Source organism: Acidobacterium sp. S8 (assembly GCF_009765985.1).
In the GTDB taxonomy this organism is placed as follows: domain Bacteria; phylum Acidobacteriota; class Terriglobia; order Terriglobales; family Acidobacteriaceae; genus Alloacidobacterium.
On the sequence record NZ_LMUM01000024.1, the window covers coordinates 1 to 57,671 of the forward strand.

The following is a 57,671-nucleotide window of genomic DNA, read 5'->3' on the forward strand; positions in this document are numbered from 1 at the left end:
AAAGAAGCTCAAGCTGGCCGGTGTGACCGGCACGAATGGCAAGACGACGACTGTGTTCTTGCTCGATGCGATGCTCAACAGTGTCCGACACAAGACAGTTCTAGTAGGAACGATCGAATACCATATCGCCGGCGAGGTCGTAGAGTCTCCGCACACAACTCCTGAGTCTCGCGATCTGCTTGAATTGTTTGCTCGCGGCGTCGATGCAGGCGCTACCGAAGCAGTGATGGAAGTTTCTTCACATGCGCTGGAACAGGGCCGCGTGTGGTCGCTGCCATTCGATGTGGCAATCTTTACGAACCTCACGCGCGATCATCTCGATTACCACAAAACCATGGAAGCGTATTTTGCTGCTAAGTGCATGCTTTTTGATGGCGCAAATGGCGCGGTACCGCGTGTTTCAGTCGTCAACGTTGAGGATTCTTATGGCGCGGAACTGGCGATCAAAGCGGGCCAGGCAGGCTCAGAGATCTTTTCTTATGGATTGAACGCGGGAGATTTTCGCGCTGAAAATGTGAAGATGTCTGCTGCAGGAATGCAGTTTACGCTCGCCGCCCCTTTCGGCAAGGTAGGAATTCGAACACGGCTGACGGGCAAAGTGAATATCTACAATCTTCTGGCTGCCTCGGCTGCTGCGTTTGCACGCGGGCTGACTCTCGATGAGATCGCAGCTGGCGCTGAGTCGCTGGCGTGCGTTCCGGGCCGCTTCCAGACTGTGGATGCGGGACAACCCTTCACTGTAGTAGTGGATTATGCGCATACCGATGATGCCCTGCGTAATTTAATTGCGCTGGGGCGCGCATTCGTGAAGCCGTTGAATGGCCGCGTGATTACGCTCTTTGGCTGTGGAGGCGATCGCGATCGCACGAAGCGTCCTCTGATGGGCCGCGCGGCCGGTGAAGGGAGTGACTTTGTGGTGCTTACCTCCGATAATCCACGCAGCGAGGATCCGGAGGCGATTCTGCAGGATGCGCTGCCGGGCCTTAAGGCGACTGGCGTCGCCTTCATGAAGGAAGCGGACCGCGCAAGAGCCATTGCGATGGCGATCGAACATGCAACGCCCGGAGATATTGTTCTGCTTGCGGGTAAAGGCCATGAGAAAACACAGACACTGCGTGATGGGGTAATTCCGTTTGACGATGTTGCCATGGCGGAGAAAGCGATTCAGGCTGTGACGCGGGCCGGAGCGAATCGATGAAGCTGGCTCTCGATCAGATTGCTCACTGGGTAAGCGGAACGCTGCACGTATCTCGTCAGGATCGGCATCCGGAAGCCGCGACTGGATACTCCATCGATTCACGCACCCTGAAGCCCGGAGACTTGTTTTTCGCAGTTCGCGGAGACCGTTTCGATGGGCATAATTTTGTTGCGGCTGCCTTGGATCGGGGAGCAAGTGCGGCGGTCGTGTCGAAGAGCAAGGTTCTTGATTTGCCGGAGACGACGCGGCAGCATCCGCTGCTCGTTGTAGATGAGCCGCTGACTGCCCTCCAAACACTGGCTGCAGCTGTGCGACGGCACTGGGGAAAGCGCGTGGTTGGTGTGACCGGCAGTGCGGGCAAGACGACGACAAAAGAGGCGATTGCATCCGTGCTCGCGGCAAAATTCCGCGTCTTGAAATCTCAGGGCAATCTCAATAACGGATTCGGTCTGCCCCTTCAGCTGCTTCGTCTTGAACCCGAGCATGAAATAGCGGTGATTGAAATGGGCATGTCGAATGCAGGCGAGATTGCGACACTCGCGCGCATTGCGGCGCCCGACTGGGGTGTTGTGACGAATGTGGGCAATGCGCATGCCGAGAACTTCCACGATGGCATTGCCGGCGTTGCTCGCGCGAAATATGAGCTGGTGGAAAGCCTTCCCGGAGACGGCGTGGCCTTCTTGAACTGCGACGATCCTTATGTCTCGCAGTTTGGCAGAGATTTTCATGGGAAGAGCGTTTACTTCGGCAAAGGCCCCTGCGCCGATCCACGGGGCGAAAGCGTAGACGAGTTAGGCGCGGAGGGAGTTCGCATTCAGGTTCGCGCCGGAGTGCGGGAGGCGCAACTCTATCTGCGGTTGCTGGGGCAGCATAATGTAGCGAATGCTCTTGCTGCCACAGCGGTAGGTTTGGAAGCCGGTATTCCGCTGGAAGAGTGCGCGGCGGCGCTGGCGAAGCTTGAGCCTGGAGACAAGCGCGGGCAAACGCTGACCTTACATGGCGCGACGATCATCAACGATTGTTACAACTCAAATCCTGAAGCACTCAAAGCGATGATTCACACGCTGATGTCGATGCCAGGGCAGCGGCATATTCTGGTTGCCGGGGAAATGCTGGAGTTGGGACGAGAATCTGACGTGCTGCATTCGGATTGTGGGCAGGCAGCAGCAGAAGCGGGTGTCGATATTGTGCTGGGGGTTCGCGGCAGTGCGGAACATATCGTCGAAGCGGCAAAGCAGGGCGGCGCTGAGGGCATCTTTGTGGAGAGCCCGGAACAGGCTGGCGCGTGGCTGAAGCGGAATCTGCGGGAGAAGGATGTCGTATTGCTGAAGGCATCGCGCGGCGTTCGACTGGAGCATGCACTGGATGCCCTGGAGAAATAGTCAGTCTATTGGCGCAGTGAAGAGCGCCGGGCTTGAAAAGTCAGTCTTCGCGTTGTAACGAAAGAATCGCGAATTTCCAGAAAAGACGAAATTAATTGCGGCGCTCCCAACCTGTAAGATGAACGAGAGACCCCGCAATTTTGCCGGAGGAAGTATTTGCTCTACTGGCTCCTGTATCAGAAGCTTTTTCCTTACTTCAGACCATTCCGCATCTTCCGGTATCTGACGTTTCGCACCGCCTTTGCTTCGCTCACGGCACTGCTGATAGCGCTCATCATCGGGCCCTATGTGATCGAGAAGCTGCGCGAGTTTCAGATCAGCCAGTATATCCGCGAGGAAGGGCCAAAGGATCATCAGAAGAAGGCAGGAACGCCGACGATGGGCGGGGTGCTCATCTGCATTGCTATCCTGCTGCCAACGCTCTTATGGGCAGATCTCTCGAATCCGTTTGTGTGGCTGATCATGGGATCGACGGTGGCCTTCGGTGCCATTGGTTTCGCCGACGACTACATCAAGGTCGTAAAGCGCCGCAACCTGGGGCTGACGGCGCGCGCCAAGCTGGGCTATCAGATTCTGGCGAGTCTTGCGATCTCCATTGCGTTAGTCGCCATGCAGACCCAGGGGATCTATTCGACGAAGCTGAGTGTACCTTTCGTCAAGCGCCTACAGCCTGATTTTGCCATTCATGCGCTGCGGCATATTCCACACCTCGGATTGCTGGCATTCCTGCCCTTTGTCATCTTCACGGTGCTGGTGATCGTTTTTTCGAGCAACGCTGTAAATCTCACGGATGGCCTCGACGGTCTTGCTATCGGTTGCACCATCATTGCGGCAGGCGCGCTGACGGTTCTGACCTACGTGAGTGGTCACGTTGTCTTCGCCGACTATCTGGAACTGCCGCGTATGCCGCTGGTGGGCGAATTGTCGATCTTCTGCGGATCGATGGTCGGCGCCAGCATTGGATTCCTCTGGTACAACGCGCACCCTGCCGAAGTTTTTATGGGCGATGTGGGATCGCTGGCATTGGGCGGCGCGATTGGAACCGTCGCGGTTGCGATCAAGCAGGAGCTTCTGTTGCCCTTCATCGGCGGCATTTTTGTGATCGAAGCAATCTCGGTCATCCTGCAGGTGGGTAGCTACAAATTGCGTAAGAAGCGCATTTTCAAGATGGCGCCATTACACCACCATTTCGAATTGCTGGGATGGTCGGAATCGAAGGTGATCACGCGGTTCTGGATTGGTGCGCTGGTGTTTGCACTCTTAGCACTCACCACGCTGAAGCTTCGTTAAATTTTGTTGCAGGCGTGACAGAATAGCCTGTCGGGCCGGAAAATCGAAAGCATGGAATTCAAAGGCAAAAAAGTTTTGGTGGTGGGCCTGGGCAAGTCCGGCCTGGCAGCAGCGCTCTTTCTGCGCCGCAGAGGCGCGCAGGTTACGGTGTCGGACATTCGCAGCGCCGATCAGCTCGGCAAGGATATTCCTGCGCTGCTGGAAGAAGGAATTGCCGTCGAGGCTGGCGGTCACGGCCTGCTGACCTTTCGCCGTCAAGATCTGATTGTTGTGAGCCCTGGTGTGCCGCTGAATACCCCGGAGCTGGTGCAGGTGAAGAATTTTGGCCTGCCCATAGTGGGAGAGCTTGAGCTGGCGTCTGAATACCTGAAGGGCAAAACACTCGCCATCACCGGCTCGAATGGGAAGACGACGACTACCGCACTTTGCGGAGCCATTCTCAAAGCCGGCAATCTGCCGGTGCAGGTGGGCGGCAACATTGGCGTGCCTGTGATTGCGCTGGTCGATCAAAGTCGCGATGAAGGCTGGTCTGTGCTCGAGCTTTCGAGCTTCCAGCTGGAGACAACAGAGAGTTACCGCCCTGAGATTGCCGTGGTCCTCAATGTGACGCCTGACCATCTCGATCGGCATGGAACTTTTGAGAATTATGCAGCAGCAAAGGAGCGCATCTTCACCAACCAGACCGCCGAAGACGCGGTGGTACTGAATGCCGACGACGATGTGACCTCGCGTATGGCTGCTCGGGCAAAGTCACGCATCTTCTGGTTCAGTGCGAAGCGGATTGTGCGCCAGGGTGCGTTCGTGCATGAAGGTGCGATTGTTTTCCGCGCGTCCGAGCAAGCGACGCCCGAGTTCATCCTGAAGACCGCCGATATTCCGCTGAAGGGCGCGCACAATATTGAAAATGTGCTGGCTGCCGTCTGCGCCGCGCGAATTGCAGGCGTCGAGCCCGAGGCAATTCGCACGGCAGTTGAATCCTTCAAGCCAGTGGAGCACCGGCTGGAGTTTGTTGCGGAGATCAGCGGCGTCGACTATTACAACGACTCCAAAGCTACGAATGTGGATGCGGCATCAAAGGCAATCGCAGCTTTTCCGGGCGGCATTCACCTCATTCTTGGGGGTAAGGATAAAAACTCCGATTACCGCCAGCTGCGCCCCTTACTGGAAGAGCGAGTGAAGGCGGTGTACACCATCGGCGCGGCGGCGGAGAAGATAGAAACGCACATCGATGGCTCAGTGCCTGTTGTGAGTGCAGGAACGCTCGAGCAGGCAGTCGCCAAAGCATCGGAAGCTGCACAATCGGGCGAGGTTGTTCTGCTGGCTCCTGCGTGTTCGAGCTTTGATCAGTTTGAAAATTATGAGCACCGCGGGCAGGTCTTCAAAGACCTGGTGTACGCGAGACAGGGTGTATGGCAAAACGTGTAGGCGTCGACAAATTGCTGTTCTGTGTGACGTTGATTCTTGTCGTCATCGGCCTGGCTATGGTCTTCAGCGCCTCGGCTGTTATGGCAAAGGAGCGCTTCGGCTCGCCCTATAATTTTGTCGTTCGTCAGGCCATCTGGGCAGCAGTTGGACTTGCTGTCATGACGCTGCTCATGCAGGTGGATTACCGCAAGTACAATCGGCCTAACGTCGTTTTTCCTGCTGTTGCCATCACGGTTCTTTGTTTGCTGGCTGCATTCCTGATGCGCGACTCGCATAACACCCACCGCTGGATTCGTTTCGGCATTCTCTCCTTTCAGCCATCGGAATTGGCTAAACCTGCGTTGGTGCTTTTTCTTGCGTGGTTCCTGCAGAGTCGTATGCAGACGATTGACGACTGGCGGGGCACGATACTTCCGGCCGCGTTGCCGAGTCTTGTATTCATCGTCCTTATTCTGAAAGAGCCAGATCTCGGTACGGCTCTCGTATGCGCGGGTGTGACTGCGCTTATGCTCTACCTTGCCGGAATGGAGATGAAATATCTCGGCTATGCGGCGCTGGCTTCGGTCCCGGTACTTTACCTGATGCTTTTCCGCGTGAAGTGGCGCCGTGATCGTTTGCTGGCATTCGTCAATCCTGAGTCGGACCCACTGGGTAAAGGCTTCCATATCATTCAATCGCTGATCGCCGTGGGAACGGGCGGTTTGCATGGGCTTGGCTATATGGAAGGGCGGCAGAAGCTTTTCTATCTGCCAGAGCCTCACACTGACTACATTTTTGCGAACATCTCGGAAGAGCTGGGACTGCTGGGTGCTCTGATTGTCGTCGGACTCTTTATCGTGCTGGGGTATCGCGGCATGCGCACCGCTGTTCTTTGTAAAGATCCATTTGCGCGCTTTCTCGCTTTTGGCATTACTGCGACGATTCTTATCCAGGCATTTTTCAATATCAGCGTTGTGCTGGCACTGGTGCCTACCAAGGGCATTACACTGCCATTCATCTCGTATGGCGGAACCTCACTTTTCATCATGCTGGCGCTGATCGGCGTGCTGCTGAACATTACGCGGGAGATCGAATAATCTGTGCGCGTATTGATTGCGGGTGGCGGCACGGGCGGCCACATTATGCCGGCATTGTCCATTGCTGCGGCGCTGCAGAAGCAATATCAGGCTGAGCTTTTATTTGTAGGCACGGCGCGTGGGCTGGAATCGCGTCTCGTGCCCCAGGCGGGGCATCGGCTGGAGTTGATCAACGTTGGCCAGCTTAAGAATGTCAGCATGGCTACCCGCTTGCGCACGATGCTCGATCTGCCTTTGAGCGTGGTGCATTGCAGCGCGCTGTTGAAGCGTTTTCGTCCCGATGTTGTGATCGGGGTAGGCGGCTATGCTTCCGGGCCAGCGATGATAGCCGCAATTCTTGGCCATATTCCCACGCTCGCCGTTGAGCCGAATGCTTTTCCCGGGCTGGCGAATCGCCTGGTCGGCAAGTATGTGTGGGCTGCTGCCGTCAACTTTGAGCCAGCATTGAAGTATTTTCGCAACGCGCAGGTGACGGGAATCCCAGTACGTGCGGAGTTTTTTCAACTGCAGCCTCGGCCGGCCGATGCTCCTTTGAGCCTGCTGATCTTTGGGGGTAGCCAGGGTGCTCGCGTACTGAATCTATCGATGCCGCAAATTGCAGCCAAGCTGCTGGACGCAGTTCCGGGCCTTACGATTCTGCATCAGGCGGGAGCGCGGCACGCCGAGGAGACGCAAGCCGCTTACGCTGCAAGCGGAGCGGACACTGCGCGCTGGCAGGTTCATGCTTTTCTTGACGATATGGCACGGCGCTTCGAAGCCGCAGATCTGGTCTTGTCGCGTAGCGGAGCCAGCACCGTTGCCGAAGAGATGGCCGCTGGTAAACCAGCGCTTCTGGTTCCATTTCCCGGAGCTGCCGACGATCACCAGCGCAAAAATGCGGAAGTGATGGTCGCCGCCGGGGCCGCTCGCATGCTTATCGAGTCCGAGATGACGCCGGAACTATTGCTGACCACTCTTCTCGCCATGTTGAACGATATCGCGGAGCTGCGCGCCATGGGTGAGCGTTCGCGGAAGCTGGCCCATCCCGATGCGGCTACTCAGATCGCAAATATCGCGTCCAGTCTGATCCGGGCTTAGAGGTACTTTATTTCGCGTCGTTGCGTTCGCGCCACTGCTGATCGGCGAGAACGACCGAGGTTTCAATCTGGCGTTCGGGCACAGTCCAGTATTTTTTGAGCAGCCGATTTTTCTCTTCCGTGCCGACTAACTGGAAGCCGTGACGCTCATAAAAGCGAATCGCCCAGATGGCATCTGCCCACGTGCCGATCAATACCGGAGTGTCTGTCAGCCCGCGAAGATGGGATAAGAGGCGCGCTCCGATACCCTTCTTCTGACTTTCGCTGCGAACATATGCATGCCGAATCAGGATGACGTCCTGCACTGGTTGTATGCCCATGATTCCGATGAGAGCTCCGTCGTCTTCCAGTCCCCAGAAGACGACACCTTCCCGTATCTCATGCTCTAAGATTTCTCTGGACATATAAGGTTCTGTCCAGCGATCAGCGGGAATGATTCCTCGATAAGCCTGCGCGCCATCGTTGATGATGGTCCAGATCTGATCAAAATCATTTTGATTGCAGCGGCGGATTGGCAAGGTTGAGGTGTCCTTAAGTGGCATGTTTAATTTGGTTGGGATTCTTCGCTCAGACTGACGGTTCCGAAGGTATTTGGGCTCAGAATACTTAAAAATGACGTCTATACCTCGCTGATTAGCCAAAATGCGCCATTTTAGAGCCTAATCTCCACTTTTTGAAGATCGTCTTCGACCCCTTGACATCCGACAAGAAGAAAGACTATTTGTCGAATGTCGAGAGGAACGAATGGCTTCGTCTACTGAATTACTGCAAGGCACACTCGATCTCCTGATTTTGCGAACGATCGCGATCGAAGCGATGCATGGGTGGGGGATTGCCCAGCGCATCCAGCAGGTTTCACGGGAGATGTTGCAGGTTGGGCAGGGGTCGCTATATCCGGCTTTGCACCGGCTTGAATACAAAGGCTGGATCAAAGCGGAGTGGGGGCCGTCGGAAAACAACCGGCGAGCTAAGTTTTATTCTCTGACGCCGCTGGGCCAGAAGCAGCTCGAGGCCGAAAGGGATCAGTGGGAGCGTTTGACGGAGGCGATTGCCCTGGTGCTCAACCAGGCCGGAGGTGAGGCTTGATGACGGCTGATAAGTTTCAGGAGTGGTGGATCCGGTTGCGGTTCCTGCTTCGAGGGAGAGGCAGAGATGAGGCCGATGAAGAATTGGGCCTTCACATCGAGCAGCAGACAGAAGCGAATATCGCGTTGGGAATGGCGCCCGAAGAAGCGCGTAGGCAGGCGCTGATTGCGTTTGGCGGTGTTGAATATGCACGCGAGGCGTGCAGCGAGGTTCGGCCTGGATGGTTTCTGGATACGCTGCGGCAAGATGTGCGTTATGCACTGCGCGGGTTCCGCCGGAATCCAATTTTCACCATCACTGCGCTGGCAACGTTGATGCTGGGCATCGGCGCGACCACGGCGGTCTTCAGCGTTGTGGACCGTATCCTCTTCCGCAGCCTGCCATATGCGCATGGTGACAGGCTGGTATCTGTGGGCCTAGTGCAGCCTTTGGAGAAGCAGGAGTTTACGCTTGGCGGATTTTACTTTGATTGGCGCGATAACCAGAAGCCGTTCGGGCAAATGACATTTGAGCGGGGAGCGAGCGAATGCAACCTGACAGCACAGAATCCCGTACGCCTGCATTGCGCCGACGTAGCTGCGAACTTTCTGTCGACGCTGGGAGTGGCTCCCGTGCTTGGGCGGAATTTTCTTCCCGAGGAGGATGTACCGAACGCCCCGAAAACAGCTCTTATTTCCGATGCTCTCTGGCTGGCTCGCTACAACCGTTCGCGGGATGTTCTGAATAAGGAGATAGATATTGACGGCAAGCCGGTGCGCATTATTGGCGTGCTTCCGGCAGATTTCGAAATGCCGAGACTGCAGGCGGTCGATATTCTTCTGTCGGCGCAGATGGATATAGGGGCACAGCATACGCTCAATTCAGGCATTGGACTGCCGATGTGGGCGTTTGCGCGGCTAAAGCCGGGCGTGAGCGTTGCGAAGGCGAGAGCGGAGATGGGCCCGGTCTTTCGCCACACGCAGCAGTGGATTCCGGCGCAGTTCCGGCAGGAGTTCCAATTGCAGATTCGTTCCATTCGCGACCGCCAGATGCAGGAGGCATATCGGGCCGCATGGGTGCTGCTGGGCGCTGCGCTGGCTGTCATGCTGATTGCGTGCGCGAATGTGGCCAGCCTCTTTTCAGCACGCGGCGCGGCGAGGGAGCGCGAGCTTGCGGTACGCTCGGCGCTGGGAGCTTCGCGGTTTCGGATTATTCGGCAAACGCTCACGGAAGCGCTGCTGCTTGCGATTGCGGGCGCAGGAGCAGGGTGTGTGCTGGCTGAGATTTTATTGCGAGTTTTTATCTCCATCGCGCCGTCCGGTGTTCCGTTTCTTGCGAACGCACGACTCGATCTGCGGATCATCGGCTTCGCTGTTCTTTTGGCGCTGGTCTGCGCAGCGGTATGCGGTATGGCGCCCGTTCTCGAAAGACCTGGTTCTATAGCATTCACCGCGCGAACCACGAATTCGGGCGCCCATACCCGGCTGCGGGGATTTCTTGTGGCTGCGCAAATCGCCGTGAGCGTGGTTCTGCTTTCTGGTGCGAGTCTCTTCGTCAGAAGCTTCCAGAATCTGCAGCATGAAGACCTTGGAATGCAGACGAAGAATGTGCTGACGGTGCGTATTCCACTGGTAGATTCGCGCTACCAGGGAAGCCATGCATATATGGATTTCTATCTGCGCGCCGAGGCGGCTATGCGTCAACTGCCCGGAGTGCAGGCGGTAAGCATCAGTGACTCACTGCCCCCAGATGCGAATAGTTGGCATGGCGGCTCCCGCTACGCGGATTTCTTTGTGGAAGGAAGGCCGCCGATTCCGCCGGAAGCCGGCGGAGCGCTGGTCAGGCGACTGGTGACGCCTGACTATTTCCGCGTGCTGAACATTCCTATTCTGGAAGGGCAGGGATTCACCGAAGCACAGCGCAGTGCAAACGGCGATTTCATGATTCTGAGCAGGCAGCTTGCCGCGCGGCTGTTCCCCCGGGGCGATGCGATTGGGCAGCATATCCGCTTCGCCAACTACCGCCCATACTTTGTGGTGGATGGCCCCGTGTTTACGGTTGCGGGTGTAGCCGGAGACGTGAAGAATGCCGGACTGACAGGGCAGGATGAGCCCGAATACTACGAACTGTGGAGCAACCATCATCCCGAAAGCTGGAGCCGGCATTGCGTGTTTCTGGTAGAGACGAGTTTGCCGCCTGCGGTGGTGGTGCCGTGGCTGCGCACACAGATTTCGAAGCTCGATCCGACTGCCCCTGTAGAGGTTGAGCCTTTAGCTCAAACGGTTGCAAAACTGGCTGACCGTCCGCGTTTTGAGACGGCGCTGCTTACTTTCTTTGCCTTTACCGGCTTGACGATGGCCGTGGTTGGACTCTATGGAGTGATTGCGTTTCTGGTGGCGCAGCGGACACGGGAGATCGGCGTCCGCATGGCGATGGGGGCGACGCGAACAAATATTTTGCAGCTGGTTGTTGCTAAGGGAATGGGACTTGTTCTGGTGGGAGGCATAGCCGGTTTAGCAGTGGCACTCTCCGTTTCGCATCTACTCAGGAGTCTGCTATTCCAGGTGAGCGCGTATGACCCTGCTTCATTCCTCATCGTGGCGCTGGTGTTGGGCGTTGTTGCGTTAATGGCAACGCTCATTCCTGCATTGACTGCGACCAAGGTCGATCCGAACGTTGCGTTGCGGAACGAATAGAAACCGGTAGATTCCGTGTCTAAAATCAAGGCATATTTGAAGGGGCCGTTGTTTTGTGGCATAAAAGAAGGCCCGCCGAAACGGGCCTTCTGTCTTTGCGATTCAATTACCGGTGTCCACCACCACCGCCATGACCGCCTCCACCGCCGTGGAAGCCGCCGCCACCACCGCCACCGTGGAAGCCTCCACCACTGAATCCACCGCCGTGGGAACCGCCGCTGAATCCACCGCCATGGAAGCCGCTGCTGCCACCGCTATATCCGTGGAAGCCAGAACTGCCGCTGTAGCCATGGAATCCGGTTGAGCCGCCGCTGTAACCATGGAATCCGCTGGTAGCGCTATAGCCGCCGCTGCGGAAGCCGTTATAGGTTCCAGTAGTTCCGCGATAGCCATTCGTGCTTATGCTGCGATTTCCGTATCCGTTATAGCCGGACCGACCGTAGGCGCCACCTGAGCGGTACCCACTGCTGAGGCCGTGGTTATAGCCATTCGCGTAGCCGCTATGATATCCATAACCGCCGTGATATCCATATCCACCGTAGTAGGGGTGCGGTCCCCATCCCCAGCCACCCCACGGATGACCCCATCCCCAGCCCCATGGATGGCCATACCAGCCGGTATACCAGGGGCCCGCGCCGATAAAGACGCCGCCGAAGAACCAGTCGGCTCCGTAATAGCCATAAGGAGCGCAGGAATAAGGATAGTAAGAGTAGTAGCCCCAGGAACAGACCGGCGGTCCCGATACATACACAGGCGCGGGGTAACTGACGACCGGCCCAATCCCGATGCCTACAGAAATCTGGCCATGGGCGAATGCAGCAGGAATGGCGAGAACCATAAGCAACGCAATCGAACGCAGAATACGCAAGACAAACCTCCTGCCAGCACTGCCGCCTATCATAGCGGGTACGCTGGATCCGGTGCCGGCAATCGTAAAGTGGATCACGGCACCTGTCTATTTGAAACACAATTTGGAAGAAAAGTTGCGAGTGATTGAGGCCTATCGGAAGTGCTAAATCAGTAAAAACTTAGCTATGGCATGACGGATGCCCGTTTCCCCAGAATGCTGTCGCGCCTGGCAGACGCCGCCTCGGTATCCGAGAGCGTTGCCGGGGCGAGGTCGGGGCCTTCGAAACGCTTATACGCGGATTTTGAGCTGTCTTTTCCAACAGTTACGAACTCCACCGATTTCACTTTGCCGGGGATCCGGGCTCCGAACCAATGAGGGTCTTCGCGCTGCGTCCAGGTGACCAGCGACAGGACGGAGCCGTCGGGGTAGACGTCATGGCCAGCGCGGGCGCTTTGAACGGCGAGGTCATTTCCGTAGAGCGTAGACATGGTCTGGCGCTGCGGATCGATACCGGAGATGATGACCTTCCAATGCAGAGGATTAAACGGGAGCTTGCTGGCTTCGATTTCCGCTGATGTGTTGAAAAGGTCAGACTCAGCCGGGGTGCGGTGGGAGCATCCGGAGAAGAGCGCCAGTAGGGAGAGAGCTGCGACGTAGATGGGCTTTTTCATCGCTTACCTCTGGCCGGTGACCGGAATGGTGTAGACGTAGTCGTTGTCACGGACGGGCAAATGGCAGCTGACGCATTCGCCGGTGAAGTCGGCGGTTTTGCCGTAAGGCTTAAGGTCTGTGCCTCGCCAGCGCGCCCATCCCCAACCGGCGGTGGAGGCGTATTTAGTTTTGTCCTTGATCATGAATTCGACCTGAATGAAACGGCCGGGATGCACGGCACCTTTGTCGTCGGAGAGTCTTTCCCATGCAATTTTGGCGAAGGCGGCTCCATCGGGCCATGGCTGCACCTGCTTAGTTTCGATGGCGTGAATAGCGATATCGTTTCCGAGAATCGCGCGCATGGTGTGGTTGTCGCCGCGGTCGGTGGTGCTGACGGTTCTCCAGTTTTTATAGTCGGGAAGGAACTGGATTCCATTGAGCGCTGGCTGAACGGTTGGCGCGGGTGTGGCGGAGGTTGTCCAGTTGTGAAATTGGGTGTCGACGGCAGCAGTCTGATCTGCATCGGCTGGTGGTGACGGGCGGAAGGGATCGAGATAGTTTTTGAGCACGGCGAGCTGCTCGGGGGTGACGGTCGAGTCAGGATGCACATGCCGGTAGCTGGGCAGCGGCATGTCTCCGAGTTGAATCTGATTCACGGCTTCGAATAAGGCTCCGCGCTGGGCAGCGGGCGGGAGCTTTCCGATCTCAGAGAAATTAAGATGAGCGCGGGCAGTTTTCACGTCGTGGACGACGAGCCAGTACGAGGGAGCGATGCGGTCGAACCAAGGCAGGGAGGTTTCGTTCGAGTGACAGTTGTAACACGAGTTTCGTAAGATCTGACGCACCTCGGGCGGCGCCTGAATCTCAGCTGTGACGGGAGGATTATCCAACGCGGGGCGGATACATTGGATGCCGAGAAAAGCGACGCCAGCGACGATGGTAAGCTTGCCGAGAAAGTTCATGTGTACCTATAGATCGAAGCTGATTGGAAGAAGTTTCTGAAGAGGTAATCGTGTTTTCTTATGGCTCGAAAGATTTGCGAATCTGTAGCCGCTTCTAATACGGGTAGCAGCTGCGGCGAACCGGCTGGGCTGCTGAATCCAATTCTAAAAGCGAACATCTGCTGTTGGACGGAGGAAACACATGCCCGATTCGATTCCTGGAATTCACCATATCACCGCCATTGCCACCGACGCCCAACAAAACGTGGACTTCTACGCTGGGGTACTGGGCCTGCGGCTGGTGAAGCGGACAGTGAACTTTGACGACCCCGGCACTTATCATCTTTACTTCGGCGACGGCAAAGGCGATCCGGGGACCATTCTGACCTTCTTTCCGTGGAGCCATGTGCAGCACGGAAGGCGCGGTACAGGACAGGCTACGGCCATCTCATTTGCTGTGCCGTTGGAGTCATTCGGCTTTTGGATCGAGAGGCTCACGCGCCACAGTGTGGAATACGACAAGCCGCAGCGGCGCTTCGATGAGCCTGTGCTTGCCTTTCGCGACTGGGATGGGCTGGCGCTGGAACTGGTCGGAGTGCCGAACGCCGAGAGCAGGCCTGCGTGGGAGACACAAGGCATTAGCGGGAAAGAAGCGATTCGAGGATTTCACTCCGTAACGCTGTGCGAAGACGGGATGGAGAGCACGGCGGCTCTGTTGACGGATACGATGGGCGCTACGAAGGTTGCGGAAGACGGATCGTATTTTCGTTTCAGCTTTGGGGAAGGTAACAACGCTTCAAATGTTGACCTGCATTGCACGCCGGAGTTTCTGTCAGGCGTAGTTGCTGGCGGCAGCGTGCATCATGTGGCGTGGCGCGTGCCTAACGATGCTGCGCAGGTAGAGTGGCAGACCAAAGTGCGCGAAGCTGGGCTGAACGTAACGCCGGTGCTCGATCGCCAGTATTTCAAGTCGATCTACTTTCGCGAGCCTGGCGGAGTGCTCTTTGAGATTGCGACCGATCCGCCAGGATTTGCGCGCGATGAAGCGGAGAATGCTCTGGGCCAGCCCTTGAAGCTGCCCCCGTGGCTGGAGAAATATCGTACGGAGATTGAAGGCGAACTGCCGAAGCTGCATCAGCCGAACTTTACGGCGGAGCGGCAGTCATGACCGATGCTGAGACGTTTATCCATCGCTTTGTTCCTGGCAAGAGCAAGCGCACGCTGCTGATTCTGCATGGCACAGGAGGCAATGAAGATGATCTGTTGCCGGTCGGGCGCATGCTCGATCCTGAGAGTTCGCTGCTCAGCCCGCGAGGCAAGGTGCTTGAAAATGGCGCGCCGCGCTTCTTCCGGCGTCTGCGCGAAGGTGTTTTCGACGAGGACGATGTGATTCGGCGTGCGAACGAGCTCGCGGATTTTGTAACAGCAGCGGTTGCAGAGAATAGCCTGGACGCAGGGAACGTGATTGCGGTCGGCTATTCGAATGGCGCGAATATCGCGTCGGCGATGATGCTGCTGCGTCCTGAGATCCTGCGCGGCGCGATCCTGTTGCGCGGGCAGGTGCCGCTGATTCCTGAGAAGCTGCCGGACCTTTCAGGCAAGGCTGTACTTCTTTCCTCAGGGAAACTCGATCCGATTATCGATGCTGACAATGCGAGCAGTCTCGTGCAGTTATTGACGAAGGCAGGGGCGAGTGTGACGCATCTGTGGCAGCCGGTAGGTCATGAGCTTTCCCGCAACGATCTGGATGCGGCTCGTGAGTGGTTGCAAGGAGTTAGAGGCTAACTATACAGCTGGTGAGATCTCGCGAGCTTATTGGACGCTGATAGGCTCCCGCCCTTTCGCAAAGTGCGCGAAAGGATGGGCACCCAGTCAGTGTGTTCCTCGTGGTCGATGCGCTATCGGAAGAGCGAAAGATCGATTGCGTCTCCCATAGCTTTGTATCCAGCATCTTTCGGATGCAGGTGGTCGCCTGAATCGTAATCAGGCAGGAAGGTGTCCGTGTGTGCCGGGTCCTGCGTGATTTTGTCGAAGTCGATGACTCCGTCGAAGACGCCGCTGGTCCTGATCCAGTTGTTGTAAGCCTGGCGCACTTGTTCGCCTGCGGCTGATGAATAGCCTGCGCTCATATATGGAGTCAGCGTCGCACCGAAGACCTTGATGCCGTGCTGATGCGCGCGCGTGACGAGCTGAGCGAGTCCGAAGATGAGATCGTCGGCGGTGATATTGTCCCCCGGTTCATGCGGATTCTTGAGGCGGCCGATATCGTTGATACCTTCGAGGATGACGAGATACTTGACGCCGGTTTGCGCGATAACATCGCGGTCGAAGCGGGCGAGCGCGCTGGGGCCGTATCCGTCATGCAGCACGCGATTGCCGCCGATGCCCTGATTGAGCACGCCGAGATTCGCAGTAGCTTTATTTGCCTGTAGTCGCGTGGCGAGTACATCAGGCCAGCGGCGGTTGCCGTCGCGGGTAGAAAGAGCGCCGTCAGTGATGGAGTCTCCGAAGGCTACGATGGCGGAGGATTTATCACCAACGCTCACGTCGATTCCTTTGACGAAGCACCACGAGTAGATGGGGCTGGAGTTATCTGCAGTAGCGGCTGCAGTGGCGTCGCCTTTGAGGATGTAGTTTGTCGAATCACCGAAAGAATGGCAGGTGGTGTTGCGGATGCTCTGTTGCGGCAGGTATATGCTTACGGCGAGATCGGAGAGCGGCGTAGCCTGCATCGTGACGGGATCGCTGACGATAAAAGCGCCCGCAGGAATTTCGGCGAAGGGGCGTTCGTTAAAAGTGAGCGGATGATCAGAGCCGGATTGAATGGAACCTCCGCCGGAGCTGATTGCGACATGCGCTGCGCCCACTTTCAGCGGCTCGGTACCAAATTCATTGGAAAGTTGCACGCGCACGGCGGAGCCGCCCAGGCTGATGTGCACAATGTTGCGGTAAGTCGAGTCGCCGGGAGATGGCTGACCTGAATTGACCTGTTCCCCGACGGGCGATGCGGCCCATGTTCCAACCCAATGCGAGCCCGGCGTCTGCGCCCATGTTGCCAGGCTGCTAAATGAAAGAAATATCAGCGCAAGAAATTTCCTCTGCATGTTCCCCTTCAGAAAAGAATTGAAAATTTTGTTCTGGATGAGTGTAAGACGATCGGCGTTATCGTGCACGGAAAGCGATGCAAAACAGTAAAATGAAGAAAAGGAATCATGACTGCATGAAATTGAAATTGCCCGAAGGACAATTCAAGGCATATCTCTTCGACTGTGATGGTACGATCGTAGACTCGATGCCGCTGCACTATGTTGCGTGGAAGAAGGTTCTGGGCGAATGGGATTGCGAATTCGAGGAAGAGTTCTTCTATTCGCTGGGTGGCATGCCGGTTGCGGAGATCATCGCGACGCTCAATGAAAAGAATGGACTTGCGATGCCTGTCGAACACGTGATGCGTAATAAAGAGAATTTATATTACGAAATTCTTCCGCAGCTCACGGTGGTTCCCGAAGTGCTGGAACACATCGACGACCAGTACGGGCAGATTCCGTTCGCTGTCGTCTCGGGCAGCACGCGGGACTCGGTAACTGCTTCACTCAAGATGCTGAATCTGCTGGATCGCTTTGAAACGCTGGTGTGCGCAGGCGACTACACGAAGAGCAAGCCCGACCCGGAAGGTTATCTGATGGCTGCTGACCGATTGGGCGTGGCGCCGAAAGACTGCCTTGTCTTTGAAGATACGGAGATGGGCATTCAGGCTGCTACGGCGGGCGGCATGGCTTCCGTGCGAATTCCGTTGCCGCGTGAGCGCGGGGTCATGGCTACGATCTAGCTGCCGTCGGGAAATCCGCCACGGTGCAGGATCATGGGATGGTGGGACAGCGTCCGGGCATGGGAACCGATGCTCGCCATCCGTCAGGATGCGGCTTGAGTTCGCGGAAGAGTGGCGAATGCTTTGATGCTCATCTCCGACGATTATCGAACTCGATGATGCGATGAGCGCCTGCGAGAGCGATGTCGCCAGCGGAGGATTGCCATTCGTAGTGGTCATGATAAGGCTCCAGATTGCGGCCATGCTCGATGGGCCAGCTCCGTTGTGAAATAGTGATCGAGAAATCCTACGGCGACAAAGCTCTCTCAAAAGTGCTACGATCACAGGTTTTCGCTCGGTCCACTTTTGATTTGGAGTTATTCATGGCGTCCCAGACGACAGTGCAGGATGTAAATACCTATCCGTTCAAGCTCACAGAAGAGCAGGAGCAGCTGCGTAAAGAAGTTCGCGACTTTGCCCAGCGCGAGGTTGCGCCCCATGTTTCCCGGTGGGATGAAGCCAGTGAATTTCCTGCTGACGTGGTGAAGCAGATGGGGCAGATGGGACTGATGGGCATCATCTTTCCCGTGGAGTACGGCGGCGCAGGTTTGGGCTATGTCGATTACATGACAGCGATCGAAGAGCTGTCGGCGGTGGATGGCTCGATTGGCATTATCGTCGCCGCGCACAATTCGCTGTGCTCGAATCATATTTTTCTCGCAGGCAATGAAGAGCAGCGGCGAAAGTATATCCCGAAGCTGGCCAGCGGCAAATGGCTGGGAGCCTGGGGACTGACGGAGCCTAATTCCGGCTCAGATGCGGCGGGTGCAAAGACAACTGCTATCCGCAAAGATGACAAGTGGGTGCTGAACGGCAATAAGACGTTCATCACCAATGGCCACTATGCCGATGTTGCGGTGGTGATCGCGGTCACTGACAAAACGCAGGGCACGCATGGGCTCTCGGCATTTGCCGTGGAGAAAGGCACGCCGGGATTTCGTCCGGGCAAGAAGGAGAACAAGCTTGGCCTGCGCGCCAGCGATACATCAGAGCTGATTTTTGAAGACTGCGAGATTCCAGCGGAGAATTTGCTTGGCAATCTGGGTGAGGGTTTTGTTGATTCGATGCGCGTGCTCGATGGAGGTCGCATCTCGATTGCCGCGTTATCGCTGGGCATTGCGCGGGGAGCACTTGAAGCCAGCTTGAAGTATGTGAAGGAGCGCAGGCAGTTTGGCAAAGCCATCGCGGAATTTCAGGGGGTGCAGTGGAAGCTCGCGGATATGGCGACGGAGCTCGATGCGGCGCGCCTTCTAACGCTGCGTTCTGCAGTATTGAAAGATGCGGGCCAACGGGTGACACGCGAGTCGTCGATGGCCAAGCTCTACGCGAGCGAAGTGGCTGTGCGCATCTGTGATGAAGCCGTGCAGCTGCACGGTGGGTACGGGTTCATCAAGGATTACCCGGCAGAGAAGTATTATCGCGATGTGAAGCTCTGCACGATCGGCGAAGGCACCAGCGAGATTCAACGCATGGTGATTGCGCGCGAGATTCTGAAAGTGATGCCTTCACGCGGATAGCGATCTGTGCTCGTTCTATGATTGCTTGTCGAGATGACTCAGACTCTTCCCAGCGAGAAGCCGCAAATTTTGTCGTTCATCGATCGCCTTCGCAGCGGCGATGTACGTGCGCTGGCGCGTGCTGTTTCTCTGGTCGAAAATGACGCTCCGCTTGCCGCGGAGGTTCTGTCGGAGTGTTTTCCTTTTACAGGCAGGGCGTTGCGAATCGGAATCACGGGCTCTCCGGGAGCGGGGAAGAGCACGATTGTCGATAAGTTGGCGCGGCATTATCGTGCGAGCGGGATCAGTGTCGGAGTGATTGCCGTCGATCCGACCAGTGCATTTACCGGCGGAGCGATTCTCGGCGACCGCATTCGCATGCAGGAGAATCTCGGCGACACCGGATTCTACGTGCGCAGCATGGCAACGCGCGGAGCGCTGGGGGGGCTGGCGCGCACGACTGCCGACGTTGCTTCGGTGATTGAAGCTAGCGGCAAAGACGTAATCCTGATCGAGACCGTAGGTGTCGGGCAGGATGAGATCGATATTGTGCGTCTTGCAGATGTGACCGTCGTGGTGCTGGTTCCGGGCATGGGCGACGATGTCCAGAGTTTGAAGGCCGGTGTCATGGAGATTGGCGATATCTTCGTGGTGAATAAGGCGGACCGGGAGGGCGCAGACCGCGTCGAGAAAGAAGTGCGCGCGATGCAGTCCCTGGCCACCCAACACGGTGACTGGATTTCCCCAGTAGTGAAGACCGTTGCGTCGACTGGCGAAGGTATCGACAGATTGACGGAAGCGATTGCGCAGATGAAAGAATGGCTGGAGAGCGAAGGACGCATGGAGTCACGTCGCAGGCGCTACTGGCGTGAGCGCATTCTTGAAATGATGCGGCAGTCGCTGATGCGCCAGGTGCGGGAGCATGGCCTGAGCGATGCGGAACTCGAAGCGCATGTCGAACGCGTCGTCAGCAAGGAAGAAGACCCCTATAAGCTGGTGCCGGAACTGGTAACACGCGTCCTAAGGTAGAAAAGCATGGCAAAAATCGATCATCTCGGAATTGCAGTAAGAAGCATCGCGGCTGCGCGTGGCTTCTATGAATCCCTTGACCTGCATATTGTGCAACAGGAGACGATTGAGCATGAACAGGTCCGCGTCGCAATGATTCCGGTGGATGAGAGCCGCATCGAGCTCCTCGAGCCAATGGCGGAGGATTCGCCGGTGGGACGGTTTCTGGCGAAGCGCGGCGAAGGGCTGCATCATGTGGCGCTGCATGTGGATGATATTTCGTCTACGCTGGAAGAGTTGAAAGCGAAGGGGGCGCGTCTGATCTCTGACGAAATTCAAATAGGCGCGGGCGGGCACCTCTACTTCTTTGTACATCCTTCGAGCGCGGGGGGAGTGCTGCTCGAAATCTGCCAGGACCCGATCGCGGACGTATAAATGCTACTAGCCATTGACACCTGCGGAAGTACCGGCACGCTCGCACTGGCGCGGCGCGATGGTGAGCGCATCTCTGTGCTTGCGACTGCGGAGCTTGCGGGAAAGACATATGCGGCGTTGCTGGTGCCGCAGCTCCGCGCCCTGCTGGAGCAGCAAAATGCAGGCTTGCGCGATGTGGAAGCGATTATTGTTGTGAATGGTCCGGGCAGCTTTACCGGGGTGCGAGTTGGCGTTAGCGCCACAAAGGGGCTGGCGGAGTTGTTCGCCACGCCGGCGATTGCCGTATCGCGGCTACGAGTGCTGGCGCAGAAAGCGGGCAGGCGGGCTGCGGCGCTGGATGCCGGCCGCGGCGAATTTTATTTCGGGAACTACGCAGACGGCGAGGAGGAGGCGCTTCTCTCCGTGGATGAATTGCGTATATCGACTGCGGGTTCTGAACTTGCTGTCTGCGAAGAGAAAGCCTCGACCGCATTTCCGGAAGCACTCCTCGTCTCGGCTCCGGCGGCGTCAGATGCCCTGGAGTTAGCTTTACCGAGACTGCTGTCGGGTGACTTCGACGATCTCGCATCGCTAGACGGCAATTACCTGCGTCGTTCCGACGCTGAGCTTTTTGCCAGACCCGCAACGCAGACAAGCAAGTTGCAAAGCGCATGAGCTGGACGATTCGGCGCATGATCGTGGGCGATGTCGATTTGGTGCTGAAGATCGCCGAGGAAATTCCAGAAGCCCCTCATTGGAACCACAAAGCATACGAAAGCTTTATCGAGTCTGAAATCGACACTGGTTTGCAGCGTGTCGGATTCGTGGCCGAATCGCAGGAGCGCCTCTTGGGATTTTCCATCGGCAAGCTTGTGGCGGGAGTTTGTGAGTTGGAATCGATCGCCGTGCTCTCTTCAGAGCGAGGGCGAGGGATCGGAAGAGCCCTGCTGCATGCCTTCATGCAGTGGGCAAATATCCATCAGGCAGTTCGTCTCGAGCTTGAGGTTCGCGCGTCAAATAGCGGAGCTATAAGGCTTTATGGATTTTTTGAATTACGACGCGAAGGGCTGCGAAAGAATTATTACAGTTCCCCGAAAGAAGATGCCGTATTAATGGGTACCGCGCTCCCGGTCAGTGGAAAACTTACTTGAAAAACGCTTTGCAAGTGGGCTTCCCCGGTGCTAGTTTGATCGTCTCAAAGGTATAGGAGGTGTTTTCCGTGGATATGGAAACGTTCGGTTCACCGAATAATGAGGTTATGCACCGTCTGGAGGAGCAACACCGGCATTATTCGGATAAGTTGGAAAGCTTGCTCCAGAAACCCTACCTTTCAGCTGACGAACAGCTTGAAGAAGTCCGCCTTAAAAAACTTAAATTATCTGTGAAGGATCAGATGATGGCGCTGCAAAGCGGCGTCTTTCATCACGTCGCCTAATCGCCTTACTGGACGCCTACAACCCGCGCGCCGGGCTTGAGGGCTTGTGTGCGCGGGCACACCTCTACAGCGATTGTGTTTACCCAAAGCAAGTGCGATCGAATTTCACCGCACGCAAGGAATTCCTACCCATAACATTCTGAATATCTTGCCCGCACCGCATTTATAGAGGCGTGGAAATTTGTCCCGAGGACAACGGAGCCGGAGCCGCAGGTGACGGTCCTGAGGTCGGCCGCGGCTCCGGAACAAGGCATTCCGATTGTCGTTTCCTGCGGCGCTTTCCGAGTTCTGCATTCAGCTCGGCTCCAGTGAGCACGGCAAGTGAAGTGATATACAGCCATAGCATCAAGCCGATCACGGCGCCGAGAGAGCCATACGTCTTGTTGTAATTCGAGAGGTGGCTGAGATAGAAGCTCAATCCGAAAGAGCCGAGAAACCAGACGCCAACCGCAACAGAGGCCCCGGGTAAGGTCGAGATAAAGCTGTGGCGTGCGTGCGGTCCCAGATAGTACATCAGCTCAAGTGCCATGACGAACATGAGGATCGTGATGGTCCACCTCAAAATTGGCCAGACCATTGTGAACGATGGAGGGACGGGAAAGAAGAATGCGAAAAAACGTCCGAAGTGAGGGCCGACGAGGATCATTAAAAGCGAAAAGACCCCAAGGCCGCCAACGGTGAACGTCAAAATCAAAGCCTGCAGACGATCCCTCCACCACGGTCGGGATTTGGCGACGTCATAAGCGATGTCGAGTGCTTCGATGAGAGCGGAGAAGCCGCCGGTGGCCGCCCACAGGTAGCTGAGAATTCCGAAGGAAAGTATTTTCACGTGCCCCGGTTCGAGAATGCTCAGCACGACGGAATCGATCAGCTGCATCGATTCAGGCGGCATGAGCGCGGCCAACATTCCCAGCAGCTGATCAACGATATTGGAGACGGGCAGGAATCGGAGCAGCGATGCAAAGACAATCAGCAGCGGCACGAGCGATAGCAGGGAGTAGTAGGCCAGAGCCGCGGCTACAGTAAACGCGCGGGAACGGCATAACTCGTTAAAGACAACTACAGCGAGTCCGGCTGCCTTCCGGCAGGACTGCCCTACATCATCGGCCAGCTTCTTAGTTGTCATGTCCGCAGCCCATTTGTTCCGATGAAGGTTGACCCGATCGTGGATGCGTCAGTGACTTGCCATCTTTGTGATATCAGTGCAATATCCATGCGATGCCTGACTTTCTTCCTGATGGGGTTCCATTATGAAACAAGTTGTTCTGCTTTTGTTCTTAGTTGCGTCCACCTGTTTTGGCGCGACGCCACAAGCCATTACCTTTCCCAGCGGCTCGGAGACCGCGTCCGGTCTACTGTATCTTCCCACAGGGCCGGGTCCGCATCCGGCAATTGTAGTCATTCAGGAGTGGTGGGGCGTTGTGGATTGGATCAAAGAGCAATCCAGCCGCTTCGCCGATGAGGGCTACGTGACACTGGCAGTCGATCTTTATCGGGGAAAGACCGCCATGGATCCGGAGATGGCGCATGAGCTTTCGCGCGGGCTTCCGCAAGACCAGGGTGTGCGGGATCTGGCGTCCGCTTTTCAATTTTTAGCGAAACGCAAAGACGTGGACGCAAAACGCATCGGCGCCGTTGGCTGGTGCATGGGCGGCGGCTATGCAGCCCAGCTGGCTGTCGCGGAGCCGGCATTGCGCGCCGTAGCCATCAATTACGGAGCTCTGCCCACGGACAAGGCCGCGCTCGAAAAGATTCACGCCAGGGTGCTGGGAAACTTCGGCGGGCTTGACCATGGGATACCGCCGGACGCGGTGCAGGGATTTGCCAATTCCATGAAGGGCCTGGGAAAACCGGTGGATGTAAAGATCTATCCCGACGCAGGACATGCCTTCGAGAATCCGAGCAACAAACAGGGCTATAAGCCGGAAGACGCGGAAGACGCGCAGAAGCGAATTCAACAATTCTTTGTTCAAACGTTGAAACCGTGAGGCTTAATCGTTACCCGCAATGAACCATCGGTGGTTCGTAACGGGTAACGATTACTAAATAAACAAAAAAGTTCTTGATTCAAACGTTTCAGCATGTTAACTATGCAGCCAATAACAAAAAAAACCACCTTTTGGAAATCAAAAGGGGAAATGTGGACATAGGACCACACTATGAAAATTGGAATAACGATTCGGGGTTATCGGTTGCAAAAAGGGTTGTCGCAGGGAGATATAGAAAAGCGCACCGGCCTGCTGCGCTGTTACCTGTCGAGAGTGGAAAACGGTCATACCGTTCCTTCGCTCGACACTTTGTCCAAGATCGCAAGTGCGTTGGATTTGCCGCTCTCACAGTTTTTCACCGAAGACTCGCTGGACCGCGACCTGAATACCAGGACGCTTTCTGACGATGAGCTTCGCTTTCTTACGCAGATACGCCGCTACTCTTCCAACCTGAATGACAGCGACCGCAAGTTGCTGCTCGCGATGGTGAAGAAGTTCGCTACCACAGCGGTTCGCTGAATCAGCATGGCGCGTCCCCTGCGCCGGAAATAATTTCTGTGATCGAGCCTCGCTGCCGGAAGGTGGCAGCGGGGCATCGCTCCATCACAGTGCCGTACAAGACTTCAGCTTAAAATCAGCTGCATTCAGTAGCGTACGGACCTGCTGCTAGAAGTGCGGCCTTCCTTCGGCGTAGAACGAATGGACCCCGAAGGCAAGCAGCAGCAGCAGAAAGCTCATGCCAAGCACGGCTATCCAGCGTCGGCGAAGGAAGACCTCGCGACGCGCGCCGATGCGGGGAACGAGCGGAAGGGCGAACGCCAGGCCGCTGAGAAATCCGCCGAGATGCGCCATGTTGTCGATCTGGATGGCTGTTCCAGCCACCCAGGTGCCTGCTCCAATGACGAAGTTCAGCACGGCAAACCAGATGACGCTCTTGCGCAGGCGCTGCACTTCTATCTTCGGCAACGGCAGCAGAGGCGATTTCAGCAATATGATTAGTGCTCCGGCAAGGCCGAAGACGGCGCCCGAGGCTCCTGCGCCAACAATGCCACCCAATCCTCCGGGTGAGCCAGGGTGAACGGCGGTACTCAGCAGGTTGCCGCCGATTCCGGTCAAAATGTAAGCCGCGAACATGCCGAAGGGGCCGATCAGCGGCTCGCCCAGAAGGCCGAGGTTCCACAGGCACCACATGTTGGTAGCCAGATGGATGATGCCGACGTGGACGAAGGTCGCTGTCAGCAGCCGCCACCACTCGCCTAGGTAAAGAACGTAGGGCCCATAGTCCGCGCCCCAGAAGAGCAGCTGTCTTGGGGTAGGCTCGATGATCGAGACGCCGCTGAAAAGCATGCCCAGAAAAACCAAGCAATTAATGGCGACGAGAATGTAAGTAGCCGGCGCATAAGCCCAGCGCGGTTTGCGGGCAGGCTGCGGAGGTGGCATGGATTGCGGCTGCGGCGGCTGGTAGTAGTAGGCCTGCTGCTGTGTATCTCCGCTACCCTCAGGCGGCAAGATCTCCGGTTCGACCTGGGAAGAGCGAAACGGACCATTGCCGTTTCCCGGATTGTTCTGCCATGATGCGCTCATACTCGCCTAATCTAACCTTAACGCAGTTTGGGCCTATCTGCTTCGCGCGGTCTTTTTCACCCAGTCTCTTGCCCTCACCGGTGAATCGGCTTTCATCTCGAGCCGAGGCTGAATATTACATATGCCTCGGTGTCAACTTCTACAGGCTCGCCATTTAACAGATATGGCTTATATACCCACTGTCGTACGGCGTCTAGTGCGGCTTGCTGCAGCATTAGCGGACCTGAAAGTACGCGAAGAGATTGGATATGACCCTCCCTGGAGATCGTCGCGTCGAAGATGACGGTACCCTGTATGTGAGCTTCTTTGGCCTCCATCGGGTATTTGGGTGCAACTTTCTTTATCTGACGTCCTGTGTCACTCAGACTTTGAACCTGCGATAAGGAGATACGCTTTGTTACCGGGATCGCATCTGCAGGGACTGCCGTGGTCAATTGGGAAGCTTCGCTAAGTGGTTCAAGCGTGTCGATATGAATTGTAAGTGAAGGTCTTGCCTGGAAATAGAGTTGTATATCGCGAGGAATATAGCGGCCTTGAAACTGAAAAAAATGACTGAACAATGTCTGGCGAACCAAACTGCGGGTATTCGAGTACAAAAGAACTGGTTTCTTGGGATCAAAACAATAAGATATTGAGTCTTCGTCTGCTTTTTCGCCGTGGCGGCTCAACGCAGAGCAGGTTAGCTCGGTAGTGCCGAATTTGCGAATCAGATCTTGTTTATCCAAATCCTGAATATCTTCGGGAGAAGGGACGGGTTGAAGGATTGCTGATCTGAGCAGTCGTAATGGATCAAGAGGCCAGCCCGGCGCGCCCGAATGGAAGATGCCGTGATCTGTGCCGTACTCTTCCTGGGAAAATTCTGAGCCATGGTAAACAAGCTTATAGTCCCTTTCGCTCACCCACCATTCTTCGAATGTTCCCTGGTCTTTTGATTTGCCGTCGGAATCAAAGATTTGATAGCTAGCCGTCAAATGCCATGGCTGTCTATTCGTGTCCTGCAAACCATTTAATTCCCACCCGAGTTGCAAGCGTTCTGTCGGATCAGTTGGAAGGGGTGGTGGATTCACTTGAACTACAGATGTTGGCGATTGTGTAGTGGGCGTGTCGGCGGGCGATTGCGAAGGAGCCGAAGTCTGTGCGAAACCAAGGAGTAGAAGAGCAGCAAGAGACAGGGATAGCATCTATAAACCTTTAGGTCTTTGTGGGGTGACAATTTGCTTATTGTTTATTTCCGGAATTCTATCAATCTTTCTTTGTATGAATCACGGTTCGACCAAACCAAATAGCTGAGAACCCATATTTCCGGGAGGCCAGGGACACTCTGCGCCGGATACGCGCTTCGCTTACAATCAAAGTTCACCCTTTCATTTCCAAGGAGCACGGTTTTGAGCAGCAATAAGCAGGTGCGGCGCGCACTTTTGAGCGTCACTGACAAGAGCGGTCTGGTTGAGTTTGCCCGCAAATTGACCAAGTATGGCGTGGAACTGGTATCCACCGGCGGCACAGCCAAGGCTCTGCGCGATGCTGGACTTGCGGTGCGCGATATTTCCGAGCTGACCGGCTTTCCAGAGATGCTTGATGGCCGTGTGAAGACGCTCCATCCCAAAGTGCATGGCGGCATTCTGCATATTCGCGAAAATGCCCAGCACGTAGCCGCGGTTGAAGAGCACGGCATTGAGCCGATCGATATGGTGGTCGTGAATCTCTATGCCTTCGAGAAGACGGCAGCACGCGAGGGCGCGAAGTTTGCCGAGGTGATCGAAAATATTGATATCGGCGGCCCCTCGATGGTGCGCTCCGCTGCCAAGAATTTTGAAGATGTGGCGATTGTTACTTCAACAGCCGATTATCCGGCTCTGGCTGAAGAGTTGGCGGCCAACGCAGGCACGCTGAGCCGCGAAACCCGCTGGCGTCTGGCGAAAAAGGCTTTCGCGGTCACGGCAGCTTACGATACGGCCATCGCCAATACGCTGGAGAAAATAGCGTCACCCGAACCGGCAGAAGCGCCGGTACAGTTTGCTGATCCGGCGACGGCAGCTTTTCCCGAGGCGTTACGCATCAATTACCCACTGGCCATGAGTCTGCGCTATGGCGAAAATCCGCATCAGAAAGCGGCGCTCTATGCCGATGGCTCCGGTACCGGAATCGCCGGCGGCAAGCAGCTTCAGGGTAAGGAGCTGAGCTACAACAATCTGGTGGATCTCGATGCGTGCTGGGACCTGGCGCAGGAATTCGATGAGCCGGGAGTTGCCATCATCAAGCATACGAATCCCTGCGGCGCGGCGACGGGCGCAACCATCCTTGAGGCTTATCAGAAGGCGCTGGCGGCTGATCCGGTGTCGGCGTTTGGCGGCGTGATCGGAATTAACCGCGAGGTGGATGAGGCTGCCGCGGAGGAGATTGCCAAGCTGTTCGTTGAAGCGATTGCCGCGCCGAGCTTCTCGGAAGCTGCACGTCTCCGCTTTGCCGCGAAAAAGAATTTGCGTCTGGTCGAAGTGAAGTCTGCCCAGACCGAACGCGTCGTCAAGCAGGTCTCAGGTGGAATGCTTCTGCAGGACGCAGACCACGGTCACGTTATTGCTGCTGAATTAAAGACGGTGACAGAGCGCAAACCGACCGAGGACGAGCTGGCAGCGCTGCTTTTTGCATGGCGTGTCTGCAAGCATGTGAAATCAAATGCGATTGTCTATGCGCGCAACGGGCAAACCATCAGCGTTGGGGCGGGGCAGATGAGCCGCGTGGACGCAGCAAAGTTTGGCGCTCTGAAGGCGATTCTGCCGCTCGAAGGCTGCGTTGCCGCTTCTGACGCTTTCTTCCCGTTTCCTGACGGACTGGAAACAGTGGTTGCGGCAGGGGCGACGGCGGTAATTCAGCCAGGCGGCTCGGTCCGCGACGATGAAGTGATTGCCGCCGCGAATCGGCTGGGCGTGGCGATGGTTTTCACCGGAATGCGGCATTTCCGGCACTGAAATTAGCTAGATACCAGATAGCTCCATCTTAGCTTCGCGAAGGTGGGGCACCAGCTTTTGTTGCTGCTTAGCCCAAAGTCCTGAGCGTGGCAAATCTGCTCTGCGACACAATCCGGTTTACAATCGTCTTATAAAGACTAGAGGCTGCTTAAAATCAGAGCGGCGTCCAAATATAGGCCGAAGTTGCATGTCGCGCGGCTGCACAATGCTTCGAAGCCACTGGCAGGGGTTCTCCTTGAAGCAAATTCGCAAGGTTCCGTTCGTTCGCAGTCATCGTCTCCTTACCGTGGCTACCCTGGCGGTGGCTGCTGTGTACCAGCCTATGTATGGGCAGAGCAATACGCCTGCCGCACCTTCCAAGCCTGCTGGATCCGATACGGCCCCACAACCGACAGATCGCGCCGCAGCCTACTATCACTATGCGCTTGCCCACAGTTACGAGGAGATGGCCACGACTTACGGCCGTCCTGAATACGCCACGCGCGCCATTGAAGAGTACAAGCTCGCGCTCAATGCCGATCCGGAATCTCCATATCTGAACGCACACCTGGCAGAGCTGTACTTTGAAACCGGGCGCGTACGCGATGCGATTGCTGCCGCAGAAGCAGAGATCAAGAAGAATCCTGACAATCTTGAGGCGCATAAGCTGTTGGGCCGCATTTACCTCCGGTCGCTTGGGAATATGCAGAACGGTGGTCCGGCGGACCAGATGCTGAAGCTGGCAATCGGCGAATACACCGAGATTGTTCGGCTGGAGCCCAATAAGACGGAGAACCGCCTGCTGCTGGGCCGACTTTACACTCTGAGCCATGACTCTGCTCACGCTGAAGAGCAGTTCCGAGCCGCTCAGAAGATTGACCCTGATTCTGAAGATGTAGTTTTGAATATTGCGGGCCTCTACAGTGAGCAGGGCGACAATAAACGCGCCGTTCAGATACTCTCCGCGCTGCCTCCGGATGACCAGACCGCCAAGACGCTTTATGCCCTGGGTCAGACCTACGACCAGATGAAGGACAACAAGAATGCTCTGGCCTCCTACCAGAAAGCGTTCGATCTTGAGCCGGACAATCTCGATGTAGAGCGCGCGTTGGCGCAGGCACAGCTTACTGACGGACAGGAAGCGGCTGCGCTGAAGTCTTTCAAGGATGTGGCCTCGGGAGATCCAAGCGACGCGCAGAGCCTGCTGCGGATTGCGGAGATCGAACGTCGCCAGGGCAAGTACGACGATTCGCTCACGACGCTCAAAAAGGCCAAGGATCTGGTTTCTGATTCGCTGGAAATTAATTTCAACGAAGCGCTAACCTATGACGCGCTTGGCCAGTATGACCACGCAGCGCAGATTCTCGAAAAGCTTGTCAGCGATTCAGAACATGTAACCGGTCAATATTCGGATAGCGAGAAGAACAACCGCTCGATCTTCCTCGACCGTCTCGCCAATGTGTATCGCGAACAGGGTAAAACCGATCAGGCAGTTGCGACCTACCAGAAGATGGCTGACATGGGCGGAGATTACGTTCTGCGCGGCTATACAAATATGGTCGATGCCTACCGCGACGCGCACGAATACGATAAGGCGACGGCTGCTGCCCGCGAGGCGGTCACGAAGCTTGCGAACGACAAGGACGCCGATCGCGATGCCAAGTTGATGCTGGCAGCACAGCTGGCGGATACGGGTAAGACCGAAGAGGGGCTGAATCTGGCGAAAAGCCTGCTCAACGATTCCGACCCGGGGAATCAACGGTCCGTGCAATTGCGGCTGGCGGAGATTTATACGCACCTGAAGAAATGGAAAGAAGCAGGCGAGGCCATCGACAAGGCCGAAGCGCTTTCGAAAACTCCAGATGACAAGGTATATGTCTACTTCCTGCGCGGAACGCTCGAAGAACGCCAGAAGCACTATGACGAAGCTGAGGCTCAGTTCCGTAAGCTGCTTGAGATCGATCCGAACAATTCGCTTACGCTCAACTATCTCGGCTACATGATGGCCGATCGCGGCGTGCGTCTGCAGGAAGCACTGGCGATGATCAAGAAAGCTGTTCAGCTTGATCCGCAAAACTACGCATATCTGGACTCTTTGGGATGGGCCTATTACAAGATGGGTGACTATACAGAGGCCGAAGATAGTCTGACGAAAGCTGTGGCTCGCAACAGCACCGATCCTACTGTTCACGACCATCTTGGCGAGGTTTACGAAAAAACGAATCGCCTGAAGCTGGCGGCCGCGCAGTGGGAACAGTCGCTCAATCAGTATGCCAAGACGGTTCCAGCCGACGCCGATCCCGGCGATATCAGCAAGGTGCAGAAGAAGCTTGATAGCGCACGCGTCCGGCTGGCAAAGGAATCCTCAGGCTCGCTGGACAATAACAGCAAGCAATAACTATGGCGCTTCCCGCAGGCTGCCGAGTCTCTGACGCCGCAGGCGATCCGCTTGCGGCGCGTGTTTTTGCCGAGCCGCCGCATCCGTATCGTTCTCCTTTTCAGCGTGATCGCGGTCGCATTATTCATGCCCGCGCTTTTCGCCGGCTCGCAGGCAAGACGCAAGTCTTCACGCATCGATATTCAGATCATTTCCGCAGCCGCCTCACACATACGATGGAAGTTGCGCAGATTGCGCGCACCGTTGCAGCGACACTCGGACTCGACGAAGACCTGACGGAAGCGCTGGCGCTGGTGCATGACATTGGGCATCCACCCTTTGGCCATGCCGGCGAACGAGCTCTCGATGAAGCATTGCGCGGCCACGGTTTGCGCTTCGATCACAACCTGCATGCGCTGCGTATCGTGGAGCACTTCGAGTTGCGGTATGCCGCATTTCGCGGATTGAATTTAACGCTTGCCGTGCGCGAAGGCATTATCAAGCATTCGCATGATTATTCAACCGCCGAGCATCCGGAGCTTGCCGCCTACCTGCTCGATAAAAGGCCACCGCTCGAAGCGCAGATCATCGACCTCGCCGACGAGATTGCTTACCTCACCGCTGACCTTGACGACGGTATGGAAGCGGAAATTCTTAACACCGAAGATATTCGCCGGCATGTGCAGCTTTTCGAGCGCTTCTATCTGCCGATGAAGGCAGAGTATCCCGATGCACCGGACAAGCTGGTTTTCAATGAAGCATTGAAGCGCGTGCTCAATGCGCTGGTTGATGATCTGATCGCGGAAACAACTCGGCAGGTGAAAGCTGCTGGCGTCAGCACTCTGGACGACGTTCGCAATACTCCGTATCGTCTTGCGGCTTTTTCTCCAGCGATGGAGGCATTGCGGCTGGAAGCGAAAGGCTATCTCTATGCGCATCTTTACAACTGCGAAGAGCTGAGCCGCGATCATGATGAGGCGGAACGAGTGATCGCTGAGTTATTTGAAGCTTGGACTGCGAATCCATCGCTGCTGCCGCCGAGCTATGAATCGCGCGTCGAGGAAGAAGGCGCACCGCGGGTCGTCGCTGATTACATTGCTGGAATGACCGACAACTTCATCATGGCGCAGCACGCGGTCTTCAAAGGGCGTCATCTGGATTCTTTGCCACACCCGGAATAACGTCGTGAAGAGCTACTGCACTTTGCCGTGAGGCCGCAGCCGCCGCAATTCCTGCGCGCAGGCCAGAGCGTTTACCGCTGCCAGCTTTAGATTGTCGAATCCAGCCCACACCCAGAAGTGCCGTGTAGCCAGCTCGCTTCCATCTGCCGTGCGCACGCGTACCAGAATGTCATCCTGTCCGGCCGAGCTGAGATTGCTTGGCGGATCGGAATCGCCCAGCACCACGTCGACATGCTCACCATTCAGGGCAGCTTCAAGGTGTTCCATGCTCACCGGCTCGCTAAGCTCCAGAGCCAGCGAAATGCCATATCCGTGAAATACCGGCGCATGCAGCAGCTGAATCGCAGCTTCGGGCAGCTTGCCATCGGAAAGCCCGGCGTAGTGGCGGCGAATGCGCGCCTCGCTGGCCCCAAGATGTATTTTGGCCGCTTCACCAAGCGAAGGGAGCAGATTGAAAGCCACCTGCGCGTCGTAGATCGCTTTTGGCAATGTCTGAAAGCTCAGCAGGCTCACCGTCTGTTGATGCAGCTCGTCCAGTGCAGCGCGGCCATATTCAGAAGCAGGCTCGAGCACCGTTGCTGAAGCCGAACTTACTTCGGCGACGTCCTTTGCACGCTGCAGCAGAAGCGCCAAAGCGACCGCTGCCGGATGCGCCGGGACCACGGCAGGCGTTTGCAGGTCGGGTGTGGAGGCTGTCTGCTGCGCCCACGGCGCAAGAACCAGCACTTTGGCTTCGCTCTCAAGCGCGTAGCTCATGTCAATGATGCTTGCGCCCGCTTTGTGCGCATTCTTCCAGTGTTTGCGCGTTACTTCTTCGCTTCCGGCAAAGAAAGTGAAGTCCACGTTGGCGAAAGCGCCGGTTTCGATGCGCTGAATGAAAGTCACTTCATCGCCAACGGATTCAAGCTGGCCAAGCGCGCCTTCATCGTCCATCAGGAGAAATTCGGAGGAGCCGAAGACCGACTCGCTCAGCGCTTCATTCAATTCTTTGCCGCGCAGCGATGCCGCGCCTACGATTGCGATTTTGTATGTATCTGGCATTGGCTCACAAAGTCGTTGAGGGTGGAGGAAGTCGCCGGCCACGGCGCGACGAATAGGCGATACGAGCCAGAATACCCGAGAACATGTACATCAGCGCCATAAGAATCAAAACATATTGCGAAAAGAAGACCAACGCATAGAGCACTAATCCTATTAGTACCATCCATTGAAAGGGATGCCGGTTGGAGAGGTTGATCTCCTTGCCGCTCCAGAAACGCCAGGTGCTGACCATGAGAAACCCGATCAGTCCGACAAGGACCATCCAGATGATCGCTACCCAGTTGATGGAGATGGGCACGCCCTTGAAAAAATGAATCACCGCTGCGATCACGCCTGCAGATGCAGGAATGGGCATGCCTACGAAATACTTTCTTCCCGGACGTCCCGGATTCTTCGGCACCGGATCGTGACTGATATTGAAGCGAGCAAGCCGGCTTGCACCGCACAGCAGAAACAGAAAGCAGACGAAGGCTCCCAGCTGCACGATCTTCTGCCGGAAGTCAGGATTGCCCATTGCCGGGAGCATGCGAAAACCCCAGGTGAAGGCCAGAATGCTAGGCGCGACGCCAAAGGTAATCACGTCTGCCAGTGAATCCAGCTCTTTGCCGAAGTCGCTGGTAGTGTTCGTCATGCGCGCGATGCGCCCATCGAGCGCGTCAAAGGGAATGGCGAAGCCGATGGCGAGCGCGGCCCAGTCGAAATGATGCGGTTCCTGTACCGACCCCTGCAGGCTCTGCGTAATCGCGAAATAGCCTGCCGCGATATTTCCTGCCGTAAACAGCGACGGCAGAATGTACATCCCGCGTCTCCGCCGCCTGCCGTTGGCCATTAAGCGAGCGACTCCACTTCCAGCTCTGTGAATGCTGTTTCGGCCGTGATTTGCGGAATGTGAGCGAGAATAGTGGCTCCGCCCTTAACGATATCGCCCTTCTTCACCCGCAGCTCAGCATATGCGGGCATCAGCACGTCCACGCGCGAGCCAAACTTGATGAGCCCGATGCGCTGGCCCCGTTCGACGCGGTCGCCCGCCTTGAAATTGAAGACGATGCGGCGAGCCAGAAGTCCGGCGATCTGCTTGAATGCGATCACATGGCCATCGTCAGTCTCAACCACGGCGAGGTTCTGCTCATTCTTCTCCGCAGAGTCCGGATTCAACGCGTTCAGGAATTTGCCCTTTTGGTAGCGGACCTCGCGCAGAGTTCCTGCCACCGGAGTGCGGTTGACGTGTACGTTAAACACGCTCAGGAAGATGCTCAGGCGCAGGGTCTCGCCCGAAGGCGTCATCACACGGTCAATGGCCGTCAATTTGCCGTCAGCGGGAGAGACAATCAGGCCATAGCCCTGAGGAATGGCGCGTCGTGGGTCGCGAAAAAACCAGAGAAAAAATGCCGCCAGCAGCAGCGGGATCAGTGCCCAGAGCCAGCCGCCGGTGAAGAAATGCACCACTCCTGCAACAATCAGCAGTGCCAAGCCGTAGAGATAACCGTCACGAACCATGAGAGATACTTCTCTCATTATAGGGTCTTTCGCAAGCTGGAATTGTTTTGAATCAGACCTCGCGTTCCGTTGCGCCGAATATCTCCCCGTTCTGCCCTTTTTGCGCGAATACGATCAGCCGCATCTTTGTGTGCGAAACGCCCTTGGGTAGCTTGATTTCGACCGGGCCGGAAAACGGGCCGTGCAGCGGCCCGACCTTCTGCAGCACCCGCACCACGGCTACATGTTTCAGCGTTTTACCGGAATTTTCGCCCTTGGCCACGCTGGAAGTATCCTCGTCATCTGCGAGCACGGCGTATAGCGTCGTTCCCTTCGCCGTCTGTTGGGAGACTTCGGGCACGGAAACCGTAGCGTGCAGAACATCGTCTGCCCACGAGGCGTACGTGATTCCGATTTGCAGTTTGCCCGGCTGTGCTGCGGCGGTTTCAATCGCGTGCGCGATCTGCGGACCATTGCTGCCGTTTACCTGCGCCATTCCGTCGATGACCATCTGCGGCGTGTAGACACTCTCCAGGTGGAAGCGCTGGTTGTATTCATTCTGCCGCTCTGTCCAGGCTGCAGACGAAAAAGGATCGTGCCAGCCGTCGTGGTTCCAGTAGTCCACATGCTCGCTGAGGACGATGATCGGGACGCCTGCGAAGATCTTCCCATCAATCTGGACCAGCACAGCGTCTGCCGGAGGGCAGCTGGAGCAGCCCTCGGAGGTAAACAGCTCGGCAACAACGGCAGGCTTCGACGGCGTGCTGTCCTGCGCCGAAATACCCAGCGACAGGGCAAACCCCATGCCGACAAGAACAAAAGAGCGGAAGTTCATAGGCGTCACCTGGTAACGCAAGAAGAATCGCTCATTTGACGCGAAGTAGAAAGGCCTCGTTACACCGGATCAGCGGCATAATTCGCACGTTTCAACAGGATCAAACGTGGAATGACGTCGAAGGCCGCCCTTCACATGTACATGCCGCCATTCACATCAAGAACATGCCCAGTGATATAAGCTGCTTCGTCGGATGCGAGAAAGCGCACGGCGTTGGCAATATCTTCGTCTGTGCCCGGACGGTTCAGCGGAATCTGGCCCAGCATGGCTCCGCGCTGCTTTTCATCGAGCACCGCCGTCATCGCTGTCTCAATGTATCCGGGGGCGACGGCGTTCGCCGTCACATTGCGTGAAGCCAGCTCTCGCGCGAGCGACTTTGTGAATCCGATCAGGCCCGCCTTGCTGGCGGCATAATTCGCCTGCCCAGCCTGACCCGCCTCACCCACTACACTTGAGATATTGATGATCCGGCCCCAGCGCGCCTTCATCATCGAGCTGATCACAGCTTGCGTCAGCAGAAAGGCGCCGGTAAGGTTAGTGTTGATCACGTCGTCCCAATCCGCGCGTCGCATCCGCAGCAGCAGCGTGTCTCGCGTGATGCCCGCGTTGTTGACGAGGATATGTACGCTACCGAAGTGCGCGATAACTGCCTTAGCAGTGGACTTGATCGATTCCTCGCTGGCCACGTCCAGCACAAACGATTTGGCATCGCCGCCATTTCCGGCAATCTCGTTTACCACTTCCTGCAGCTTGATCTCATTGCGGGCGGCGACGGCGACCTTTGCTCCGGCACGCCCCAGCGCGATGGCGCATGCGCGGCCGATTCCCTGAGAAGCTCCTGTGACGAGCGCGACCTTTCCTTCCAGTGACAGCACGATGTTCTCTCCGTTCTCCATCAAATTTCCAGCAAGATGTCATTCTGAGCGCAGCGAAGAATCCAGATGGCATTTCGTGCCGCACATATGTCGCAAATTTTCTGCGAGAGGCCATCAGAGTTTCGTTGATGTTGACGCTCTCTGGATTTTCGCTGCGCTCAGAATGACGGACTCAGTCGAGTCCGCACCAACGAAATTATAGAGGCTTCGCCACCGGTACTGCCTGCGTGGCCGCATGCTTTGCCAGCCCGGGCAGCAGCTCAAGCTGCCAGATGTACACCACCAGCTCCCGCGCATAGTGCAGCAGCGGCTTCGTATCCGGCAGCTGAATTCCATGGGCGCGCGGCAACTCGTTGATCTCAATGTCAGCCTCAGCCATTTCGAGCGGCCAGGGCAAATGATGGATGTTTCCCCGATAGACGGTCCCACGCTTGTCGGCGGTGTAGAGGCAATACCGCTCGGTGAGAAACGATTCGATGCCTCCCTTTGCGCTCGGCTGCTGCAGGCTCTTATATCGCGCCCGGAAACGGACCTGATCGAGGGTCAGCAGTCGCGTGCTCTGGTAATGGAATTCTCGCTGATCCTCTGATTTGATGCTCATATGCGCCCAGTAGTAAGGCAGCTTGAAAAAGGTCCGCGCCACGGCTACGGCAGCCGGATTCGCGGCGTCGAGCGAGAAGAAATACACACCGGCGAGATTTGAATGGCGCTCGCGCACGTATGTTCGCAGATTCAGCTCCGGGAAACGGTTCGCGCCTGGAATCAGCGGCATCCCGCGCAGACGGATGCGGTCCATCCAGAAGGGAACGACGCCCACCCAGGCGGAGCCGTCAAAGGTATCCACGACGAGTCCCGGAGGCAGCAGGTGTGTCAATTCCGATGCGGGAACCGGCCAGTGCGCGAACAGCAGGTCGTTCCAACGCTGTGTCATAGCCCAGCCGGAACGGGGAAGTGGCCAGGGCCGATGGCTGGTCTCGGAGAGAATGTCTTTCATGCTGTCAGGCTGATTCTGCGATAAGGGACGCGCGGCAACTCGTTGTAGTTGCAACACGTCGGTAACCTCAGAAGTTTGGGACCGTTCTTCCAGAGGCAAATGCCGTATTCTGGTGGCCACCATGCCTGAATCCGTCGCTGAATCCGTTACCGTCACGCCGACTGAGCCTCAAAACCAGACAGAAGTTTTTGCTGTCCACGGCGCGGACCCCGAAGTGCTGGCCTACGCCATGGCTAAATATTCACGCTCGGCTCTCTCGATGAAGGAATCCCTCAAGGAGATCAGCAGCCAGCGCGCCGAACAGTTCCTGAACACATTCTATTTCCAGTACGGCCATCGCTCTATCGCCGATCTGGCTCATATCGCCTTCGCAATTGAAAGGCTGTCTCTGCTGGCCGCCATTTCGCTGGTGGATGAGCAGCGCTGGGACGGACAGGAGCGGTCTACAAGGTATCAGAATTTCAAGAAAAGCGGCTGGTATATGCCGGATTTTGGCTCAGACCGCGTGGCAGCGCATTTGTATCGCGAATCGGTCGATGGGTTGTTTGCGTCCTACCACGAATTGACGGAAGGCATGTTCGAGCGGCTCAAGCAGCAGGTGACGAAACCTGCCGAGATGAAGCAGGAGAGCTATGACCGGACACTGCGCGCCCGCGCCTTCGACATAGGCCGCTACCTGCTGCCGCTGGCAACGAATACCTCACTCGGCCAGATCGTGAATGCGCGCACCCTCGAAACACAGGTTTCCCGCTTGCTTTCGAGCCCTTATGCCGAGATCCGCCAGCTCGGAGAGCGTCTCCGCTCCGCTGCGACCGGGGCGGCATGGAACGTCCACGCGGAAGAATTGGGCGGCCTGCAGCGCGAAATCGCTGCGCTCGATCCTGCCCTAGGAGCGAAAGCCGAGTCTCTGCTGTCGCGTGAAGTGAAAACCGCTCCGACGCTGGTGAAGTATGCCGCGCCAAACAGCTACGAGATCGAAACCCGCCGCGAACTGGCCCAGGCAGCTGCTGGGCTGATGCAAGGCGCGGCCATCGAATCGGCTCCTGTCGTCGATCTGGTTGAGCGCAGGGAATCGCTCGAAGCGGAAATCGCCGCCACGCTCCTCTACGGAGCCTGCCATTATTCGTTCCGGCAGCTTCGCGATCAGGTAGCTGCCTTGGACGAGGCTCGCATCCACGAGATCATTGCCTTGGGCACGCGCCACCGCGGACGCCATGATGAGTTGCTGCGCGAGTTCTTCGCAGGGCAGACTTTACGCTTCGACATCCTTATGGACATCGGCGGCTTCCGCGACATGCACCGGCACCGCCGCTGCGTGCAGGTGATCCAGGGCTATACGACAGCTCATGGTTACGATATCCCCGAAGGTGTGTCCGAAGCAGGCTTGCAGCCGCAATATGAAGCTGCCATGCAGTCTGCCCACAAGGCGCACATGAAACTGGCTGCTGAAACAGGCGAATCTGCCGACTATATTCTGCCGCTCGGCACCCGCATGCGCGCTCTCTTCAAAATGGACTTCGCCGAAGCCCTCTACATCTCGGAGTTGCGCTCCCAGCCGCAGGGCCACTTTTCCTACCGCCGCGTTGCCTGGGAGATGTATGAAGCCGTCAGGAAACAGCACCCGGCGCTGGCGCAGTATTTCCGCGTAACCGACGTAAATGAGCCGGTAGATTTGCTGAAAAGGTAGAAATGTCTGCTGAAATCGAAGAGTTTTTTCGAGAAATGTATGCCGATTTCAACAACCGCGAGGTCGATAAAGTACTCGCGAAGATGCATCCCGATGTGGACTGGCCTAACGGATGGGAGGGTGGACGCGAGCATGGCAAGGAAGCCGTCCGCGATTACTGGACGCGCCAATTCAAAGCCGTTAGCTCTAAGGTCGAACCGCAAGGTTTCAGAATCGACGACGAGGATCGCGTCGTGATCCGGGTCCATCAGGTAGTGCATGATCCGGAGGGAAAGCTACTATCTGACAGCATTGTGGAACATGCGTATACCATCGAGGGCGGGCTGGTTCGCAGGATGGACATCCGCCCTTGAGAATTGCATCGCAATATGGCAAGATTACGAAAGTTTTTGTTTTTTCTTCGCCCCGCGAAAAACGAGTGTTAGAATCGCCTCAAAACCGTACAATTTTCCTGAAAAGGAACGCATTTCCGGCGCAAAATCGCGCCTCAGAACTGGAGAAGTATCGTGGCAGATGACCGTTCCCGCGCCATAGATTTGGCGCTTTCGCAGATCGAAAAGCAATTCGGCAAAGGCTCCATCATGCGCCTCGGCAGCAAAGAAGCCGTAGTGCCAATTTCGACCATATCCACCGGCTCGATCTCCTTTGATGCTGCGCTTGGCGTAGGCGGCGTGCCCCGTGGCCGCGTCATCGAAATCTTCGGCCCGGAATCCTCGGGCAAAACCACCATCACTCTCCAGATCATTGCCGAGGCGCAGAAGCTGGGCGGTATGGCCGCATTTGTCGACGCTGAGCACGCGCTCGATCCCGGTTATGCGAAAAAGCTGGGCGTGGACATCGACAACCTGTTGATTTCACAGCCCGACTACGGCGAACAGGCGCTCGAAATCACCGAAGCCCTCGTCCGCTCCGGAGCCATCGACGTACTGGTCGTGGACTCGGTCGCTGCGCTCGTCCCCAAGGCCGAACTCGACGGTGAAATGGGCGATTCGCACATGGGCCTGCAGGCCCGTCTCATGTCACAGGCACTGCGCAAATTGACTGGAACGGTCTCGAAATCGCGCACCAGCCTGATTTTCATCAATCAGATACGCGAAAAGATCGGCGTCATGTTCGGCAATCCGGAGACGACCACCGGTGGCCGTGCGCTAAAGTTCTATTCCTCGGTCCGCATCGACATCCGCCGCATCTCCGCGGTCAAGGAAGGCGACGTAGTCGTCGGCGCGCGCACCAAGGTCAAGATCGTCAAGAACAAGGTAGCCGCGCCCTTCCGGGAAGCAGAATTCGACATTCTCTATGGCGAAGGCATCTCCCGCGAAGGCGACGTGCTCGATCTGGCCGTAGCCAACAACATCGTGGATAAGTCCGGCGCCTGGTACAGCTACAGCGGAGAACGTATTGGCCAGGGCCGCGAAAATGTTCGCACCTTCCTCAAGGACAACAAAGACACCTTTGAGAAGATCAATACCGAACTGCGTCAGAAGCTCAAAATCGGCGCCTCTGCAGTCCCGGCGGACGTACCTCCGGTGCCAGTCAACGGAGCCGCTGTCGCGCAGGAAGCAGTTCGACCGGCCAGACGACAGTAAAAGCGGAAATCTACTATGAGTTCCAATCATGAAGACGGCAGACCGCAAGGTCTGCCGCTAGCGCTTGATCCAATCGCTAAGAGTGCATCAACAACAGAGCTTGCCTTTATCGCGAAGCCCGCTGGAACCCCCCTATATCATGGGTTCCTGCTGTCGATGTATGGAAGGGGGAACTTCATGCGAATCTCGGCGGCGTCGAGGCTTGCTCAAGCAGGAACGCGAAAGTTTCTATGGGGAAAAGGCGAAGTCCAAGTGGAATTGTGAACTGTTAGAGGGTAATCTGGCAGACTTGCCGGAAGCAACACAGTCAGCAAGTAAAGTTAAGACAAACGAAAATATTTAATCACTCTAGCCTCTTGGCGCCGAAGGCGCGTGTGCCCGTGCGACCAGCACCTTGCTACAATTCATCTGGCGTGAATACTGTAAAAGCCATCTATCCCGGCAGCTTCGATCCGGTGACGAACGGACATCTTGATCTGATCGCCAGAGGGTCGAAAATCTTCGACCATCTTGTCGTTGCCATCCTCCGCAATTCTTCTAAGAATCCGCTTTTCAGCGTTGAGGAGCGGGTAGACATGCTCACGGAAGCGCTTGCCGGCTTCGAGAATGTTTCCGTTGCCACGTTCGATGGACTGTTAGTAGATTTCGTCCGCGAGCAGCACGCGCAGGCGGTGGTGCGCGGGATTCGGGCGATCAGTGACTATGAGTATGAGCTGCAGATGGCGTTGATGAACCGCCGTCTCGCGCCCGATCTGGAAACTATCTTTCTTATGCCTGACGGCAAGTATTCTTTCGTCAGCTCGCGCCTGGTAAAAGAAGTGTTCACGCTGGGCGGATCGATTGAAGGATTAGTTCCGCAGTTTGTCATCGATCGATTGAAGGTACGCGTACCGACGAACGGGCACTAGGCCGCGGTCGCTTCCAGCTTTTTTGTGAGTTCTGCTTCACCTTCGCCATCTTTCACACCCAGCAGATTCAGGATCGGCGTGGTGCTCATGGTCGTTACGAGTGCCATGACCACCAGCATGGTGAAGAGCGTGGGAGAAAAAGCGCCAACGTTATAGGCGATATTCAGCACGACCAATTCCACCAGGCCACGTGTATTCAACAGGGCGCCGAGTGCAGCTGCGTTACGCCATGACTGGCCGGTCCACCGCGCCGCGAGCACCGCGCCGCCCATCTTGCCGAAGTCCGCGCCGATGAGCACGATTCCTGCCCACCACCACATCTTTGCGTCGTTCAGCAGGTCGAGACGGGTACGTAGCCCGGTTAAAGCAAAAAAGAGCGGCAGCAGCAGAACAGAGGTGATCATGTCCAGTCGGTTGCGCAGGGCATGTTGCCAATGCGGAACGCGCGGGAAGCAGACGCCGGCGAGAAACGCTCCGAAGAGCGGATGCACGCCGATCCATTCAGTAGCCGCAGCCGAGGCCAGGGCTCCGGCCACAACGACACCCAGCAGTTCGAGCGACAATTCAGGCTTTTTGCGCATGTGCACGGCTCGCGCGGCGAGCGGCCGCACCACGCCCAGCATCAACAGCAAATATCCTCCGAGACATGCCAGCCGAATCGGGAGAGAAGCTGAGCCACCATCTGCGCCAATAAGCGCGAGAGCCAGCGCGAGCAGCAACCATGCAACTACATCATCCACGGCGGCGCACATAATCGCGGTCGTTCCCAGAGCGGTGTTCTGCAAACGCCGCTCTTCAAGAATGCGGGCGAGAACCGGAAAGGCTGTGATGCTCATGGCGATGCCGAGGAAGAGCACAAACGGCACCCTACCAGTACCGTGCGGGGCGAAGCGGATGCGAAGGGAATGCGCCAATGCGGCAGCGGTGACGAAGGGAATCAGAATACTGGTGCCGCTGGCGACTACAGCGGTGGTTTTCTGGCTGGCCAGCTGCTCATAATCCAGCTCCATGCCGATCAGGAAGAGAAACAGGATCAGGCCGACCGTAGAAAGAATTTCCAATGCATGCAGCGACGTAGCAGGGAAGAGCGCGGCAGATGCGTGCGGAGAGAACCGCCCGAGGACAGAAGGTCCCAGAAGAATACCGCCAATAATCTCCCCGATGACCCGGGATTGGCCAACCCTGCGCGCCAGCCATCCGCAGATGACGGTGACGGCGAGAATGATGGACATCTGTATCAGCAGGAGGGTCATAGATCAGCAGGCCTCATATAGGAAGGTTTCTTTGAGGTTTCAGTTGGATGCAAACTACGGACTGCGATGGCTAAACCATCGGACGCGTTCCGGCAGCGCCCCTCAACACGGCCAGCTGTGCTAGCTATTGTTTACCAGAGCGCGCGTCGACTGCCAAGCCAGCAGCCATGGCTGTTTTACCGAGTTTGCGCAATTCCAATCACGCCACCTAAGAGTTAAATGTCGCGTTTCTTCCCCGCTTCCGGCAAAAATCTGAAAAAATAGAAGCATGAGCGCTACGACAACCCCTCAGGCACCTACCAAGGTCTTTGCCGATCGCATCGGACGCATCGAGGTCTCCGCCACCATGGCCGTGACCGCGGAAGCCGCCAAACTGCGCGCACAGGGCGCAAAGCTGGTCGATTTCGGAGCAGGCGAGCCACACTTCGCCACCCCGCGCCACATCAAGGACGCGGCCATTGAAGCGATCGACAAGAATTTCACTCGCTACACCGTCGTCTCCGGCATTCCCGAGGTACGCAAAGCCATTGTCGAGCGCCATGCGTGCGACTTCAATTCCGATTACTCGCCGGAAGAAGCGGTCTTCACAACCGGCGGTAAGCTCGCTATCTTCAACGTGATCCAGGTGCTCATCGAGCATGGCGATGAGGTCATTCTGCCGGTTCCTTACTGGGTCTCGTACAAGGACATCGTCCAATATGCCGGCGGCAAGGTCGTCTATCTCGAAACTGACGAAGCGGAGAATTTCCGCGTTACGGCTGAAGCCATCGAAAAGGCCATCACGCCGAAGACCAAGGCCATCATCCTCAACTCGCCGTCGAACCCAACCGGCTCCGTCATCTCGCCTGCCGACCTTGAGCGCATCGTCAGGCTCGCGCACGAGCGCGGCATCTACCTGCTGCTCGACGAATGCTACGTATACCTGCAGTACACCGGAGCGCTGGTGAGCGGCGGCTCGTTTACTGATGCGAAGGAGCACGTCATCATTCTCGGCTCGCTCTCGAAGACCTACGCGATGACTGGATGGCGCGCAGGTTTTGCGCTTGGACCGAAGCCGATCATCGCGGCCATGAGCAAGCTGCAAAGCCAGTCCACTTCATCGACCGCGCACTTTGTGCAGAAGGCTTCTATAGCCGCGCTCAATAGCTCGCAGGAATGCGTCTCAGAAATGCGCGCAGACTATCTCAAGCTACGCGACCGCATCCTGGCGCGCCTGGCAGAAATCCCCGGCATTACCTGCACCAAGCCGGAAGGCGCATTCTACGTCTACCCCAACATTTCGGCGTACCTGGGCAAACCGGGCGCGCAAACTGCCATTGAGCTGGCCGGACGCCTTCTGCACGAGGCGCATGTCGTCAGCGTTCCCGGCGAGGCCTTCGGCACCAATCAGCATATCCGGCTCTCCTACGCGGTCTCTCACGACGATGTGGAAGAAGGATTGAAGCGCATGAAGGATTTCTTCGCCAAGCTAGCGTAGCCAGGTTGTGCAGTCCCAATCACGAAGGGCACGGCCTCAAGCCGTGCCCTTCGAATCTGAGAAATAGAGAAAGTGTCATCCTGAGCGAAGCGGAGTCCAAGGCCGGCTTTTCTCGCTCCATCATTGCGAATGCTCGAAGACCAGATCAAGATCACCACGCCGCCCGACGAGGAAGCTGCCGCGCAGCTTAAGTCGCAGCTCATCGCGTATAACCACTTGCGCGTGCCGCAGCAGCCTCCGCGAGAAATCCTGCTCTCTATTCAGGACGATAATGGCGATCTTCTGGCCGGACTCTCCGGACGCATCTCGTATACATGGCTTTTCGTGGATTTATTCTGGGTCGCCGAGCATCTGCGTGGACAGGGCTACGGAACGCGGCTCCTGCAACAAGCCGAGCAATATGCCCGTGAGCAAGGCTGTCACGCCGTATGGCTCGATACCTACAGCTTTCAAGCCCGCGGATTTTATGAAAAACAGGGCTATAAGGTCTTCGGGCAATTGCCCCGCTGCCCCGGCGAGCACAGCCGCTATTTTCTTTGCAAAGAACTTAGCTGAATCCGATCCGAGCGACGATCATGAATCTAGCCCGGCAAGACGAATCATTGCCTGCATTGGAGAAACTTTTGAAGATCTTAGTTGGTGGAATCCTCTTCGACATGGACGGTGTCCTCGTCAGCTCACTCGGCTCGGTTGAGCGAAGCTGGGCCAAATGGGGCGCTATGCGCAATGTGGATGCCGCGCTCGCCATTAAGACCGCTCATGGGCAGCGCGCGATCGAGACGGTCCGAAAGCTGCGTCCCGATCTCAATGACGTCGAAGAGTTGAACCTGATTGAAGAGATCGAGATTGCGGACAAGGAAGACATTGAGATACTTAAAGGCGTGCCGCGCATTCTCTCCGCGTTACCGCAAAAATACTGGACGGTCGTTACTTCGGCGACAGAGAAGCTGGCCCGCGCTCGTCTCGATCACGCCGGTCTCAGGATTCCAGAGCACATCATCACCGCCGACATGGTTGCCAAGGGCAAGCCTGACCCGGAGCCATACCTCAAGGGCGCAGCCCTGCTCGGGCAAAAACCCGAGGACTGCCTGGTCATTGAAGATGCACCTGCGGGGACACTCGCCGGTCGCGCCGCCGGATGCAAAGTGCTCGCCACGCTTTTCTCGCACACTGCAGAAAGCCTCTCTGCCGCTGATTGGATTGTCCAGTCGCTGGACGACGTAAAGGTGAGGGCTCTCGAGGATGGTGTGGAAATCGAATTTGAGCCGCTCTTTCAAAAAGACGACCCATTGAAGCGTTAGCATGAACCAGGCGGCGGCTCGCTGCCATCGTATGTTTTATTGAAAAAGGAAACGAAAGAATGCCTCTGAATTGCGGGATTGTTGGCCTGCCCAACGTCGGAAAAAGCACCATCTTCAACGCGCTGACCTCGGCGAAAGCGCAGGCGGCCAACTATCCCTTCTGCACCATCGATCCCAATGTTGGCGTCGTCACAGTTCCCGACGAACGTCTCGACAAAATTTCAGCCATCGTGCACCCCCACCGTATCGTCCCCACGACGATGGAGTTCGTAGATATTGCCGGCCTTGTCGCCGGAGCGAGCAAGGGCGAGGGATTGGGCAACCAGTTTCTCGGGCACATTCGCTCGACTGACGCCGTAGCTCACGTCGTGCGCTGCTTCGATGATCCCAATGTGATTCACGTTGCGGGTGCCGTCAATCCTCTCGATGATATCGACGTCATCAATACTGAGCTGCTATTGGCCGATCTCGAAACGATTGAAAAGCGTTACACAAAGGTCGAAAAATTAGCGCGCAACACTACGGATTCAAAGGTCAAAGCCGAAGCATCAGGCCTGGCGAAGCTGCTCGAAGCGGTTCAGGCTGGAAAGCCGGCACGTACCGTTGATCTAACAGATGAGGAAGCCGTGGCCGCGCGCGACCTGCACCTCATCACTGCCAAGCCGATGCTCTATATCGCCAACGTCGATGAAGCGGGACTTCAGGGCAGCAATGAATGGGTTGACGCCGTAGAAAAGCGGGCTGAAGAAGAGCATAGCCAGGTCGTCCGCATCTGCGGAGCTATGGAGGCTGAAATTGCCCTCCTTGAGCCATCCGAGCGCGCCGAGTTTCTCGCAGAGATGGGTTTGAGCGAGCCCGGATTGAATCGCCTCATCCGCTCCGCTTACCGGCTTCTCGATCTCGTCACGTATTTCACCGCCGGCGTGCAGGAAGCCCGGGCATGGACGATTCACCGCGGCACTAAAGCGCCGGGTGCAGCCGGAGTCATCCATTCTGATTTTGAACGCGGATTCATCCGCGCCGAAGCCTATCACTGTGAAGATCTCTTCGCCGCAGGCAGTGAGCAGGCTGTCAAAGTAAAAGGACTCTACCGCTCTGAAGGCAAGGAATATGTCGTGCGCGACGGCGACATTCTCTTCTTCAAATTCAATGTGTAAGAAGTTTGCAAGCTTGTTTCAAACAGATCCCATGTCTGGTCAAGACGTGGGATCTTCATCAGCTTTTCTGAAATAGACAGAGGGACGGATCTACGTCCACTGATCTGCGTGCCGCCGAACCCACCAGCAGGGATTGCCGCCGCCCCGGGGAAAGATTGCTCGAACGCACCCTACCTGGGCGGATCCCATATAATCGAGCTCATTTCTTCCATTCTTCAGCGGAACTGCAATAAATTGATTCACTTTGACTGAGTCGAAGGCAGATGCGTGCGCCACACGACAGCGGTACACCAGCCAATCGCCAGCATAAAGAATCACAACTACAAGCAGAATTCCCGCTATGATTCGTTTCACGAGCACAGGCATGCGAGAAATCATAGCTGCTTCGGCCGTCATTCGCCCGCTTCCAATCTCGAAAAATTTAAAAAGCATGACTCCATCGAAATGAGATGGCAGGCAATTCTCAGATTCACCCTTCCCGTGGTTATGTGATTATCCTGTTTGGGGCAACTGTTTAGCCCACTATGGCAGGAGGTCTTCGTCTCGCGGAACATCGAATGACTTGCGGAGAGCTGATAACGTCCGGGCTGGGTGTATAACATTGGCATCAGTGTGGTGAGCGTCGCCGAAGGAGGACAGAGGGAATTGTGCCGATGACAGCGGCTGGCAGGGCCAAAGCATGATCGTCTCCCAAAAGATTCCGCAGCAGCTAATGATGATCCGCGGGTTGGGATTGTCGCTGCTGCTCCTGGTGGGTTGGGACTTTGCGATTGTGCTGAGCTATAAAGTCATGCACTGGAGCTGGGTCGGCTCGCAAAGCCTGCCATTAGCGTCTTACGGCGTGGCAATCGGTATCGTCGTCAGCCTACGCAACAGCTCAGCATACGCGCGCTGGTGGGAGGCGCGAACACTGTGGGGCGCAATCGTGAATAAGAGCCGCACCTTTGCGCGGCAGGTCGTGACGACGATGTCGCCCAAGGCAAATGCGACGGCAGCCGAGCAGGCGGAGGCCGCTGCCGAACAGCGGCAACTGGTGCTCTATCAAGTGGCGTATGTGCACGCACTGAGCCAGCAGCTGCGCGGCCGTGACCCGTGGGCCGCCGTGGCTCACTTATTGCCGGATGAGAACCCGGCCGAGCTTGCCCGTGAAAAGAACCTGGCGCTGACACTGCAATGCAGGATGAGCGCAATGCTGATCGCAGCACGCGACCGTGGCTGGCTGAATCAATGGGAGTGGCAGACGATCGATTCGAGCATGGCTGGACTCATGGACGCACAGGGCGGCGCGGAGCGAATCAAAAACACGCCAATGCCCAAGCAGTTTGATTTCTTTCCAATGCTCTTTGTGGAGATTTACTGCCTGATGCTTCCGGTGGGACTAGTGGGCGTCCTGGGCTGGTTTACACCGCTCGGTTCGACCTTAGTCGGATTCATGTTTCTGGCGTTGATGAAGATCGGGAATGACCTCGAAGACCCCTTCGAGAACACGATCTTTGATGTGCCAGTGACAGCAATCGCGACGACCGTCGAGATCAATCTACGACAGCTGTTAGGCGAAACTGAGCTGCCGTCGCCTGAACAACCAATCCGCGGCGTCTTGTGGTGACATCGATAAGTTGATTGGGCGGGAAGTCCAATTGACGAAGACCCTTACCTGGCTAAAGAAAGCGAGAGCCATTCATATAGCCGAAGATGTATGGTCCGCCGTTCGACTGCAAGGAAAAAGCTGAGGTTTGGATAGGGGAAGTCCGGCCTTGCGAGTCTGCATGATTGTCTTCGAGAACAACTCCAGACGACCGGGGTACCGGCCGGAAGCGTTTACTCTGTCCGATTCAAATCTCGAAACCGGTGAGACGCGGGAGGCATCGTGAGAATGACATTGACAAGGTGTATGTCTCATACATACCATCATCGCCGACTGGAAAAGATGAATCTGGCAGGACTGAGAAAACGTTATCCAACACGCGAGTTTAACAGCTGAATTTTCAAGATAAACAACGACAGACGTACCGGTCGCAACGCCAGAGCGACCGCCAAAATAATCGCAGCATGGCAGTTTTTTTAGGAGGTCATATGAACCGTGCTTGGGAACGGCGCATCCGATCGATCATTTCTATCCTTGCGGCACTTCTGGTTGTCCTGCCAGCATTGGCTGCCGGGCCGACCGGTAAGATCGTAGTAACGGTAACTGATTCCAACGGGAATGTGATTCCCAACGCGAAGATCACAGCCATCAACCAGGCCACGAATGATATCCGGACAGGAACTTCGGATGGCAGCGGAAACTTCACCTTCCCTGTTCTTCCCGTGGGCAACTATACGGTGACAGTGGAAGCGTCCGGTTTTCAAACGTATGAGCAAAAGAATCTTGTTCTGCAGGTTGACCAGAACATAAGTGTCGACTCGAAGCTCACCATTGGCTCGACCACACAGGTAGTCGAGGTGTCGGGCGCCCAGCCGTCGATCAACCTTGTGGATGCGACAGTGAGTAATGTCGTCGACCAGCAGCGAATAGAAGACCTTCCGTTGAACGGGCGCGATACGCTGCAACTGCAGTACATCATGCCGGGCGTTTCCTACGACAACGACAACGTCTCGCACGGCCAGGGGCAGCATGAGGGCACGGTGGTAAATGGAAACCGGCCCGGCTCGAATTACTACCTGTTAGATGGCGTCGACATGACGGATTCCTACCTGTCGACGGCCCCGGTATTTCCGGCCCCGGACGCCCTACAGGAATTTGACATCCAGACAAGCAACTACACCGCGCAATACGGTCGCAGCTCCGGCGGCCTGGTGAATGTCGCTACCCGCGCCGGCACGAACAACTTCCACGGAGGGCTGTTTGAGTTTTTCCGCAACACTGTTCTGGACTCTCACAACTACTTTGACCCCGTTGGATCGGCGAAACCTGCATTCAAGTTGAACCAGTTTGGCGGGTTCTTTGGCGGGCCGATACACAAGGATAAGACGTTCTTCTTCGGCTACTACCAGGGAACACGGCAGCGCAGGGACGAGACGATCAGTGTCGGCACGGTGCTTTCACAATCCGAGAGACCGGACCTGAATGGAGGAAACTCCAACTTTCCCGGTGCCGTCGATCCTCAGACCGGATTGCCCTTCCCCGGAGGAGTCATCCCGGCCGCCCGCATCGATCCAACCGCACTCAACTTCATCACCAAGCTAATGCCTTTGCCCAACAATTCGACCGGCGGATATACCTTCAACTCACCAGTATCGGACAATCTGGACAACTTGAACGAAGACCAATATCTCGCTCGCATCGACCACAATTTCGGGAAGAACGATCTGCTATTCGGCCACTACTTTTACAACGAAGATCTCTCGAATGGCATTGGTTCGGACAATATTCCCGGACTTCCGCATCAGAAGTATTTCAGAAATCAAAATGTTGCCATTGACTACACCCATACCTTCAATCCGAACCTGATCAACACAGCGGTTTTCGGCTTCACCAGGATCGCCCACCATCGCGGACCCACCGTGAGCCTGGGATGGGGTGATTTTGGTGGTCCGGCGACTACCTCTACCACCGGCGTGCCGAGCGATCTTTACACGAGCATCAACGGCTCAGTAAGCGCGGGCGGGGACGGCACATTCGTGCAGAATCGCCAGACCTGGCAGTACACGGACTTTCTCAGCTTCGTGAAAGGCAACCATACGATGAGCTTCGGCGGGGATTTCCGCAGGGAGAGTATGAATCGTGTGGAGGATTACTACACCGACCCAGTCTTTGATTTCAACGGGCAGTATTCCGGATACGCGCTCTCAGATCTGCTACTAGGTCTGCCGAACTACTACAACCTGCAGACCGAGGTATCGAGCAGACTCCGCCATAATGCATTCGACGCCTATGCGCAGGACAACTATAAGATCACGCGCCGGGTAACAATCGATGCTGGTATCCGCTGGGAACCTTTCCTCCCACCGGTAGACAATCTGAATGATCAGATTTGCTACGACCCCACCTTTACAAAGAGATCCGCATATTACCCAACCGCGCCTCCGGGAATTCTGTTTCCTGGGCCTCCCGAAGGAAGTGGATCGCTCGGAAGCGGAGATCCAGGGTGCCCGCGTTCCATGGTTCCCAACCGCTGGAAGAACGTTGCGCCGCGGATTGGCCTCAATGTCGATCCGTCTGGAAACGGCAAGACCTCGGTGCGCGCCGGGTTCGGGATCTTCTGGGATCAGGCACGTCTCATTGCCTGGAACCGCTTCTCCACAGCCCAGCCCTTCGACGAGTCGGTTATCGTGAACGGTCCAAAGGTTCTTCAACCCAGTTTGAGCGGCAATAACATCTACACCAACGGTGGAGTGCAGAATCCTTATCCGTTCTCTATACCCAGGACCGCGGCGGAACGCGCCGCCTTCGCTCCAAGCTACGGTGGGAACTGGCCAACGGCGGCCGGTGAAACGGTTCTCTCTCCGAACTTCAACGAAGGCTACACCTATCAGTGGAACCTGACTATCGATCAGCAGTTGGCGCCAGGTTATATGCTGACCATCGGCTACATCGGAAATCACGGCAGCCACCTCTTTGTGTCGCGTGAGAACAATTACGCGCCACTTTCAACCTACGACCCCACCCTTTCGATTGCGGAAAACAATACGAACCTGCCGGCGAGACGTAGACTAAGCTCTATCCAGTGCGGCACTGGTGTAGGCAGCTCAACTGCGCCTTGCTATGGCCCGATGGAAATTCTCGACCCGGCTCTATGGTCGAACTACGACTCGCTCCAGGTATCGATCAACCATCGCTTCGAGCATGGATTCAGCTTGTTGGCGTCCTATGTATGGGCGAATTATCTCGACGTGGTTTCCTATACCGCAGAAGGCGGAAATGGGCCGAGGGATCCAACTGACTTTGCTCTCAACTATGGACCATCCGATAATAACGTCCGCCATCGTCTGGCTGGCTCCTACATTTATCAATTTCCGAGGGTAACTTCCCTGCACGGATTCGTCAGCGGATTGGTCAACGACTGGCAGAATCAATCCATCATCACCGTCCAGACAGGAAGACCTTATTCCATCAACAGCTCTTTGGATACCGCAGCCACAGGCATCGGGGGAGAAACCGCGGACATTACCGGAGCACAGATTTCCCCTGCAGGGCGCGGAGTAAGCGCATACTTCAACCCCGCGGCATTTCAGAACGCCGCTGCTGGCTCCTACGGTCAGACGGGTAGAAATTTCCTGACCGGTCCCGGTCTTGTTAACGTGGATTTCTCCTTATTCAAGGAGTTTCCCATCGGCGATCACGGCAAGTTCCAATTCCGTGGTGAGCTCTTTAATCTGTTCAACCATCCGAACTTCTTTAACCCGGATAATACCGTTGGCGATGGTACATTCGGCCAGCTAACCTCTGCGCAAAGCCTTGGAACCGGTGCTCCGCGTATTGCTCAATTTGCACTGAAGTACCTTTTCTAACCGCTGGATCACCTGATTGCAGCGATGCTCCCATTGGCAGAGCATCGCAGCAATCAGGTTCGGCGGTTCTGTCAGTTGCCGGGATTATCCTCACGGGCTACCATCGAGAATTGAGCGGAGTTGGGCCTATGCAGATGAGATGGTTGCGCCTGATGGTGATCGCAAGCGCTGCTGTCGGACTTAGTCCGGGCAGCCTTCTTTGCGGCCAGAACTCCTCCGCGGACGTGGCGCAACACAAAGAGAGGGCGGAGCAGGCGTTGCGCGCCAACGACCGCGCGGCCGCTGAGAAAGAATTTCGGGCAATGCTGTCGATTGATCCTCGAGACAGTGAAGCCTGGACGGGACTCGGTATCCTCCTCTACGGATCGGGCAACGCGGTGGAAGCCGGCAAAGCATTGCAAAGCGCTCTCGCCATCGATCCCGGCGCCAGACACGCGGAGCTTTTTCTCGGATTGAGTAAGGCGGACCTGCACGAGTGCTCCCAGGCGATGCCGATCCTGTTGAAGTATTTTTCCAGCGAGCCGGTGGGGAATCTCCAGCGTTTGACCGGATTGGCCGCCCTCGGTTGCAGCTCCGGAACAAACGACAACATGGCCGCTTTGCAGACAGCGACGCGGTTGAGACAGCTCTACCCTGAAGATGCGGACGTGTTGTACGCGTCTGCCGAGCTTTATACCCGGCTATGGAACCAGAGCGCGGGTGAATTGCTCGCCAAACACCCCTATTCTTACCGGGTCCATCAATTAGCTGCCGAGGTCTACGAGGCGCAGAAAAATTATGATCAAGCGATTCGAGAATATTCCCTAGCTCTAGCCGCGAACCCGAAGCTGCCGCAGATGCACTATCGTATCGGCCAGCTCTATCTTCATAAGGGTGCGCCGGATGCGGACGAAAAGGCGATGGAAGAATTTCGTCTCGAGAAGCTGGTCGATCCGGAATCCGCAGTGTCGGATCTTGCCATGGCAGAGATCTACAGGCACCAGCACAATCTCGATATGGCGAAGCCGCTCTATGAAGAGGCCTCTCAGCTTGACCCGCAATTGGTGGAGGCGAAGGTAGGTCTCGCCCAGATCTTGCTTGACGAATACCAGACGGATGCCGCCGTGCGCGACTTGACTTCCGTGATCGCGCAGCATCCGGACAATGCCCAGGCTCACTATGCGTTGATGCTCGCCTACCGCACTGAAGGCAAACTTCCCGAGGCGGCCGAACAGATGGCAACCTTTAAGAAGCTTCAGGCAGGAAACGATCAGAGATTTCAGAACAAGCTGGACGCGCTGTTGAGCGTGAAGTCGAAAGATTCCGGAGAGACTGCTCCAAAGTGAGGAAATCTCCGCCCGGATTTGACAACTCCAAACAGCTGGAATCGCAGTTCAGAGGCTCTTCGTTATCGACGCGCCGCGAATTTCTTCGGCTTGCTGGATGCGGTCTGGCCCTGCAGGCTGCAACGAAGGCTAGTATGGGCTTGCCGGTCCTGTCACTGCAGAATGCGGGACCATCACCGCTCGGATACTCCATCCAGGATGTCGCTCGCGAGGCGCGCCTGGATTTTCTGCAGGTGTGCGGCGGCGACACCAGCAAGAAATACATTCTCGAGACTACCGGTTCGGGAGTGGCATTTATCGACTACGACAACGATGGATGGCTGGATATCTTTCTTGTGAACGGAACTCGCATGGAAGGGTTTCCGCCAGGCCAAAGCCCCACCAGCAAACTCTTCCACAACAACCGCGACGGTACTTTTACCGATGTCACGGCGAAGGCCGGATTGACGCACTCGGGCTGGGGCCAGGGCGTGTGCATCGGCGACTACGATAACGACGGCTTCGACGATATTTTCGTTACCTACTGGGGCGAGGATCTGCTTTACCACAACAATGGCGACGGCACCTTTACGGAAATAGGCCGCAAGGCGAAGGTTGCCGGAGATGGAACTCGATGGAGCACCGGCTGCGCCTTTGTCGACTACGATCGCGACGGGAAACTCGATCTCTTCGTGACCCACTATGTGAACTTCTCCATGCAGAACGCAAAGGATCCAGGCAGCAACCCCTATTGCGTCTATCGCGGCCTTGCCATCAATTGCGGCCCGCGCGGTCTGCAGGGCGAAACCAGCACGCTTTACCACAACAATGGTGACGGCACATTCACTGATGTCTCCGCGTCGTCCGGTATTCTCAAGCCGAGCGGATATTTCGGCTTGGGGGTGCTGGTGGCCGACTACGACAACGACGGTTGGCCCGATATCTATGTGGCCAGCGACTCTACGCCGAGCCTGCTGTTTATGAATAATCATGATGGCACCTTTCGCGAAGATGGGACGCTTCGTGGCGTAGCGTTCAGCCAAGATGGCATGGAGCAGGCTGGCATGGGGGTGAGCACGGCCGACTACGATCACAACGGATGGCTGGATATCCTCAAGACTAACTTCTCAGACGAAGTAGTGAACCTCTACCACAACGACGGCAAAGCAGTGTTCACGAATGTTTCCGAAGCATCTGGTCTCAGCGCTCGCACTCATTACGTGGGCTGGGGATGCGGCTTTTTCGATCCCGACAACGATGGATATGCGGACGTACTGTATGTCAACGGCCATGTTTATCCGGAGTTGGAGCGAATCCACACGGATACAACCTATCGGGAGCCCAGGGTCCTTTACAGAAATCTTCGCGACGGAAAATTCGAAGACGTTTCGCAGCTGGCAGGGGCAGCCATCACCACTCCTTCAACAGGCCGCGGTTGCGCGTTCGGGGACTTCAACAATGACGGCTGGGTCGATGTCGTTGTCAACAACCAGAATGCCGGCCCATCTCTGCTCAAGACCACAGGGCAGAACGGCAATCATTGGATCAACATCAAATTGGTGGGCGTAAAGTCGAATCGCAGTGCGATCGGCGCGCGAGTGAAGTGTGTGGCCGGGCAGCTTTCCCAGATCGACGAAGTACGTAGCGGCGGCAGTTACATTTCACAGAGTGATCTCCGCATTCATTTCGGACTGGGCAAAAACAAAGTGATCGATCGATTGGAGATTCAATGGCCCAGTGGGACCATCGATCAATTGCGTAGTGTGGCTGCCGATCAATTCATCCGCATCCAGGAGGGGGAAAGCTCACGACGCTGAAGCCAGCGGTCTGAGCAATAATTCCATGCGCGGGGAATTCACCAATGCACCGCCGGACAGCACTCGCTCCCTTTTAATGAGACGGGCGTGCGGCTTGCTGCTTGCAGCCTGCCTCTTTACTCCTATTCCCCAAAGCGTCGTAGGGCAGACTGCAGAAACGGATGGTTTGGGCCGCGTGGATGCCAACATCGAGAATGGAATTCGGCTCTTTCGCAATCACGATGCTGCAGGAGCCAAATTGAAATTCAGTGCAGCGGTGAAGGAGAATCCCCACTCAGCGGATGCCCTCACCTGGCGAGGCATCGCGGAAAATCAGCTGAAGGAATACTCGGAAGCTGAGCGGGACTTTGAGGCCGCGTTGCACATCAATCCCGACGAGATGTCGGCTCATTACAATCTCGCCCTGAGTCTGATCCGCCTGCAGAAAACAGACGAAGCCATTGAGCAGTTGCGCATCGTCACCAGTGCCCACCCCGGGGTCGTTGAGCCGGAGTACAACCTGGCAATTCTCCTGGAAGGAAAGAACGCGACAGCCGACGCGGTCGAGCATCTGAAGGCGGCCTACCAGACACAACCCGGCGACACCGGTGTGGCGCAGCACCTCTTGATTGATCTGCTTGCCCTGGGCAGGGCGGATGAGGCGCAGCCCATCCTGGAGCAGTTCCGCTCTTCGGCTCCGGCCGACCTGCAGGAGCAGGTAGGCACAGCATTGATCGAGGCCAGGCAATTTCCGCAGGCCGTGTTTTTGCTTGAGAGCACGCAGCCTGAAATGCAGGCAGGCAGTAAAGTGAGTTTGCTGCTGGCGCGAGCCTATATCGGTGCGCAACAGTACACGAAAGCGATCGCTCTGGCCCAGCCGTCAGAGACTATCGATCGCACAGGAGAAAGCGCGTATCTGCTCGGCCTGGCATACTCGGGCGCAGGAATGATGCCGGAAGCAAAGAGCGCTTTTGCGCAGGCGGTACTTGCGAACCCTCGGAACGGTGCAGCTCAATATCATCTGGGTATGATTCAGTCCGCGGGTCCGGAACAGCCGGAAGAGGCAATTCATCATCTGCGCGAGGCAGTGCGACTTGAACCGGTTAACATGGTTTATGCGATCGGGCTGAGCCGTGTCCTGCTCCAGCAGGATCATCCGGAGGATGCAAAGATCTTATTGCAACGACTTCACCCGGCTAACACTGAAGCAGCAGAACGCGATCTGCTGCTGGGAATTGCGCAGATAAGCACAAGCGGTGTGAGTGAGGCCGCTCCGATTCTGGAGCGCGCAGTTGCGGAAGATTCTTCCCTGCCGCTCCCTCACAATATCCTTGGCTTTTGTTACTTCTATCAGGGGGATTACGCGAGGGCAGCCCAGGCTTACCAAAAGGCTTCCGACATGCGTCCGGACGTCAGGATCTTTGCCCATGACGCGGCGATAGCATTTGAGCGGTCCAATAGCAGCGGTCAGGCTCTCATCTATGCGATGAGAGCTGCAGCGCTTCCCTCCACGAGCGGTGAAGATCATGCCCTCGTTGGCAAACTCCTCGCAAAAGCGGGCCGCAAAGACGATGCGATTCGCGAATTGAAACAAGCCGCACTGATGAGCCCCGACATGGACGAACCATATTACCTGCTCGCTCACACGTTCATGCAGATGGGAGATATGGAGCAGGCAACGCAATGGAATACGAAGCTGACAGAGCTAAAACGGAAGCATGATCGCGGCTACGCAGCCCGAAAGAGCTCCACATCGATAACATCCTCGACGCTGCTGAAAGGGGCACCGATGAACAGCTCTGAGACGGATGCGCCGTGAGCCTCGCTCCCAAGCCAACGAAGGATGATCGCGGATGAAGTTGTCGCGGAGGGAGGCGCTAAGACTCATTGCCGGCGCAGCTGGCGTGCCTGCGGCGTCACGGCGCCTGCTTGCGCAGATGGCATCCGCACACCCGCAGCCGCAGGTGCAGCCGAGGTCCGGCACTCCGATTGCGGACTTCGTAGACATCGCCGCAATTGCCGGCCTCAATACGAAAGTTACGATAGGTGGTCTGCGCGAAAAGCACTACATTCTTGAGACTACAGGCGGGGGCGTCGCGTTGTTCGATTACGACAACGACGGCTGGCTCGATATCTTTCTTGTAAATGGAGCAAGCCTTAGTTCTGCAGAGGGGCCGCCGTCCAGCAACAGGCTTTTCAAAAACAATCGGGATGGGACATTTACCGATATAACTGAGAGGGCCGGGCTGTTGCGCCATGGCTGGGGCCAGGGTGTGTGTGTAGGCGACTACGATGGCGACGGCTGGTTAGACCTATTTATAACTTATTACGGCAAGAATGCGCTTTACCGGAACAACCATGACGGAACATTTACCGACGTGACAAAGGCCGCCGGCCTGCTAACCGATGCCAATGCTTACAGCACGGGCGCGGCATTTTTTGACTACGATCGGGATGGGCGCCTGGACCTCTTCGTCGCGCACTATGTCGACTATAAAGAAGCCACCAGTCACGACGCGGCCCATGGAGATAATTGCAAATGGCGCGGCGTTCCCGTGATGTGCGGCCCACGGGGCCTCAA

At 56.4% G+C, this 57,671-nt stretch carries 51 protein-coding genes (1 of these 51 running past the window's edge); 36 read left to right on the top strand and 15 right to left on the bottom strand.

The window, feature by feature from the left end; translation table 11 throughout:
- From GSQ86_RS08575 to murG, 6 genes are all read left to right on the top strand, one after another.
- The coding region (locus tag GSQ86_RS08575) for a UDP-N-acetylmuramoyl-L-alanyl-D-glutamate--2,6-diaminopimelate ligase (protein WP_158749555.1) at nt 1-1,198 on the top strand (1,198 nt) is incomplete at its 5' end.
- A complete protein-coding gene (gene murF, locus GSQ86_RS08580) occupies nt 1,195-2,580 on the top strand; it encodes a UDP-N-acetylmuramoyl-tripeptide--D-alanyl-D-alanine ligase (protein ID WP_158749556.1) in 1,386 nt (461 codons plus the stop codon). The genes GSQ86_RS08575 and murF, both read left to right, overlap by 4 nt.
- Before the next feature lie 156 nt (nt 2,581-2,736).
- Nucleotides 2,737-3,870: a phospho-N-acetylmuramoyl-pentapeptide-transferase gene (gene mraY, locus GSQ86_RS08585; protein WP_158749557.1), complete on the top strand. Its 1,134-nt coding sequence runs from the start codon at nt 2,737-2,739 to the stop codon at nt 3,868-3,870.
- 51 nt (nt 3,871-3,921) lie between these two features.
- Complete coding sequence (gene murD / locus GSQ86_RS08590; RefSeq protein ID WP_158749558.1) at nt 3,922-5,295, top strand: UDP-N-acetylmuramoyl-L-alanine--D-glutamate ligase; 1,374 nt, start codon at nt 3,922-3,924, stop codon at nt 5,293-5,295.
- Nucleotides 5,280-6,371: a putative lipid II flippase FtsW gene (ftsW, locus tag GSQ86_RS08595; protein ID WP_158749559.1), complete on the top strand. Its 1,092-nt coding sequence runs from the start codon at nt 5,280-5,282 to the stop codon at nt 6,369-6,371. The genes murD and ftsW overlap by 16 nt, the downstream gene beginning before the upstream one ends.
- Before the next feature lie 3 nt (nt 6,372-6,374).
- Nucleotides 6,375-7,448: an undecaprenyldiphospho-muramoylpentapeptide beta-N-acetylglucosaminyltransferase gene (gene murG, locus GSQ86_RS08600; protein ID WP_158749560.1), complete on the top strand. Its 1,074-nt coding sequence runs from the start codon at nt 6,375-6,377 to the stop codon at nt 7,446-7,448.
- Between the two features lie 7 nt (nt 7,449-7,455).
- Here the strand turns inward: murG and GSQ86_RS08605 are convergent, their stop codons facing one another.
- On the bottom strand, nt 7,456-7,989 hold the full coding sequence (locus GSQ86_RS08605; RefSeq protein ID WP_158749561.1) for a GNAT family N-acetyltransferase: 534 nt from the start codon (nt 7,987-7,989) through the stop codon (nt 7,456-7,458).
- Nucleotides 7,990-8,191: 202 nt separating this feature from the next.
- Between GSQ86_RS08605 and GSQ86_RS08610 the strand changes: the two genes are divergently transcribed.
- Together GSQ86_RS08610 and GSQ86_RS08615 are read left to right on the top strand one after the other, a co-directional pair.
- Nucleotides 8,192-8,533: a PadR family transcriptional regulator gene (locus tag GSQ86_RS08610; RefSeq protein ID WP_158749562.1), complete on the top strand. Its 342-nt coding sequence runs from the start codon at nt 8,192-8,194 to the stop codon at nt 8,531-8,533.
- Nucleotides 8,533-11,208: an ABC transporter permease gene (locus tag GSQ86_RS08615; RefSeq protein ID WP_158749563.1), complete on the top strand. Its 2,676-nt coding sequence runs from the start codon at nt 8,533-8,535 to the stop codon at nt 11,206-11,208. The genes GSQ86_RS08610 and GSQ86_RS08615 overlap by 1 nt, the downstream gene beginning before the upstream one ends.
- Nucleotides 11,209-11,314: 106 nt before the next feature.
- Here GSQ86_RS08615 and GSQ86_RS22840 read toward each other — a convergent pair whose 3' ends face one another.
- The 3 genes from GSQ86_RS22840 to GSQ86_RS08630 all read right to left on the bottom strand — a co-directional run bounded on the left by GSQ86_RS22840 (nt 11,315) and on the right by GSQ86_RS08630 (nt 13,671).
- The gene (locus GSQ86_RS22840; protein ID WP_174239951.1) at nt 11,315-12,076 is read right to left on the bottom strand and encodes a hypothetical protein; all 762 of its coding nucleotides are present in this window, start codon (nt 12,074-12,076) and stop codon (nt 11,315-11,317) included.
- Nucleotides 12,077-12,240: 164 nt separating this feature from the next.
- Nucleotides 12,241-12,729, bottom strand: a complete 489-nt coding sequence (locus GSQ86_RS08625) for a cytochrome P460 family protein (protein ID WP_158749564.1) — start codon at nt 12,727-12,729, stop codon at nt 12,241-12,243.
- 3 nt (nt 12,730-12,732) lie between these two features.
- Nucleotides 12,733-13,671, bottom strand: a complete 939-nt coding sequence (locus GSQ86_RS08630) for a heme-binding domain-containing protein (protein ID WP_158749565.1) — start codon at nt 13,669-13,671, stop codon at nt 12,733-12,735.
- Nucleotides 13,672-13,852: 181 nt separating this feature from the next.
- Between GSQ86_RS08630 and GSQ86_RS08635 the strand changes: the two genes are divergently transcribed.
- A complete protein-coding gene (locus GSQ86_RS08635) occupies nt 13,853-14,818 on the top strand; it encodes a ring-cleaving dioxygenase (protein WP_158749566.1) in 966 nt (321 codons plus the stop codon).
- The gene (locus GSQ86_RS08640) at nt 14,815-15,435 is read left to right on the top strand and encodes an alpha/beta hydrolase (RefSeq protein WP_158749567.1); all 621 of its coding nucleotides are present in this window, start codon (nt 14,815-14,817) and stop codon (nt 15,433-15,435) included. Before GSQ86_RS08635 ends, GSQ86_RS08640 begins: the two co-directional genes overlap by 4 nt.
- A gap of 113 nt (nt 15,436-15,548) precedes the next feature.
- Here GSQ86_RS08640 and GSQ86_RS08645 read toward each other — a convergent pair whose 3' ends face one another.
- Nucleotides 15,549-16,754 carry an SGNH/GDSL hydrolase family protein gene (locus GSQ86_RS08645; RefSeq protein WP_158749568.1) on the bottom strand — a complete coding sequence of 402 codons (1,206 nt, stop codon included), beginning with the start codon at nt 16,752-16,754 and terminating at the stop codon, nt 15,549-15,551.
- A 116-nt stretch (nt 16,755-16,870) separates the two neighbouring features.
- On the opposite strand from GSQ86_RS08645, the gene GSQ86_RS08650 reads away from it, so the two are divergent.
- The 7 genes from GSQ86_RS08650 (at nt 16,871) to GSQ86_RS08680 (ending at nt 21,871) form a co-directional block, all read left to right on the top strand.
- Nucleotides 16,871-17,479, top strand: a complete 609-nt coding sequence (locus GSQ86_RS08650; RefSeq protein WP_158749569.1) for an HAD family phosphatase — start codon at nt 16,871-16,873, stop codon at nt 17,477-17,479.
- 362 nt (nt 17,480-17,841) lie between these two features.
- The gene (locus GSQ86_RS08655) at nt 17,842-19,035 is read left to right on the top strand and encodes an acyl-CoA dehydrogenase (RefSeq protein WP_158749570.1); all 1,194 of its coding nucleotides are present in this window, start codon (nt 17,842-17,844) and stop codon (nt 19,033-19,035) included.
- A gap of 33 nt (nt 19,036-19,068) precedes the next feature.
- On the top strand, nt 19,069-20,043 hold the full coding sequence (gene meaB / locus GSQ86_RS08660; protein WP_158749571.1) for a methylmalonyl Co-A mutase-associated GTPase MeaB: 975 nt from the start codon (nt 19,069-19,071) through the stop codon (nt 20,041-20,043).
- Between the two features lie 6 nt (nt 20,044-20,049).
- A complete protein-coding gene (gene mce / locus GSQ86_RS08665; protein WP_158749572.1) occupies nt 20,050-20,457 on the top strand; it encodes a methylmalonyl-CoA epimerase in 408 nt (135 codons plus the stop codon).
- A complete protein-coding gene (tsaB, locus tag GSQ86_RS08670; protein WP_158749573.1) occupies nt 20,458-21,111 on the top strand; it encodes a tRNA (adenosine(37)-N6)-threonylcarbamoyltransferase complex dimerization subunit type 1 TsaB in 654 nt (217 codons plus the stop codon).
- On the top strand, nt 21,108-21,587 hold the full coding sequence (locus GSQ86_RS08675) for a GNAT family N-acetyltransferase (protein WP_158749574.1): 480 nt from the start codon (nt 21,108-21,110) through the stop codon (nt 21,585-21,587). The genes tsaB and GSQ86_RS08675 overlap by 4 nt, the downstream gene beginning before the upstream one ends.
- Nucleotides 21,588-21,661: 74 nt before the next feature.
- Nucleotides 21,662-21,871 carry a YdcH family protein gene (locus tag GSQ86_RS08680; protein ID WP_254062261.1) on the top strand — a complete coding sequence of 70 codons (210 nt, stop codon included), beginning with the start codon at nt 21,662-21,664 and terminating at the stop codon, nt 21,869-21,871.
- Nucleotides 21,872-22,034: 163 nt separating this feature from the next.
- Here GSQ86_RS08680 and GSQ86_RS08685 read toward each other — a convergent pair whose 3' ends face one another.
- Entirely contained in the window at nt 22,035-22,997 is a 963-nt protein-coding gene (locus GSQ86_RS08685; protein ID WP_158749576.1) for a YihY/virulence factor BrkB family protein, read from the bottom strand.
- A gap of 124 nt (nt 22,998-23,121) precedes the next feature.
- On the opposite strand from GSQ86_RS08685, the gene GSQ86_RS08690 reads away from it, so the two are divergent.
- Together GSQ86_RS08690 and GSQ86_RS08695 are read left to right on the top strand one after the other, a co-directional pair.
- Nucleotides 23,122-23,859, top strand: coding sequence for a dienelactone hydrolase family protein (locus tag GSQ86_RS08690; protein ID WP_158749577.1), 738 nt, complete (start codon nt 23,122-23,124; stop codon nt 23,857-23,859).
- 171 nt (nt 23,860-24,030) lie between these two features.
- Nucleotides 24,031-24,378 (top strand): helix-turn-helix domain-containing protein, encoded by a 348-nt coding sequence (locus GSQ86_RS08695; RefSeq protein ID WP_158749578.1) that lies wholly within the window; start codon nt 24,031-24,033, stop codon nt 24,376-24,378.
- 147 nt (nt 24,379-24,525) lie between these two features.
- Here the strand turns inward: GSQ86_RS08695 and GSQ86_RS08700 are convergent, their stop codons facing one another.
- The gene (locus GSQ86_RS08700; RefSeq protein WP_158749579.1) at nt 24,526-25,443 is read right to left on the bottom strand and encodes a rhomboid family intramembrane serine protease; all 918 of its coding nucleotides are present in this window, start codon (nt 25,441-25,443) and stop codon (nt 24,526-24,528) included.
- 92 nt (nt 25,444-25,535) lie between these two features.
- On the bottom strand, nt 25,536-26,510 hold the full coding sequence (locus GSQ86_RS23365) for an energy transducer TonB (RefSeq protein ID WP_254062242.1): 975 nt from the start codon (nt 26,508-26,510) through the stop codon (nt 25,536-25,538).
- Nucleotides 26,511-26,828: 318 nt separating this feature from the next.
- Here GSQ86_RS23365 and purH point away from each other — a divergent pair, with 318 nt between their 5' ends.
- The 3 genes from purH (at nt 26,829) to dgt (ending at nt 31,949) form a co-directional block, all read left to right on the top strand.
- Nucleotides 26,829-28,412 (top strand): bifunctional phosphoribosylaminoimidazolecarboxamide formyltransferase/IMP cyclohydrolase, encoded by a 1,584-nt coding sequence (purH, locus tag GSQ86_RS08710; protein WP_158749580.1) that lies wholly within the window; start codon nt 26,829-26,831, stop codon nt 28,410-28,412.
- Nucleotides 28,413-28,647: 235 nt separating this feature from the next.
- Nucleotides 28,648-30,789 carry a tetratricopeptide repeat protein gene (locus tag GSQ86_RS08715; RefSeq protein WP_254062243.1) on the top strand — a complete coding sequence of 714 codons (2,142 nt, stop codon included), beginning with the start codon at nt 28,648-28,650 and terminating at the stop codon, nt 30,787-30,789.
- A gap of 2 nt (nt 30,790-30,791) precedes the next feature.
- Nucleotides 30,792-31,949, top strand: a complete 1,158-nt coding sequence (gene dgt / locus GSQ86_RS08720) for a dGTP triphosphohydrolase (RefSeq protein ID WP_158749582.1) — start codon at nt 30,792-30,794, stop codon at nt 31,947-31,949.
- A 12-nt stretch (nt 31,950-31,961) separates the two neighbouring features.
- Here dgt and GSQ86_RS08725 read toward each other — a convergent pair whose 3' ends face one another.
- From GSQ86_RS08725 to GSQ86_RS08750, 6 genes are all read right to left on the bottom strand, one after another.
- Nucleotides 31,962-32,990, bottom strand: a complete 1,029-nt coding sequence (locus GSQ86_RS08725; RefSeq protein WP_158749583.1) for an Asd/ArgC dimerization domain-containing protein — start codon at nt 32,988-32,990, stop codon at nt 31,962-31,964.
- A 4-nt stretch (nt 32,991-32,994) separates the two neighbouring features.
- Nucleotides 32,995-33,789 carry a CDP-diacylglycerol--serine O-phosphatidyltransferase gene (gene pssA / locus GSQ86_RS08730; RefSeq protein WP_158749584.1) on the bottom strand — a complete coding sequence of 265 codons (795 nt, stop codon included), beginning with the start codon at nt 33,787-33,789 and terminating at the stop codon, nt 32,995-32,997.
- Between the two features lie 29 nt (nt 33,790-33,818).
- Entirely contained in the window at nt 33,819-34,505 is a 687-nt protein-coding gene (locus tag GSQ86_RS08735) for a phosphatidylserine decarboxylase family protein (RefSeq protein ID WP_371720488.1), read from the bottom strand.
- Between the two features lie 34 nt (nt 34,506-34,539).
- On the bottom strand, nt 34,540-35,301 hold the full coding sequence (locus GSQ86_RS08740) for a thioredoxin family protein (RefSeq protein ID WP_158749585.1): 762 nt from the start codon (nt 35,299-35,301) through the stop codon (nt 34,540-34,542).
- A gap of 131 nt (nt 35,302-35,432) precedes the next feature.
- Entirely contained in the window at nt 35,433-36,179 is a 747-nt protein-coding gene (gene fabG / locus GSQ86_RS08745) for a 3-oxoacyl-[acyl-carrier-protein] reductase (protein WP_371720533.1), read from the bottom strand.
- A gap of 193 nt (nt 36,180-36,372) precedes the next feature.
- Nucleotides 36,373-37,227 carry a YqjF family protein gene (locus tag GSQ86_RS08750; protein WP_254062244.1) on the bottom strand — a complete coding sequence of 285 codons (855 nt, stop codon included), beginning with the start codon at nt 37,225-37,227 and terminating at the stop codon, nt 36,373-36,375.
- A 64-nt stretch (nt 37,228-37,291) separates the two neighbouring features.
- Here GSQ86_RS08750 and GSQ86_RS08755 point away from each other — a divergent pair, with 64 nt between their 5' ends.
- The 4 genes from GSQ86_RS08755 (at nt 37,292) to coaD (ending at nt 41,351) form a co-directional block, all read left to right on the top strand.
- Nucleotides 37,292-38,857: an FAD-dependent thymidylate synthase gene (locus tag GSQ86_RS08755; protein WP_158749587.1), complete on the top strand. Its 1,566-nt coding sequence runs from the start codon at nt 37,292-37,294 to the stop codon at nt 38,855-38,857.
- 2 nt (nt 38,858-38,859) lie between these two features.
- A complete protein-coding gene (locus tag GSQ86_RS08760; RefSeq protein ID WP_158749588.1) occupies nt 38,860-39,210 on the top strand; it encodes a nuclear transport factor 2 family protein in 351 nt (116 codons plus the stop codon).
- A gap of 153 nt (nt 39,211-39,363) precedes the next feature.
- A complete protein-coding gene (recA, locus tag GSQ86_RS08765) occupies nt 39,364-40,443 on the top strand; it encodes a recombinase RecA (RefSeq protein WP_158749589.1) in 1,080 nt (359 codons plus the stop codon).
- Between the two features lie 413 nt (nt 40,444-40,856).
- Nucleotides 40,857-41,351, top strand: a complete 495-nt coding sequence (coaD, locus tag GSQ86_RS08770) for a pantetheine-phosphate adenylyltransferase (RefSeq protein ID WP_158749590.1) — start codon at nt 40,857-40,859, stop codon at nt 41,349-41,351.
- On the opposite strand, the gene GSQ86_RS08775 is transcribed toward coaD, so the two are convergent.
- Nucleotides 41,348-42,604: a cation:proton antiporter gene (locus GSQ86_RS08775; protein WP_158749591.1), complete on the bottom strand. Its 1,257-nt coding sequence runs from the start codon at nt 42,602-42,604 to the stop codon at nt 41,348-41,350. The two genes, coaD and GSQ86_RS08775, sit on opposite strands and share 4 nt — an antisense overlap.
- 268 nt (nt 42,605-42,872) lie before the next feature.
- Between GSQ86_RS08775 and GSQ86_RS08780 the strand changes: the two genes are divergently transcribed.
- The 10 genes from GSQ86_RS08780 to GSQ86_RS08825 all read left to right on the top strand — a co-directional run.
- Nucleotides 42,873-44,081, top strand: coding sequence for a pyridoxal phosphate-dependent aminotransferase (locus GSQ86_RS08780; protein ID WP_158749592.1), 1,209 nt, complete (start codon nt 42,873-42,875; stop codon nt 44,079-44,081).
- Nucleotides 44,082-44,210: 129 nt separating this feature from the next.
- Nucleotides 44,211-44,636, top strand: coding sequence for an N-acetyltransferase (locus GSQ86_RS08785; RefSeq protein WP_158749593.1), 426 nt, complete (start codon nt 44,211-44,213; stop codon nt 44,634-44,636).
- 68 nt (nt 44,637-44,704) lie between these two features.
- A complete protein-coding gene (locus GSQ86_RS08790; RefSeq protein WP_158749594.1) occupies nt 44,705-45,382 on the top strand; it encodes an HAD-IA family hydrolase in 678 nt (225 codons plus the stop codon).
- A 59-nt stretch (nt 45,383-45,441) separates the two neighbouring features.
- Nucleotides 45,442-46,539 (top strand): redox-regulated ATPase YchF, encoded by a 1,098-nt coding sequence (gene ychF, locus GSQ86_RS08795; RefSeq protein WP_158749595.1) that lies wholly within the window; start codon nt 45,442-45,444, stop codon nt 46,537-46,539.
- Nucleotides 46,540-47,218: 679 nt separating this feature from the next.
- A complete protein-coding gene (locus tag GSQ86_RS08800) occupies nt 47,219-48,145 on the top strand; it encodes a bestrophin family protein (protein ID WP_158749596.1) in 927 nt (308 codons plus the stop codon).
- A 467-nt stretch (nt 48,146-48,612) separates the two neighbouring features.
- Nucleotides 48,613-51,990: a TonB-dependent receptor gene (locus GSQ86_RS08805; protein WP_158749597.1), complete on the top strand. Its 3,378-nt coding sequence runs from the start codon at nt 48,613-48,615 to the stop codon at nt 51,988-51,990.
- 128 nt (nt 51,991-52,118) lie between these two features.
- Complete coding sequence (locus GSQ86_RS08810) at nt 52,119-53,315, top strand: tetratricopeptide repeat protein (protein WP_158749598.1); 1,197 nt, start codon at nt 52,119-52,121, stop codon at nt 53,313-53,315.
- On the top strand, nt 53,312-55,111 hold the full coding sequence (locus tag GSQ86_RS08815) for a CRTAC1 family protein (protein ID WP_216841063.1): 1,800 nt from the start codon (nt 53,312-53,314) through the stop codon (nt 55,109-55,111). The genes GSQ86_RS08810 and GSQ86_RS08815 overlap by 4 nt, the downstream gene beginning before the upstream one ends.
- 25 nt (nt 55,112-55,136) lie before the next feature.
- A complete protein-coding gene (locus GSQ86_RS08820; protein WP_216841064.1) occupies nt 55,137-56,909 on the top strand; it encodes a tetratricopeptide repeat protein in 1,773 nt (590 codons plus the stop codon).
- Nucleotides 56,910-56,943: 34 nt separating this feature from the next.
- Nucleotides 56,944-57,671, top strand: the 5' portion of a protein-coding gene (locus GSQ86_RS08825; protein ID WP_158749600.1) for a CRTAC1 family protein. 1,060 nt of this gene lie beyond the right edge of the window; 728 of the gene's 1,788 nt are visible here — the first part of the coding sequence; it begins with the start codon at nt 56,944-56,946; its stop codon lies beyond the right edge, outside the window.

Coding starts and splice junctions, on each gene's coding strand:
- GSQ86_RS08735 (WP_371720488.1), bottom strand. CDS start 34,505: ATGAGAGAAGTATCTCTCATGGTTCGTGACGGTTATCTCTACGGCTTG.
- GSQ86_RS08805 (WP_158749597.1), top strand. CDS start 48,613: ATGAACCGTGCTTGGGAACGGCGCATCCGATCGATCATTTCTATCCTT.
- GSQ86_RS08740 (WP_158749585.1), bottom strand. CDS start 35,301: ATGAACTTCCGCTCTTTTGTTCTTGTCGGCATGGGGTTTGCCCTGTCG.
- GSQ86_RS08780 (WP_158749592.1), top strand. CDS start 42,873: ATGAGCGCTACGACAACCCCTCAGGCACCTACCAAGGTCTTTGCCGAT.
- GSQ86_RS08725 (WP_158749583.1), bottom strand. CDS start 32,990: ATGCCAGATACATACAAAATCGCAATCGTAGGCGCGGCATCGCTGCGC.
- tsaB (WP_158749573.1), top strand. CDS start 20,458: ATGCTACTAGCCATTGACACCTGCGGAAGTACCGGCACGCTCGCACTG.
- GSQ86_RS08785 (WP_158749593.1), top strand. CDS start 44,211: ATGCTCGAAGACCAGATCAAGATCACCACGCCGCCCGACGAGGAAGCT.
- GSQ86_RS08655 (WP_158749570.1), top strand. CDS start 17,842: ATGGCGTCCCAGACGACAGTGCAGGATGTAAATACCTATCCGTTCAAG.
- GSQ86_RS08700 (WP_158749579.1), bottom strand. CDS start 25,443: ATGAGCGCATCATGGCAGAACAATCCGGGAAACGGCAATGGTCCGTTT.
- mce (WP_158749572.1), top strand. CDS start 20,050: ATGGCAAAAATCGATCATCTCGGAATTGCAGTAAGAAGCATCGCGGCT.
- murF (WP_158749556.1), top strand. CDS start 1,195: ATGAAGCTGGCTCTCGATCAGATTGCTCACTGGGTAAGCGGAACGCTG.
- pssA (WP_158749584.1), bottom strand. CDS start 33,789: ATGTACATTCTGCCGTCGCTGTTTACGGCAGGAAATATCGCGGCAGGC.
- GSQ86_RS08640 (WP_158749567.1), top strand. CDS start 14,815: ATGACCGATGCTGAGACGTTTATCCATCGCTTTGTTCCTGGCAAGAGC.
- GSQ86_RS08630 (WP_158749565.1), bottom strand. CDS start 13,671: ATGAACTTTCTCGGCAAGCTTACCATCGTCGCTGGCGTCGCTTTTCTC.
- GSQ86_RS08755 (WP_158749587.1), top strand. CDS start 37,292: ATGCCTGAATCCGTCGCTGAATCCGTTACCGTCACGCCGACTGAGCCT.
- GSQ86_RS08645 (WP_158749568.1), bottom strand. CDS start 16,754: ATGCAGAGGAAATTTCTTGCGCTGATATTTCTTTCATTTAGCAGCCTG.
- dgt (WP_158749582.1), top strand. CDS start 30,792: ATGGCGCTTCCCGCAGGCTGCCGAGTCTCTGACGCCGCAGGCGATCCG.
- GSQ86_RS08690 (WP_158749577.1), top strand. CDS start 23,122: ATGAAACAAGTTGTTCTGCTTTTGTTCTTAGTTGCGTCCACCTGTTTT.
- ftsW (WP_158749559.1), top strand. CDS start 5,280: ATGGCAAAACGTGTAGGCGTCGACAAATTGCTGTTCTGTGTGACGTTG.
- GSQ86_RS08675 (WP_158749574.1), top strand. CDS start 21,108: ATGAGCTGGACGATTCGGCGCATGATCGTGGGCGATGTCGATTTGGTG.
- meaB (WP_158749571.1), top strand. CDS start 19,069: ATGACTCAGACTCTTCCCAGCGAGAAGCCGCAAATTTTGTCGTTCATC.
- GSQ86_RS08635 (WP_158749566.1), top strand. CDS start 13,853: ATGCCCGATTCGATTCCTGGAATTCACCATATCACCGCCATTGCCACC.
- murD (WP_158749558.1), top strand. CDS start 3,922: ATGGAATTCAAAGGCAAAAAAGTTTTGGTGGTGGGCCTGGGCAAGTCC.
- GSQ86_RS08800 (WP_158749596.1), top strand. CDS start 47,219: ATGATCGTCTCCCAAAAGATTCCGCAGCAGCTAATGATGATCCGCGGG.
- GSQ86_RS08775 (WP_158749591.1), bottom strand. CDS start 42,604: ATGACCCTCCTGCTGATACAGATGTCCATCATTCTCGCCGTCACCGTC.
- GSQ86_RS08760 (WP_158749588.1), top strand. CDS start 38,860: ATGTCTGCTGAAATCGAAGAGTTTTTTCGAGAAATGTATGCCGATTTC.
- GSQ86_RS08820 (WP_216841064.1), top strand. CDS start 55,137: ATGCGCGGGGAATTCACCAATGCACCGCCGGACAGCACTCGCTCCCTT.
- GSQ86_RS08810 (WP_158749598.1), top strand. CDS start 52,119: ATGCAGATGAGATGGTTGCGCCTGATGGTGATCGCAAGCGCTGCTGTC.
- GSQ86_RS08650 (WP_158749569.1), top strand. CDS start 16,871: ATGAAATTGAAATTGCCCGAAGGACAATTCAAGGCATATCTCTTCGAC.
- GSQ86_RS08615 (WP_158749563.1), top strand. CDS start 8,533: ATGACGGCTGATAAGTTTCAGGAGTGGTGGATCCGGTTGCGGTTCCTG.
- GSQ86_RS08680 (WP_254062261.1), top strand. CDS start 21,662: ATGGAAACGTTCGGTTCACCGAATAATGAGGTTATGCACCGTCTGGAG.
- GSQ86_RS08685 (WP_158749576.1), bottom strand. CDS start 22,997: ATGACAACTAAGAAGCTGGCCGATGATGTAGGGCAGTCCTGCCGGAAG.
- GSQ86_RS08695 (WP_158749578.1), top strand. CDS start 24,031: ATGAAAATTGGAATAACGATTCGGGGTTATCGGTTGCAAAAAGGGTTG.
- ychF (WP_158749595.1), top strand. CDS start 45,442: ATGCCTCTGAATTGCGGGATTGTTGGCCTGCCCAACGTCGGAAAAAGC.
- GSQ86_RS08610 (WP_158749562.1), top strand. CDS start 8,192: ATGGCTTCGTCTACTGAATTACTGCAAGGCACACTCGATCTCCTGATT.
- GSQ86_RS08605 (WP_158749561.1), bottom strand. CDS start 7,989: ATGCCACTTAAGGACACCTCAACCTTGCCAATCCGCCGCTGCAATCAA.
- GSQ86_RS08625 (WP_158749564.1), bottom strand. CDS start 12,729: ATGAAAAAGCCCATCTACGTCGCAGCTCTCTCCCTACTGGCGCTCTTC.